We start from the raw sequence: 41,675 nt of genomic DNA, 5'->3' as shown, positions 1-41,675 counted from the left end.
GAGGGGCGGGGTAACCCCGCCCGTACAGGAGTTAGGAGGGGCGGGGTAACCCCGCCCGTACAGGAGTTAGGAGGGGCGGGGTAACCCCGCCCGTACAGGAGTTAGTAAGAATTTCGGCGTTGCTGTAACTAATTGAATTTGGTGATGTCAACATTGGGATCTAGACCTGTAGAAGCACAGGAATGAATTGCTTCTTGTGCTCATTCATACCTTGATTGGTGCAACGCCAGAATTTATATAATTTTATACCCAATATCTGCACTTGAGAAACATTGCACAGATGCAGCTGTGCGCCATGCAACCTCTGCACTTGGCTATTTGCGTTCATCGGATAATTGGATATACAAACGTAGGTTAGGCGTATGGGCGATCGCGGCTTACTGTTTTTAAATAATGTAAAATACTTAACCTGAAAATTAACGACTGTTAAGCTGGGTGGGATAATTTATTGAAGTTATCTCCACGGCAAATGTATACTTATCCTGTATGGATACACACATTAATCGGCTGGTTGAGAGTATCCACCAACTACTACCAGGATTGCAGATCGAGAGTGTCGATCCCCACGACCCGGTGAAAGTCCATTATCTACCTGACCCTTGGCGGCTTTTGGGAAAGGGAAACTACGCCGCAGTGGTTTATCACCCGGATTACCCAAACCTGGTGGTGAAAATTTACGCGCCAGGACGACCGGGCTTTGAGGAGGAAGTCGAGGTATACCGCCGCTTGGGTTCACATCCAGCTTTTTCTCAGTGTTTGTACGCTTTAGACAACTTCTTAGTGCTGAAGCGGTTGTATGGTGTAACCCTCTATGACTGCATCCACCGTGGTCTATGTATCCCTAAAAAGGTTATACAAGACATCGACTCTGCGCTAGACTATGCTCGTGGGCGCGGTCTTCACCCCCATGATATCCACGGACGCAATGTAATGATGCACGAAGGTAGAGGACTAGTTGTAGATGTCTCGGACTTCCTGCATCGCGAGACTTGCTCAAAGTGGAATAACCTGAAGAAGGCATATTACTGGCTGTACCGTCCCTTGATCTCTCCAATAAAGCTGCGGATACCCTACTTTGTCCTCGATGTTGTCCGCAGAAGTTATCGCCGATGCGCTTGGTTTAAGACTACTTGCTGTCGGTTAGTACGTTCATTTATATCACCATAAGTCCTCAATCCTTTATAATAGTCTAAGTATTGGGCATTTGCAAGGGGTCGCAAAGTGACTGATGATGTAAACGCACAAAAGATTCATCCGAGAGACTTTTCTTGGTCTTTCTGGTTCACTTTGCCACTTTACCCGTATGGTAGACGCCAGACAATTCGCAAGGAAGTGGTTAAAGACACAATTTGGACTTTTGACCAGCTTCAGGGGATTTTCTACGTTGTTGTGCCGATTCGCATGACTGTTGTTAAGCTTAATCAAGGTGGTTTGCTCGTTTATGCACCGATCGCACCCACTCCAGAATGTATCCGGCTGGTCAAAGAGTTGGTGACACACCACGGCGATGTTAAGTATATCATTCTGCCAACTATTTCTGGATTGGAACACAAAGTTTTTGTCGGTCCGTTTGCGAGATGCTTTGCGAATGCACAGGTATTTGTGGCTCCAGAACAGTGGAGTTTCCCGGTAAATTTGCCTTTAAGTTGGCTCGGTTTGCCTTCTAAACGCACTTCATTACTTCCAGAAGACAGCAGTACAGCACCTTTTGCGACGGATTTTGATTACGCGATACTCGGTCCGATTTATTTGGGACCGGGTAAGTTTGCCGAAGTTGCATTTTTTCACAAGCGATCGCATACTTTGCTTATCACCGATTCTGTTGTTTCTGTACCAGAAGATCCGCCGGCGATCGTACAATTAGATCCATATCCTCTGCTGTTTCATGCTAAAGACAAAGCGACTGATATCGTTGCCGACAATCAGTTGAACCGCCGTAAAGGATGGCAGCGTATCTCTTTATTTGCTTTATACTTTCAACCTGCTGTTTTAGAAGTACCCGCATGGAGTGAAGTGTTTCGCAACGCTTTCAAAGCACCGGAACGTTCAAAAAAAGCATATTTCGGGTTGTTTCCCTTTCAATGGAAGCAAAACTGGAAACAGTCATTTGATGCACTGCGCGGAAATGGTCGTTTGTTTGTGGCACCAATTTTACAGACTCTCATTCTCAATCGCGCACCCAAAGAAACTATAGAATGGGCTGATAAGATTGCTAGTTGGAACTTTCAGCAAATTATCCCCTGTCACTTTGACGCACCGATTAAAGCACAACCGTATCAGTTTAGACAAGCATTCTCGTTTTTAGATAAGCGGAGTTTTGATAATAATAGTTATCCTTTGCCGGAGGAGGATTTTACATTACTGAAGAAAATCGATGCAGGTTTGAATAAAAGTGGTATAACACCACCAGCAAAGGTGCTTAAGTAAGCCCTTATGTCCTTGACTAGGGCACTGAGGGCGACCCCTTGGGCATAGTTAGCGGCAGATGTGGATATACTTTCGAGAGAGGAACAGTTGTGTACAAATAGGAAAAAACCAGGTTTCTGGACAACGAGCAATCGCTCAAACAACAGATTTCCTTGATTGTTACCAGGTCATGAGTAAGTTATGAGCAAAAGAAAAAATAAGTTGACAACATTACTTGAATACTATAGTAGTCAAATATGACACACAAAATTATTGATCTATTTGCTGGTGCAGGCGGCTTGACTACGGGATTTCATTTAGCTGGTTTTGAGTCTTTATGTGCGATTGATTCCAATCAAAAAGCTTTAGCTACTTACAGCCATAATTATCCAAACACTAAAGTTATTCATCAAGATATTCATAAAGTTAATCCTTCAGAACTTCGTTCATGGCTAGGTTTACACAGAGAAGAACTTAAAGCACTGATTGGTGGTCCTCCTTGTCAAGGCTTCTCAAGAAATATCCCGGCTGACTATCGCTCTCTAAATGATCGTCGCAATCAGTTATATCGAACTTTCTTAGAGTTTGTGCAAGAGTTTAGACCTCTTTATGTCATCATTGAAAATGTGCCTGAAATTTTGAAGGCTTATGATAGTGTAGTAAAAAATGAAATTACAGAGCAACTTGAATTACTCGGGTATAAAGTTGCTTCGGCATCATTAAATGCAGCCAATTATGGAGTGCCACAAACAAGATCTAGAGCTTTTTTTCTGGCTAGTCTACACCGTTCACTTCGCTTTCCCGAACCTACATACTCTGGTGATATTAAAAGCGATTATAGAGCCAAAAAACTCCGTTCCCATCTGACTCAACTAAAATCAAACGTCTTTCCTCTTGTCACGGTTAGAGATGCAATTGGCGACTTGCCACCGTTAAATGCAGGAGAGAAATATGGTGATGAGGGATACCCCTTTGCCCCACAAAGCACGTACCAAGTCATACTCCGTAATGGCAGCACAAGAATTGTTAACCATGTTGCTCGTGTTTTAAGCTCTGTTCAGATGGCAAGAGTACGTCTGTTAAAGGAAGGACAAGATGCTAGAGACTTACCATATGAGTTAGCTCCTAAAAAGCACTACAGTGGAGCATATGGAAGGCTGTACTGGGATAAACCAGCAAGAACTATTACCAGATGGCTTTTTCATCCTGGTTCTGGTAGATTTTTCCATCCTACACAGGATAGAACAATTACAATACGTGAGGCGGCAAGATTGCATTCTTACCCAGATAACTTTCACTTTGTAGGAACATATACTGATATGGCTTCTCAGATTGGTGAATCAGTACCTCCACTACTGGCTAAAGCAATAGCTGAGTGTATTATCCAGGATCATCATTAGGAGAATCTTTATTGATTTGATCTTGTAAAGCTGCGATGATGGTATTTACATAATTCTCAGGTTTAAGACGAATTCGTTCAATATTTATACAAACAGCCTCTAGAGGAATAGTTCTAGCCTTAAAAAGTTGTTTCTGATTTTTGTACCACACTAACTCTGTTTTACCTGCAACACTTCCCTGTAGCCCAACTCCATTTATCCCAGTCTTTCTATCGACTGTCCAAGCCCAAGAAAAAGTAGTTGGGTCAAGAGGATTCAGTAGATATTCAACGTAAATATATTTGTTACCTCTTATGGTTTTCAGTAGTATGCCTTCATAACTATTTACAACACCTTGTAACGACTGACTCATTATAATTTTATCATTCCAGTGTTGGATGATAGCTGTCCCAAGTTCTTGGGGTGAAGAATGCTCAGTCAGACCTGGAAAACCAAGCTGTTCTGCCTTTTTTATAATATCTGCTCTCTGAATTACAAATAAAAATGTATTTCCAATTGTAAGGTTATTGAGTTGGAGAGATTTCAGTGACCAACCTGTTTTAGTCACAACGTTAACAGCGTCATAGAGAAGTTTGCTACGCCCTAGCGCGGGATCTGAAAGAGGAATATCTTTGACATAATGAAAAATCGCCTCCCAAGCATAATCTTCTATAGACCCAATAACTGGGGATGCAACAGTGGCTATAATAGCTTGTCTCAACCTATTAATCTCGTTGCTTGTCAACACTCAAAGATTCCTCTACGGTTTGTAAAAATTCGCTCATTGTTACACTTAAAGCCTGGGTGATATGACTAAGAACTCTAACAGATGGGCTTTTCAGTCCTCGTTCAAGTTGGCTAATGTATGTTCTGTGCAGACCTGTTACTTCTGCCAAGTACTCTTGAGACCAACCTTTGTGTATACGACGGCGCTGTATTTCTAGCCCTAAAATTTGGTCTAGTTTACTAAATTGCATAAATAATAAATTAGAACTTTGAATACAAAAGTTATACAGACTAAAGTATTCAAAGGTGAGATATACATCCAGTTTGCTGTGCAATGCGCTCACCTCTTTCCATAGCTTAAATTGATGGCTCAAAACGGTGTATTTGCTCGTAAATGCACAGTTTGTCCGGTTTGCGGATGCTGAAAGCGAAGTTCTCTTGCGTGCAGATATAACCGATTTGCGTTGTTTACGCATCCATAAAGGCGATCGCCTAATATACTTACCCCAAGTCCTCTAACATCGGCAGCGTGAACTCTCAATTGATGGGTGCGTCCGGTTTTAGGTATAAATTCTATACGAGTGTAGTCTTTTTCTCTCGCAATTACCCGGAAGTGAGTTAAGCTTAATTTGCCGCGTTCATCGACTTGCTGATAAGGGCGATTTTGCGGATCTCCCCATAATGGCAATTCAATCGCACCTTCATCAATTGTCAGCAAACCGGAAAGTACCGCTTCATAAATTTTGTAAATTTGGCGTTGCTGAAACTGCTGGCTGAGTTGACGATGAGAAGAGCGATCGCGTGCCAGCAAAAGTATACCAGAGGTTTCTTGATCCAAACGATGCACAGATGCGATCGCCATGCCATCAGGTAACTTTTGATGCAAGCGAGTCACAACACTATCTTGGCGATCGCGATAACGACCAGGTACAGAAAGCAGTCCTGGAGGTTTATTTACCGCAATTAACCATTCATCTTCATAAATAATCGGTAAGACCTCTGGAGGGTTAGGTCTTAATCCTGACAGCAAAAACCCCATCAATGGCTGACAGCGTTCCACACAAGCACCGTAAAACTCTCCCTGGATTTTATCTTGTGCAGAGGATGCACCCCACCAAAACTCAGCCATTGCTAGAGGTTTGAGGTTATGTGTTGCCGCATAATGCAGCAGTTTTGGGGCACAACAATCTCCCGTTCCAGTGGGTAAGCCACCTGGTATTAATTGCTGCAAAGATTGCGATTCCCCTAGAAAATTCACTAGGGTGTAAGCTGCGTGTATCTGCGTTTGTAATTGCCGGGAAAGTTGTTTGCGCTGTTGTTTCAGTTCGCGAATCTGTATATCTGCGGTTTCAATTATCTGCTGAAGCGGTTGCAAAGTATCATCTCGTAAACGTTTAAGGTGTCGTCGCTCAATTTTCTGCTGACGACTTTCTTCATCGAGTTGTTCAAGGGCAATTATTAAAGCTTCTCCAGTCAGAGTTTGGCAGAGTATCTGACGTTTTTCGTGTCGTTGCTGTTTATAATTTTGATGGCGATCGCTTATTTTTTGCAACTTTATATCAAACTCGCTTTTAAGCGTTTCGTATTGCTGCCTTTGGGGAAGTTGCTTTAAAGTGATAATTTCCTGCTTGATAGCTTCTAATTGCCCTAATGTGCAAGCTTCTTCTAATGCTACTTCATCTCGTCCCGGAATTGGCGGAACCCAGCCTTCAACTATACTCTTACCATTAAGAAGACCGGAGAAAGCTTTGATTATTCGTTGTTCGCCTAATGGTAGTTCAACTAATAATATTCCATACATTTTACCTTCACGACAGTATAAGTCATTTTGGGCAAGATGTTGCATTAATTTGTGAGCGATCGCCTCTACCAATGAAGTGCGGGGTAGTTTCAGAAGTTCGCCACCTTCAGGACAATGCCCTTGATAATAATAGCTTGGAGATGAGTTGCTGACTGTATAGTTGTCGATAAAATCTGAAAGCGGATGAAGAATTACCATATGAGGTTTTCCACATAACGTGAAAAGTCAGATTCAAACTTGACCAAGCCCCGTTGGGGCGGGGTGTGGGGTGTGGGGTGTGGGGTGTGGGGAAAGAGATAGCCCCAACAACCAGTGGGAAACATACGCCCCCTTGCGAGCGAGGGCGATTGCGTTGGTCGGGGAATCACACGCCCCGAAGGGCGCCGTCTTCTTTCCTACACCCTACACCCTACACCCCACACCCTTCTTCTTGACCAGGCAAATCCAACGCAATTAATAAAGCTTCATTCAGTAAAATCATTGTTTCATCACTAAGCATTCCTCGTAAACGCGAAAAGCGAGTTTTGGATAATACCCGCACCCGATCTGCTATAGCGATATCGTTGGTTAATCCACCGTCTGGGGTTTGAATTAACACCTGAGTCGGATAAACTCGTTTACCAGTTTTATAAGTGGTGCAAGGAACAGCCAAAACTACAGGACTATAAGCAGCGATCGCATCTCGGCTTACTATAATCACAGGGCGAGTTCCACCTTGTTTGTGAACCTTCAACAGGTTCAAGTCGAACATCATAAACTTCTCCCCTCCTCATGTTGGGGATTCTCCCACTTGCAAGGCTTCCCAACTAGCTACAGCAAACTCAGCCTCCATTTTTAGCACTTGAGCTTGATACTCTGGATCTTGTGCCATTTCCACCAGTGCTGCATCAGTTTCTGCGCGTTTCATTATCAATTTCAGCATAACTTAAAAATCCTCATTTCAGTTAAACCGATATGCTGTTTAAGCGTCGAATACAACAAGGCAGTGTTATTACTTTTTAATTTTCTTAAACCGCTCTTTTGCACTTTCAAAAGCAACTTGCATCACTGACTGAATCTTCTTCGGATCGGGTTTTTTGCCCCCCATCAAATCACCGAAGTAAACACAAGCACCTTCCCCCAACGACCAAGTATAAGCCGCTGCCCAGGATGCAGCAATTACGCTACCAAAACCTGGTATAAATTTGATTAACTCGCGAGCGATCGCCTTTGCTAAAAAACCACCTGCGATCGCACTTACCAAACCCCCCGCTTGCGATGGTGTCAGCGTCTGTCCGTACAATTTACCTAGCAACCCCACCATCGATACTTGCAATGCGGTTAATACTGGCATTGTCGCTAGTGGCAACGGTACTGCTGCCAGGGTAGCTGCCATGATTGCAAATGCTAGCATGTAACGACGCCCTACATCGCGGTAGAGGTTGCCAATTTGCTCACCAGCAGAGCGATCCAATAACTGATAAATTGCCTGAGATTCAGCCTCTGGAAGTAAATCTGCTAAAGTATCTCTTAACGCCTCTAAACCATAAAATACTGGTGTGTAACCGTCTTCTTCTAAAGTAAAATCGATCATGATAGAGCGATCGCACACTCCACTAAAAGCTTGCTCAATTGCGGCGAATGCTCGCTTGACTTCCTGATAATCTGGTGGATAAGCCGGATGATCTGCCGTACCCGGAGGATAAACTTCATGCAAGCAAGTAACCGCTAGCAAACAGGGAATATCTGGATATTTCTGACGTAATTCCTCAGCAATTTGTCGTAGCGAGTCAACAGCAAAGTCGTTAATTTTCACCGTGAGAATCAAAATTCTTGCACCGCGACTTTCTTTTTGCAAATCGTTAATTAATTCCTGAATGATTGCCTTTTGTTCTTGATACACATCTCCCAAACCGACCGTATCCGTAAAAATCAGTAAAGGCAGGTCATTTGAAGGATAAGCGTAGCGTTCAGTATGTTGCGTATGCGGACGATATCCTTGACCGACAATCTCCGCAGAAACTCCCGTCAGTCCCCGGACAATCGAACTTTTTCCGGCTTGCGGCTTACCAATCAGCAACGCTTCAGTAGTTGGTAATTCGGCGCGAACTGTCTGCAAAATTTCTGCAACTTGAGCTTCGCTGACGCTCAACTGTTTGACAAGCCTTTGTGCTACTTGGTCTAGGGGTAAAAGTTGCATCAGGCGACTTGTTGCATTATTCCAGACTCCAACGATGCGGTTTTTACTGAAATTATTGCCCGAAGTTTTTACATCATCAATCGATTCATTCGACTGCTGAGAATCAGTTGATGGCAAGTTAGCATCATTTGGCTCAGTCATTTGCATCAAGGTAGATAGATTGACACTATATTTTGTCTATCATTGAGGACGCTTCATGGATAAGATTGTTAAACCTAGAAGACACCTGTAGTCATTTTAGATGATGAGACACAATTGTTCGTCTACCTGCCGACAGTCGTGCGATGGGTGTAGTAAGCGCACAGAGCGCTTAAATTAAGGACTCTTGTCCTTACTACATTTTTGCATTAAAGTTTCTGCCAGTTGAGCGATCGCCTCTTCCATATGATTGAGATTTAACAGCGTACCAGTACCAATAATGCATTCTGGTAATTCTAAACGTAGTTGAGCGATTAATTCCGCAGCGCGATCGCTATTCCAAGTAATTTAGATTAACCGCATTCCTCCTGAAGCGATCGCCATTGCTATTTTACGTCCCAATTCAAATTCAAGAGCGCGAATCGAGCGCGATCGCTTTGCCTAATCCCCGATTAATCGCTTAATAGAAACTGCAACATCCGGAAATGCCAAAGGATTAATTTCACCTTGAGTCAAAGTTGATTGTGATTGATAGCCTTCAGCGGTAGGAACTCGAAATACAATGAGTTGCGCGGTTTGCAAATTAATTACCCAGTATTCGGAAATATTTGCGGCTGCATAAATCTTACTTTTTACTTCCAAGTCTTTATTCAGACTAGAGTTTGAGTACTCTATCAGCCAAAATATATTTTCTGGGTAGGGATGATGTTGTCGGTAATCTCGTCCGAGACGCTGAACAACAGCGATATCGGGTTCTGGTTCAGAACTACTTTGTGGTAAAGTAATTGGTTTAGCTTGGCGAATTTTGGCGCGATCGCCCAACAGATAAATCAGATATTCTCCAGCCTCATCACTAGAATAAGCATGATATTCTTCTTCTGGAACCCGATCGATAATTTCTCCATTGAGCAACTCAACCTGACGCCCTGATAAAATCCCAGCTGCAATCATGTGATGATAGTCTTCAATTGTCCATTTTGCAGTTGTTACGGTCACGGGATGCACTTTTGTTGCTATACTTTTTATCTTATAGGAGCGAGAATTAAGAGCGCTTAATTTATTTTCGCTTTCTTTGAAGATACCTACATGATACGAAGCACAGTTATCGCCGTTAGGCGAATTGCTCTTAATCCAAGTTTCTTCTAAAATTTGTAGTTCTTCTTGCCGAGTGCAAAATCGAGCTTGCTGAGATTGAGTTATGGGGGATGCGATCGTACCTTGTTGCGATTGTTGGTAGCGACGTAAAACCGCTTGAATATTGTGCTTCGAGACAGGTTCACCAAGTTTTTGGGAAAGCGATCGCCACAACTGCGAACCAACTTGTTTGATGTAATCAGGTTCGTAATCTAACTGATCCGCAATATCAGTATATGTGCGTCCTGACCAAGTTCCCAAAAAGACGACCGATTGAACATCATTCAGTTTTCGTTTCAGGTTCTCAGCTTGTAAAAGCTTATCAACTAAGCTAAGTGCGTCTTGTCCCCTCATGGCTAAATATCTTGAGGTAGTGTTAATAACTACTTTATGACTTACGCATTGACATAAATTTGATTGTATGCGTAAACCGTTACTTGATTTGCACCAACAGAAGTTAAGTTCCTTCTGTATTTAGAATAGGTGTAAGAACCATCAACTTATGCAGTTTTGGAATATAAATGGAAAAAACTGCCACTCTTTTGGTCAGTTCAATCAACAAGACTGAGTGTAGTTCCCCTGATGCACGTAAATGCCTCTTTATAAAGTGCGTAAGTCCTATACTTCTTCAAGCTTGCGAGCTATATTACATAAAATTTACCTAAATTTACATAAAAAACTCACTTTTTCTCACCGGCAGAGCGATCGCGCTTGGGTTATTACTGAAAAAGCTAAGGTAAAAATTACAGAATATCTCAGCATAAATACACCCAATTTTCTTGTATTCATTCACACAGCAAATTCCAGAAATGTTATCAGCAACTCTTGAAACAATTAACATCAATCTTCTAAGCGTTGAAGAACGCTATGCTTTCGACATCCTACGAAACTTACCTATCGACAAACTCTCCCGATTGAAGACTTTGTTGAAAGTGGATGAGTCACAAGCGATCGGTCGTGAAACGCTCCAAAAATTCTTACAATTCGTCCAAGAGAATCGTTTTGACTTAACAGAATCTGGAGTTAATGATTTCAAAGAGAAACACGGTTTAGGAAATGCACCTCCGTGGACGGGGATTATTGGCAGTCAAACTGCTGAAGTCTACTTCGACGAAATTATCTCGCTCTTTCCTAAAAATGAGCTTAATCAAATCGCACATCCCAATGGAGCTTGGATTTGGAACTTATCTAAACTTCGTAGTGATTACTTAGAGCAGTTAACTAAATGTAAGGTTAAGCGCGTTTACCTCAAAGTTTTTGACGGGAAATCGCAACCTATGTTCTGGAAACACCAGTGTTCTCCAGAAACGGTCGAGCAGTTCAAGTCTCGCGGTATTCAAGTTTATGGATGGGGGTATCACTATGGTACTTCTGATGTGACTGCTCAGGTTTCGGCAGTTAAGCAAGCTCTGGATTGTGGACTGGATGGGTACATCCTGGATTTGGAAGCTGAGGTAGAAAACAAAAGCACTCACCCGCATGTAGAAAGACTACTTTCTCAACTGCGTCCTCTTGTCAAACCTGGAACGCTTGGTTATACCAGTTTCGGTCATCCAGGATTTCATCCAAATGTCCCCTGGAAGATTTTAGATCAGTACTGCGATATTGCTCTACCTCAGATTTATTTTGAAAAATTTGAGTTTGAACCCACAAACGAAGAAGAAGTTCAAGCTTGTCTTGATGCTCACAAGCAGATGGAGTTGATCAAACCCATCCTACCTATTTGGGGATCTGAATGGGATACAAAACAGCCTGCTTCAGCAAAAGAGCTTCAATTTTACCTCAATCGTTTTCCTGGTTCTTCAATTTTTCTCCTTCCTCATGTAGGTGAAGGTGGAGAAGCCTGGAATCTTGACTATAGCGGTCAACCTGTCATGCTTCCGGGTAGCAGTGAACCCAAAGATTTTGAATTGCCAGAACTGACTCGTATTCTTCGTCAAGGAACTAAAGGAGAAGATGTTAAAGCACTACAGAGAATCCTAAATGCTCAAGGATTTAATGCAGGGGAGGTCGATGGAGATTTTGGCGATCGGACAGAAGCAGCAGTTCGAGCATTCCAGATAAAGGCTAGTTTGACGATTGATGGAGAGGTCGGACCTCAAACTTGGAAAGCTCTAGACCCAGAAGCTAAAGCTATTATCCCACCCGATTTGGGAATTCGAGCCAAACTTGCTGACTTTGCTGAGGATGAAGCTGCCAAAGGTCTGCGATGGACTGGATCTGATAGCGAAGCTGAAAAGTATCTAAAGCCCTTGCGTAAGCCTATGCAAGATATACGTCCAATACCTCATATTGGTTTGACTCCTGTTAATTACGATTGGTGTGCTGCTTTTGTAACTTACTGTTGCCGTCAAGTTGGAATGGAAATCCCAGACAAACCCGAAGGCTTTTGGGCAACGATGGCTTTGGTCGATTCTTGGAAGTTCTGGGCACAGAAGCAGGGGTACTGGTATACAAAGGGCAGCATTACTCCTCGGCGCGGAGACATTCTTGTATTTGAGTGGGGAGATGGTGATTCATCTCTAGATCACATCGGTATAGTTCGAGGATACACCCTTGGTAGTTCCACGATTCTGACTTCTGAAGGCAACAACGGTAATAGAAGCGGAAACTTTACGCGAGAACTGTCCTTTGTTGCTGGATTTATCAGAATCAGCTAAAACCTCTGCATTCTAGTAGAACGCATAGCGGTAAGGTGGGCAATGCTCACTTTACCAATTTCCATAAAATTGAGCAAACTCTATCCAATATGAAAAAAGTTATTTGGTTTGTATTGGTGCTGGCATCTCTAGCAGCATGGCTACTAATTTCCGATGCTGTGTGGAAATATCTTTTCTTTCTGCGCCAGCCTATTTTGATGGGCTTATTTCTTCTGCTTCTGCCTAAACTTGCTAAAGATTGGCTGCCAGCCATGTTGAAGAATCTATTTGTACTTCGTAGCAAGTGGCAATTGGCAGTCATAATTGGGAGCGCAATTGGAGCCGGAATATCAGTAGTTTCAGTTGCATCCATTATTCTGCATAACGCACCAGCTCGCTTTGATGTACCAGCAGCAATAGAAATTCCGGAATTTTTGCAATATGGAATAGCTATTGCCTTAAGCTCATACATTTGTATCGTTGCAATTGACCTGTCTCAAGAAAAACTCAAAAATGATGAAAGACAGTGGGGTGTAATTGCAGGTGTAGGATTAAGTATTGGACTGCTGTTTATCGTTAATTTGCTCAAACAGTGGTTAAGCTCAAATGCTTTCTTAAACAAGATATTTGTTGAATTCATTTATTTTTTAAGTAAACATAAAACAGATGGTTATATCAATTCTCAAACTGGTGAATTGACTGCGGGACATTTGACAGCAATTGCTTATCTTATAATCGGGGTAGCTATCTACATTACTGTGGGTTTGCGCTTTAACCCAAAACCACAAACAAATCGACCCGAAGCACCTGCTCTTTTATATTTGCTGGTCATTATCTCGATAATAACACTAGTCTATGGAGGCGCAACTTTCTACTTTGATTACTTTCGTGTTCCTGTATTGATTTTATTTTTGATTTTCTCTGCTTTCACCTATGTTGGATTTGGTACAAATCACTTTTTTCAACTTGATTCGTTTCAAGAAAATGAAGGTAATAAGAGAGTTGATAGCGATTCTGGAGATTTCAAACAAGTGATAGAAAAACGTCTCCAGCACCAAACGGGAGAGCGGACTTTAGTAGTTGTATGTGCCAGTGGAGGCGGAATTCAAGCAGCAGGTTGGACAGCGCAAGTCTTGACTGGACTACAGCAAAATTTAGGAACGTCATTTACCCAAGCAATAGGTTTAATTAGTGCTGTTTCAGGTGGTTCGGTAGGGACGATGTACTACCTAGATCGCTTTAATAAGAATGGTTTTTTAGAATTAAAAAAGGACAAATATAAATCCTCAGATAGAACTACCAAAGATAGTTTTGATGCTGCTACCGCAGATACTTTAGATGCTGTTGGTTGGGGTCTGGCTTATTTGGATCTGTGGCGTTTCATGGGGTTTCCCTTCATGGTTCACCAGAAGTTTGATCGTGGTACAGCCCTTGAAATAGACTGGCAGTCAGAAATGAAGGAGCCGAAAAAAATAAAAACCTTAGCAACATGGCGAAAACAGATTTTTGATGGCGAAATTCCTATTCCTATATTCAATGCCACTTTAGTCGAAAATGGCTGGCGGTTTCTAATTAGTCCATTAACGTTTGGCAAGGTTATTGATAAAAATTATGTAGATTTTAACAGCCTTTATGGAACCTATGATATGGATGTTGTCACAGCTGCTAGATTATCAGCGACCTTTCCCTACGTTACTCCTATCTGCCGCAACAGCATCAATATTCCTGATAGTAATTATCATGTTGCTGATGGGGGATATTTCGATAATTCTGGTTTTGTAACGGCAGCAGAGTGGCTGGATGAATGGCTAAAACCTGAAAAGAATTTGAATATAAAACGAGTCCTTGTGTTGCAAATCAATGCTTTTCCTAAATATCCTTCTAAAAAGGTGCAGGAGAATACAGGCTGGTTTATGGAATCGCTAAGACCCTTATTTGCAATGTTAAAGGAGCAGGAAAAGGGAAATCCAGGCTGGTTTATGGCAACGCTAGGACCATTACTTGCAATGTTCAAGGTACGCGATCCAGTTTTGGCATCTCGAAATGCTCAGGAAGCAGATCTCCTTGCCAAAAAATGGGAAAATCAGGTAGAGATTCAATACTTTCCCATCTTCTTCCCCTCCGAATCTGAAATATCTTCAGAATGTGCAGTAACTGAATTTTACAGAGATGGTCGGTATCGACCGCCTTTATCTTGGAGGTTAACTGATAGGGAGAAGCAAGCTATTAAAGATGGCTGGACGACAATAAAAGCAGGAGAAAACATTCAAAAAATTAAACAACTCTGGCACGAAACCTGGAAGATGTCAGTTCCTACAGAGGGTGCGCCAGAAGATTACCCACTTGATTGACGAGTTGATCGCTCCTAATAAGTAGGTTGTCTCCTCATTAGACAACACCAGATAAAGTGATGCGATCGCATTTCATAACCTCGCCATCTTACAACTAAAAATTAGTCTTTGTAGAAGCGATCGCCATCCGCCACTAATCAGGAAAAAAGCAACTTATAGAACAACAAAATCCGGGTAAAAGTGGCGAGGTTATTTCATTTGAGCATAACAAAGTAGCAAATAAGATTAATCGCGCTTTTTCTCGTCGATAAACTTCTACTTGTTTAGTTAAGCGATCGACAATCCAATACTCCCGCACACCTTGAACTGAATAAAGTTTCAGTTTTGCTTCTTTATCTCGACGTTCGTTTTGTTTACCAGGAGATAAAACCTCTACAACTAACTCTGGTGCGCTTGTTAAATGTCCGGCTTCATCTTCAATTTGAGCCAGTCTTTCTCGACTCACCCAAACTACATCCGGTATGACGCTATCTGCTTCTGAAAAAATTACACCGGGAGTAATAATTGTTTCCCCTAAACCACTCAACTCTGACCAGGCATCGAGTTTTGCAAATATTTTACCACAAACTTGTTGATGGCGGCGATGGGGAGAGCGAGTCATGAAAAGTTCTCCATCAATAATTTCATAGCGCGTCCACTCATTCTGCGGTAGACCCTCTAAATCGTAAATTGTCCAGCGTACTTTCTCGATCGCTTGACTCATAATTGTCTCCGTCTGGCTTATCGCCTTTGTTTGATTTTATCTGACACAAGCCTTTTGCCGATAAGCCATAGTCGATTTTATTGACAACTTTACCACTTGGAGGAACAGGGCATCCACGTTTCGAGACAAGTTTTTATAACACAACCATCCAAAAGTGCATAAATTGATTGGTTTGCTTCCATAAAAATATAGAAGTGTGGAAGTTCTCAAGCTGAAATACTTGTCAAATGGATGTAGTACTTTGCGCTTTGGCAACTGCTAATCATGCGATCGCGCTATGTAATTAGTTCAATATTGTGCTGCATCTGACGGTCGGTTTACGTTTCAACAGTGTGTTCTATCTTTGTCTGCCACTGATGAGTTAAGCCGTTAGACTCAATAGCAAAAATAATCATGAAACAGGTGTACTAAACATTTCTGGATAATTAAGCAAACACAACATGAGGATAAGTCAAAATGAAACCAGCAGCATATCTTTATAGCTTACTTGACAATAAGGGCGTTATTCGACGCGATTTACCACTAGCTAAACCCGCAGCCGATTTAGCACCCTTACCAGCCAATGAAGAGTTCAATGCACATGAAACTAGAGCAATAGAAGGGGCAAGAAGTTTAGTCTTTAAAGAAGCTTTGCGACCACCGAAGCCGCAACAACCTAAACTTGTGAGCAGTAGTGAGGGTAAAATTGCTGCTATGCTACTAACTATTCCGGCAGAAGGCACTGAAGCCGAATTCAAGGCTATCTACAGGAAGTTGCTTAAAACCTTGCCAAAAGATACTCGCTTTGTCTGTTTGACAAATTCTGGCTCTAAAACTGTCGTTGAAAATTGGTTGAAAGACTACAACAGAGACAAAACGTCTCTGGTTATTGAGACTCCAGATTATGTTGGTTTCTCAATTTGGGCACAGGACGCATACGCTATGTCAGCCACAAAAGACCAGAAGACTTATTTTATCGAACCTTTGTCATTCTTGCGGTACGCTGATGCTGTCATTTCAGACTACGTTACCAACGCAACAAATATTAAAAACTTTCAAGTACCTCTGTACTTTCAAGGTGGAAACATTCTTGTTGGTGACGATTTCTGGCTAATTGGCATTGATTATCCGACAAAAACACTTCAATACATTGAAAACGCTATTTTCCCAGATCCTGGTGAAAAACCAGAAGATTTAGTGAAACGACTGTTTAAAGAGAACCTTGATGTATCTCGTGAGTTAATTTATGTCGGTTCTCCAATTCCAGTGCCTGCTGAAGATATTGTGTTAGTAGAAGAAGATGGTCAGTACTTCATTGATCTGGTGTTTCAAGGTAATGAAGAGGGAACAGCTCAACCACTATTTCACATTGATATGTTCCTGACTCTGCTAGGGAGAAATGCAAGTGGCAAATATCAGATTCTTGTCGGCGATCCTTCGATAGCACCAACGCTACCCTCTTCATCGGCAGCAGCGTATTCAATGCAAAATGTTTTTGATGCTATTGCCAATGTTCTAGAATCCAAAGGATTTAGTGTCATTCGCAATCCATTACCACTAACTTTCACAAAAGAAAAAACCACTATCGATAACCTGAATCGTCCCGAAGACAAAAAGCTCTATGAAATTTACCTGAAGCTGCAAGCAGCAGGATTGACAGAAGTTGAGCTTCGTAGCTGGTATTTTGCCACAGCAAACAACGCACTGGTTGAGATTACACCATCTAGCAAGCGGGTGTGGTTGCCTACCTATGGTTATGATGAGCAGAGCTACCTCAAAGATTCAGACAACGACAATCAAAAAATTTGGCAAAACCTCGGCTTTGAGGTGACAATGCTACCAAACTGCAACAGTTTAGCTCGTGGATTAGGTGCTGTACATTGCATCCAGAAGTACATAGAACGAGCGTAATTTCTAACCGCACTTTAACACTTCACTTCCTAGCGATCGCATTTCATAACTTCGCCATCTCACAACTAAAAATTAGTCTTTGCAGATGCGATCGCTATCCGCCACTAATCAGGAAAAAAGCAACGGATAGAACAACAAAATCCCGGTAAAAGTGGCGAGGTTATTTCATCTGAGCCTAACAAAGTAGCAACTAAAATTAATCGCGCTTTTTCTCGTCGATAAACTTCTACTTGTTTAGTTAAGCGATCGACAATCCAATATTCCCGCACACCTTGAACTGAATAAAGTTTCAGTTTTGCTTCTTTATCTCGACGTTCGTTTTGTTTACCAGGAGATAAAACCTCTACAACTAACTCTGGTGCGCTTGTCAAATGTCCCGCTTCATCTTCAATTTGAGCTAGTCGTTCTCGACTTACCCAAACTACATCCGGTATGACGCTATCTGCTTCTGAAAAAATTACACCGGGAGTAATAATTGTTTCCCCTAAACCACTCGACTCTGACCAAGCATCAAGTTGTCGAGCAATTTTAACACAAACCTGTTGATGGCGGCGATGAGGTGAGCGAGTCATGAAAAGTTCTCCATCAATAATTTCATAGCGCGTCCATTCATTCTGCGGTAGACCTTCTAAATCGTAAATTGTCCAGCGTACTCCCTCAATAGCTTGACTCATAATGGTTATCGTCTGGCTTATTGTCTTTGTTTGATTTTATCTAATTGAAAAGTCTTTCAATTAAGCGATCGCCTACCGTTTAATTTCCTTAAACCGCTCTGTTGATTATATGGATGTAGTAAGCGTTTTAACGCTTAAATTAAGGACTCTTGTCCTGACTGCATTTTTGCATTAAAGTTTTTGCCAGTTGAGCGATCGCTTCCCAATCTCCACTATTTACCAGCTTAGGAGGAAATAATTCACTACTCAAACCAACTGCTACCGCTCCAGCTGCTAAAAATTCTGGGGCATTATCTAAAGTAACCCCACCTGTGGGAATCAAGGGAATTTGTCCTAATGGTCCTTGTAGACTTTTAATATAATTAGCTCCTCCCACCGCTTGCACGGGAAACACCTTGACACAACTTGCACCTTGTGTATATGCGCTAACAATTTCTGTGGGAGTCAGCGCCCCTGGTATAATTGGTACATGTTTCGCGATTGCGGTTTGAATCAGAGTTGAGTCAACGTGGGGTGTGAAGAGAAATTGCGCTCCAGATGCGATCGCCTCTTCCATATGATTAAGATTTAACAGCGTACCAGTACCAATAATGCATTCTGGTAATTCTAAGCGCAATTGAGCAATTAATTCCGCAGCGCGATCGCTATTCCAGGTAATTTCGATTAACCGCATTCCTCCAGAAGCGATCGCCAATGCCATTTTACGTCCCAATTCAAATTCAAGAGCGCGAATCACGGCGATCGCTCGATGTTTTTGCAGTTGTGATAACCAAATTTGATTAAACATCTAAAATTTAACAGCGCTAACAGTTGTTTTCGCAAACGTTACAGGCTATCATATTTTTCTTTGCTTGCATATAGTAATCCGCGCATAAGAGCGTGAAAAGTTAGATCCCCGACAACTTATGCGAAGTCGGGGATCTGGACGCGAATTTGAGCGCTTGCACGCACACTACGCGAACACAACTCAAATAAGATTGCTATATATAATTTACAATTTCACAAACACATTAATTCTCCACGTAAATGAACCTTCATAAATTATCATCTTCATCAGTTATAACCTTGCTAGTCGCAGCAACCCTTGCTAGTGGTGCAAACTTATTTCCATCCTTGGCACAATCGCAACTAACACCACAGGAGAAATCTAGGCAAAGCTTTCAACCAGTTTACCAATTGCGCGGACATATATGGGATGTTGCCTCTCTCGCTTTATCGCAAGATGGGCAAATCCTTGTTAGTGGTAGTTTTGACCAAACAATTAAGGTGTGGAACCTGAATACAAAAAAACTGCTAGCTACTTTAGATGGACATACTGATGGAGTTAATGCGGTTGCGATTAGTCCAGATGGGCAAATTCTAGTTACTGCTGGGGGAACAGCGCAAGCTAATACAGACAAGAGTATCAAATTATGGAACCTAAAGACAAAAAAGTTGCTTGGTACTCTACAAGGTCATTCTCAAGGCATAACTTCGCTTGCGATCGCACCAGACAATCAAACTCTCGTAAGTGCTAGTTACGACAAGACCATCAAATTATGGAACCTGAATACAAAAAAATTGCTTGCCACTTTAACCGGACATTCTAGCCGAGTTACTTCTATTGCCATCAGTCCGGATGGGCAAACTCTAGCTAGCGGAAGTGGTGCGGTGGGTGGGGTGGATACTACAAATAATATCATCAACTTATGGAAGCTGAAAACAGGTAAATTACTGCGTACCCTGACTGCACATTCTGGGGCAATTAGTTTTCTTGCTTTTAGTCCGGATGGAGAAACGCTTGTCAGCGGTGCAGATCCTTCTGTGAAGATATGGAACGCAAACACCGGAGAATTGCAGCGTACTCTTAATTTATCTTCAATTGGGGGCATCAGTGCGATCGCCATCAGTCCGGATGGACAGACGCTGGTTAGTGGTGCTTTAGATACTTCGGTTAAGTTGTGGAATTTGTCTACCGGAACCGTACTAAAAACGCTGGTGCAACCTCCCAGCAACAATCAAAATTTTGATCGTCTTACACCTAGTAGTATCGCTTTTAGTCCGGATGGCAAAATTCTGATTATTGGTCATGGTGGTGAAGCTGCTTTGTCTAATTTCCCGATTGACATTTGGCGGATATCTTTTTAAGAAGCAGATATACATCTCTAGTGGGAGAAAATAACAAGCGAGCGCCTAACTTAAGTAATATTTTTTTTCCATCTATAAGTATTTTTTTTCTACCTTAAGTGGTATTTAAATCTGTAATTACGGGTGATTCATAGGTTTTGGGGTTTAAGATAAAATTATGAGACATTAATCTTCATCAACATCAATTAAATTCTGTCGCCAGCAGGAGGTAAACAAATAAAGTAATGTTTAGGCTATTCCTAGATAGATATTTTAAACATCTTAGGAACAGCAGTATGCCTCTTTACAAACTCGAAGACTTTGACCCGAACTATAGAGATACCTTTGCTGGTGATGACATTAAAGCTTTGGATCTCTATACCGAAGGTGGAGAAAAAATTGGCTCAGTAGCTGATGCATTAGTCGATCCAGAAGGTCGTTTTCGTTATTTAGTCATTAATACAGGTATTGCATCTTTAGGTAAACAAATATTGCTTCCGATTGGTCTATCCCACATTGACTATAATCAAAAGCGCGTCTACGTTGATGGACTCAGCAAATCACAAGTAGAACGTTTACCAGAATACAAAGACAGCATAACCGTTGATTACGACTACGAAGAACAGGTACGCAACGTTTATCGTCCAGAAGGTAGAGACGTTAATTTAAATCGCGACACTTACAATTATCAGCAAGAACCTTCTTTCTATAATTTGAACGAGCAATCTCATCAAACTTTGAAACTGTATGAAGAAAGATTAGTTGCTAATAAAACTCGTGTCAAAACTGGAGAAGTAGCAGTTGGCAAGCATATTGAAACTGAAACCGCACGAGTTTCAGTACCAATTGAAAAAGAACGAGTTGTGATTGAGCGAGTTACTCCCACAACCAGCGAAGCTGTAGTAGATTCTCGTGAAGCTAAGTTTGAAGAAGGTGAAGTTGCACGCATAGAACTGTACGAAGAAACCCCGGATATCCATAAAGAAACGTTTGTCCGTGAAGAAGTTAGAGTCACCAAGGTTGTAGATAAAGAGACGGTTGAAGCACAAGAAACAATTCGTCGCGAAGAGTTAGATATTGACACTGAAGGTGATTTGCGTGTAAATGAAAGCGGTTCTAACGTTAACAAGAGTGTTTAAGAACTGATTAACAAATTTGTTGAGTTTATTTAATGATGCAAACAGGTAGAAAATTTAGATTTCTGCCTGTTATTTTTTTGATAAAAATATAAATAAGTTTTGTAAAGAAAGCAAAGATTATAATTTATCGGTTAGATAGATTTAAATATCTACCATTTGAATGCAGAGATAAGTAATTGAAGTCAGTCGTAAGAAAGAGGAAGATAAACGAATAAAAAATTACCATATTAATGTAGGATAAATAAAGTTGGAGTAAAAATAATATGCCTCTTCACAAGCTAGAAGATTTTGACTCAGACTATCGCAACACTTTTCAGGGTGATGACATCAAAGGTAAGAGTGTATATACCGAAGGAAGTGACGAAAAAATAGGTACTGTCAGCGACGTTTTAGTGGATGAAGATGGACATTTCCGCTATTTTGTTGTTGACTTAGGCTTTTGGATTTTTGGTAAGAAAGTATTGTTACCAGTTGGTCGTACTCGCGTCGATCATGGTGCCGATCGCGTATATGCTTTAGGAATGACCAGACAGCAAGCAGAAGATTTACCAGAGTTTAGCGATCGCCTAGCAGTTGATTACGACTACGAAGAAAAAGTACGCGGTGTATATCGTCCATCTGGTGGAATTGCTGAAAGACCCCTAGATACACCTACACCGTTAGATGCAACAACCGGTTTGGGTGCAACCAGTTTGGGTGCAGCAACTGGTTTGGGTGCAGCAGCGTATCAGCCAGCACCAGGGGCAGATGCAATTGTAGATCGTCCTACTTACAACCGCGACACCTACAATTACAAGCAAGATTCTTCTTTGTATGACCTAAACGAGCAGGATCATCAAACCCTGCGATTGTACGAAGAACGCTTAGTAGCTAACAAACAACGTCGTAAAACCGGTGAAGTAGCGATCGGTAAGCACGTTGAAACCGACACAGCACGAGTTTCGGTTCCAGTAGAAAAAGAGCGCGTAGTAGTCGAGCGAGTAACACCCGCTGATGCTGGTAGAACTGTTACTCCTGATGCAACTGCTTTCAAGGAAGGTGAAGTAGCACGCATGGAAATCTACGAAGAAACTGCTAAGATTAACAAAGAAGCATTTGTCCGTGAAGAAGTCAATTTCAAGAAAGTTGTTGACCACGACACAGTAGAAGCGAAAGATAATATCCGTAGTGAAAAATTGGATATAGACGCTCCTAATCTTCCCATCGAAGAACGCTAATATCACACAATGCAGACTTCAGACACGAACACAGTTCGTTCTGCAATCTAACTAATTAAATACAGTACAGGTGAAGCTTTTTAATTAGCTTTGCCTGTACTTGTAATAAATTGGATAAACAAATTTCATTTACTTTTGTCATGCTTAAAGATTACCTATTAACGAACCGCAAAGACGCGTTCGCGTAGCGTCTCCGTTCGCGCAGCGTCTCCGACAGGAGAAGGAGAAGGACACAAAAAAAGAAAAGAAAGAAAAAGATAGGTAATCTTGTAGCGGGAAGAAAGTAGATTTAACAAAAAATAATTAACAACTTTTTGCATATGAATAGTCAAACTGTGGTACAAAACGCAGAAAATACTGACAACGCAACTCGTATTATGTCCTTGTTAGAAACCTTACGGCAAAAAGTACAAAACTTCGCTGTCCTAGATATGCAAGGTCAGCGAGTAGGTGAGGTCAATAATCTAGTATTAGATGCCAATCGTCAGCTAAACTTAGTTGTATCGGAAGATCCTAATCCGCTTAACAATAATCGCTTTTTCTTACTACCAAGTAAGCTGATCAAAAAAATTGACACCTCAACAAGGTCTGTATATATGGAAATAGATAAATTAGCAATATCTAATCAGGAATATTTAGGACAAGAAATACCATCAAACGAAAAAATATTAGATAATTCCAATATTACACCAGTCAAGAATTCATCTGTAAATAGTACAGTAGAGCCGAAACATAATTTAGAAAATGTCGTTGAAGAAGATATTATTCGTTTGCTAGGTGAAAGATTAATTGTTGACAGCACCAAGCGAAAAATCGGTGAAGTTATTGTTCGCAAAGAAATTGAAACCAGGATGGTACAAGTACCAGTCCGCAGAGAGAAACTTATTGTTGAACAAATCAACCCAGAACACAAACAACTTGCAGAAATTGATTTAGGATTGACAGAAATCTCTGGTATTGATTTGGCTGAAAACCAAAAACCTGAATTTGCAAGTCTTGACGGTAGTTTAACAGTGAGTGGTGATTTTAGTTCGCCGAAAATAGCTAGTTTACTTTTAAATGCGATCGCTCTTGAGCGCAATCATAAATGCAAGCAGGTGCGAGTCACAATCGTTGTTGAAGATGAGTCAACTCAAAATAAATATCAAGAATGGTTCGATCGCTGTTCCCAAGGTCAAGATCCAAAGCCAGAAAAATAGACATATAATTTTGTAGTAAGCGCTTCAGCGCTGAAGCGTTTATTGCGAAAATTATGTATAAAGAATCACTTATAAAGTCAAGAAAAGCGCTGAAGCGTTTATTCCAAGAATTCTATATAAAGAATCATTTATAAAGTCAAGAAAAGCGCTGAAGCGTTTATTATGAAAATTATGTATAAAGAATCACTTATAAAGTCAAGAAAAGCGCTGAAGCGCTTACTACGAACTCGTGTATATTAATTTTTTATTTATTTGTGGGGAAAAGCGCTAATTAAAACTCACAAACCGAGTCTCGCTCGATAGAACAGGTATTTTTAGCAAAATCGTTTCTTTCAACTTTGAATATCTGCATTTTCTTCAGAAGTACTAGAGATTTAAGATTATTTGGGAGAATGAGCGGTTCTTGATTGGGTTGAAGCATGTCTGCGAGCGCTATCGCCGAACAAGTCATATTCGCAAAGCTTGCTACACCCATCGCTTTAAACCAGAACTCAGATTTTTTTAAACTTGATTGCATAAATCGTCTATAATGTGGAAAACTTATAGACGATTTTATACTTTAAAATTCAAAAATATAGTAGTAAAAATACGTATATTAAAATCTAGATGTTTCCCTCACGGCGGATAATATAGCGGTTCTCACTTGCGTCAAATACATTGCGATCGTAGGGACAATTCATGAATTGTCCAAGAGTGCGTATCGTTGTGTATTGCATTCAACTGAAAACCGCTATATAAGGAACTTCCAAATAAAAAAATATTCAAAAATTTATTGTGGTGCAGGCATCTTGCCCGCTAATTACCAAGGACGGGCAGGAAAGCCCATCCCACAAGATGGGATAATTTATTTTCTGGTGTTCCCTAAAGTCCAAAAAAAATGCAGTTGTAGCGGTTCTGGCGATAAAATTAGCACTCTCCTGTTCCGATTAAAGTAATAATCAGTAAAGACTTGCGTCCAAACAGTTTTTCTGGCTACAAGAAAATGAAATTTCGACCGCAGAAACCCTCAAGGAATCAATGGCAGCGTCGGCTTCCACGAGTTAACATCAAGATCCGGGATGGAAGGTTCCAGATTATGGGCATGAATACTTGGTATTCATACTGGCGTGAACCGTATCATCTGCTACTAACTCTTCCTTGGTCTGGCTTTTTGCTGTTGATTGCTGTCACGTATCTGGCAAGCAATGGTATATTTGCCCTCGCTTACTTAGCAGGAGGAGATTGCGTCGAGAATGCCCGACCGGGTTCTTTTTTGGATATGTTTTTCTTTAGTGTTCAAACTTTAGCATCTATCGGCTACGGTGCGATGTATCCGAAAACAACTTACTGCAATCTTGTTGTCACAATTGAAGCAATGGCAAGTCCGGTGGCAATTGCTGTGATGACCGGATTAGCTTTTGCTCGTTTTTCTCGACCGACTGCGCGTGTTATGTTTAGCCGTGTCGCCATTATTACACCTCATGAGGGAATGCCAACCTTAATATTTCGGACGGCAAACCAGCGCGGCAACCAGATTTTAGAAGCGCAGATGCAGGTATACTTAATCCGCGACGAAGTTACCGCCGAAGAACAATTTATCCGTAAAATCTACGATTTGCAACTAATAAGGAATCACTCTCCCAGCTTTACTTTAAGTTGGCTGGGGATGCACGTAATCGATGAGTCGAGTCCACTTTATGGGATATCAGCCGAGTCTTTAATTGAGACAAATACCACCATTACAGTTTTATTAACTGGCATTGATGAAACCATTGCCCAGTCAGTCCATGCTCGTTATGATTATACTGGGCGGGAAATTCTCTGGAATTATCGGTTTGTAGATGTTATTTACCGCACAGCCGAAGGGCATCGCTACATCGATTACAACTTCTTCCACGATGTATCGCCTTTAGATTAAGAAGCAAAGAGTGCTTCAGTTTACTCGTTAAGCAGTGGTTGTAATGGTTTGACAACAACCCGACCATTTTCAACCACAGTACAATTTTTCGGCTTTTGGCATTTGCTGTCTGCCACACCTGGGCACTCTTTTTGAGATTGGATATTTTGCTCCCTTTGTTGCTTAAGGACAACGACACAAGGAGCGCATAAGGCGGATGACATATGAGGTATTCTGAGCTTCTATATTAATTATCGCTCTGCTGGGGATCGTTGGCAGAAAAATTTGCTTGGTCTTTAAATAACTTAAACTTTGAAATTACTCTAGGGCACAATTTATGAAAAAATTTCTCAAATACCTGAGTTTCGCTTTTATATCCACAGTTTTAACTGCAACTCCTTCAATTGCAGCTGACCAAATCGCTTTTTATTATCCTCCCTTTGGGGAATTTACTTTATCCACTGATTCTCTAGAAACTTTTGCTAAAGAAGGTAAAATTACTAAAGACTTTGCCTTTTATGCTGAACGTGCTACTCCCCAACAACTTGCTCAACTGCGGGAATTACTCCAGCAGAAGTTTAAAGTCACTCCTACTTTAGTATCTCAGTTTAGCTACTCACCTTTAGGGGAAAAGGTAGTGCAACGTTTGGGAGAATTAATTCAAACTGATAAGCAACAAAACGGCTTTTATGCAATACGCGGTGCTTTAATTTTAGCTGCTACTGACCCCGAAGGCTTAAGTGTTGTCAATGTGCTGCGACGATTTCCCAGCAATAGCGTGCGGATAAACTTCACAGAGGGGTTGCAGGTAGTATCAAACTTGACAGATTTGCTGAAAAGAAGAGATGCGATCGTTGCTTTTATTCAAAAAGAAGCAAACGCAGAAGCGGAAACTGCAAAGATTGACTTTTCCAAACAGCCAGATTTGCGATCGCCTGGAAATTTTCGCTTTTCAAAAATAACCCTGCAATTGAAAGACCAAACACGCGATCGGCGTTTACCCGTCGATCTGTATTTACCCACTCCCCCCCTCTCCCCCTCCCCCACTCCCTCTCCTCTAATTGTCATTTCTCACGGTGTCGCTTCAGACCGCTTTGCTTTTGTTTACCTAGCGCAACATTTAGCATCCTACGGTTTTGCTGTTGCCGCTTTGGAACACCCCGGTAGTAATGCACAACGCTTTCAGCAGTACTTTGCGGGTTTGGCAGGTCCACCAGAACCGACGGAATTGATTAACCGACCTTTAGATGTCAAATTTGTGCTGAATGAACTTCAGCGCTTAGAAAAGTCCGATCCGCGAATGCAGGGTAAACTGAATTTTCAGCAAGTCGGGGCATTTGGTCATTCTTATGGCGGTTATACTGTTTTCACCCTGGCTGGTGCAAAAATTAACTTTGGGCAAATCCGTCAAGATTGCAATCCGAATAAATCCTTGAATTTGTCGGTGTTTTTGCAGTGTCGGGCAAATGAGTTAACATCAGCAAATTATCCTTTAAAAGACGATCGCATTAAAGCTGTTTTTACAGTTAATCCTTTCGTCAGCAGCATCTTTGGTGAAAGTGAAGTGCGTCAAATTAAACTTCCCTTTATGGTTGTGTCAGGTACTCAAGATATTGTCACTCCTACTGTACCAGAGCAAATTCGCCCTTTTACTTGGCTTGGGAGCAAAAATAAATACTTAGCAGTGATTGAAAATGCAACACACTTTACTGCTTTAGCCGAATCAACCGAGGATAATGGTGTATTACCTATACCCCCAGCTTTCCTCGGTCCACCTAGTAAAGATGCTCATTCTTATCTTAATGCTTTGAGTGTCGCTTTTTTTGAAACGTATCTTTTGAATCGCCCCGAATACCAAGTTTATTTGCAGCCAGCTTACGCCAAATATATCAGTAAAGCTCCCCTCAATCTTAGTTTTTTACAGTCTTTAACGCCAGAGCAATTAACTCCTTTTGTAAATGGTGTAAGGAAGTAGGGAGTGGGGAGTGGGGGACAAGGAGACAAGGAGACAAGGAGACAAGGAGACAAGGAGAATTCAAAATTTAATACTCTCCCCCTTTCCCCACCCTCTTTTCATCGCAATTTAGGAAAACAATTTAAATCGCGCTAATTGAGTTTCAATCGTTTGAGAAAGTATTTTATCCAGGTCGATGTCATCTGTCCATTCGAGAATTTGCGATCGCGGTAAGTCAAAGGGAAATTGTCCTGCTAAATCTGGACGTTGCATTTTTGCTAGTAAAATTTGTTCAGAGCGCTTACTCTGGATCGCATAGCCAATTTCAATACAAACGTTGGGACTGGGTATTAATTGAGCGCTTTCTTTACCGTCGATGCTAGCAATCGGTGTAGTGTCAGCGATAAACAACAAACTTTTGCGGATTTTTCGCATCATTGTCCGGTTTAGTCGTAGAGAAGCATCGCTAGGACGGTAAGATTCAACTAAGGTTAGAGGTAAGCGCGATCGCATATTCAATATTTCTAAACTATTTTGCAGCCCTTGTCGCAAAGCGTCACTCGAAAAGGCATACTCAGTTTGATAGCATAAAAAAATTGTTGGTTCTAACTGCGCTAAAACCGCTTGTTTGGTGAAATAAATTTCATGACTAATTAAGTCAATGTTGGCTACGCAATAACCACCGCTACCTTCAATATAAAACTCAATATTTTCTCCTTCCAGATAGCGGACAAACCAAGTTGATTGCTTAATTTCGTCACTTTCTTCTAAAAAGTCCGCTCTTAATCCCGATTTCAACAGGCTTTTTTTACTTAAGCGAATATCTGGCGGACGTTTTTCCAGTTCCCGAATCGGCTCGTAATCTTCAAGATACCATGCTCTGAGCGCAATAATTGACATAAGGCGCTATTTCAAATTTCTCTTAATATTTAACCTCGTACAAGCTTACACCCAGGTGTCCCACAAAAAACCAGGAATGAGCGCAAAACAGATCGTAAGTAGGGATAATTCATGAATTATGCCTACGAAAAAACAACAACACCCAAGCTTCTACTAGCTGCGTTATTTCCTCTCTTTGTTTCTTCTAGCCAGGGATGCACTTACATTTCATCACATCAAACTAGTAATGAAATTTAGTGACAGCGCCCCCTAAACTTCTATATTTGAGGAAATTTCGGCGTTCGCGTTGGGTGTTGTTGTGTTTTTAGGAGACAGATGTAAATCAAGCAGCGTTTTTACCTCTTCTTTTCTTCAGTTTTAGCTGTTGTATCTGCCAGGAAGCTTATTAGCTTCTACTATTAGATTATCACCTTTAAAAAAGAAGAAAATTATTTGCAACTAAACTTTACCTTTGAGGAGACATCTGACTAATGATATCGTCTTTCGCGCCGGCGATAAAATTAGCAAAACGCTCTGCCAGCGGTGGTACCATAACTAAAGGACTGGTGAAACCAGAGAATATATGAATATTTGTAAATCCGGGAATAGCACCAATCAAAGGTAAACTATTGTTGCTAAAAGCGACTAAGCAATGATGCCAAGTACCTGCTACATTTTCCAAGGCTGGTAAAACGTTGCCGATGCTTTTTCTTAACCATTCTTCACTTTCTTTAGCATCTACTTTGGCGTTGACATCGGTGAGAGTGCGGCTAATTTGCCCGAAGCGCACACTACCATCGACAAATTGAACTGCACCCGCATCTAAAATTGGTGGTAGTATTTCATTATTGGGTTCATCCCATAATTCATCAACTTGAGTTGATTGAGTTTCTAATTTAAACCTTTGTAGATTTGCTGGCGTGATTAAGGTTTGTAACTGCACATCAAGGGGTGGAGTTTCGATCATTTCTGTATGGGTAAAATAGAGTTTAATGGAAATACCCGCTGATTTTAATAGCTGTCGGCTGAGTCCTCCAGCGCAGATGACGACGTTACCACTGTGATAAGTTGTGGTTGTTGTTTGTACGCCGTGTGGTAATATTTGTAAGACTTGCTCAAATTGAATTTCACCGCCAGCACGTAGAAAAGCTTGGATGTATGCTTGTGCTGTTTTTTCTGGGTTGATATGTCCGTGTTTGACTGTTAAAGCACCAGCGATCGCTTGTTTATTCAATAGTGGTTCTAATTCACACGCTTCTTTTATAGTAAGTAATTGAGGAGGCGTAGCAACATGCGTGTATAATGCAGCAATTGCTTGGGGATCGCTATTGTTGGGAATTGTTAATAATAAATTTAATTCGCGAAATTCGATATCCGCGTCTAGCTCTTGTGAGAGAATGTGGTAACGGGCGATCGCTTCGGTTGATAATTGCCGGGTTAATGGTGTTGTAGCAGACCAATAAGCTAAACCACCATAACTATAGCGAGTGGCGTTGTTGGCGATCGCGTTTTGTTCTAATAATAGTACTGAGAAGCCTTTTTTTCTTAGTTCGTAGGAAAGTGCAGCACCAGTTATTCCACCACCAATTACAATCCAGTCGTAGGTTTTCATATCAATAATCTCACGCCAAGGCGCAAAGACGCAAAGAAGGAGTAATGGATATTCGTTGTGAAAGTTTATCAGATTATGCTGCAATAGCTGAGGTTAATATATTAGCTTTTGGGCAAGAAAATGAGGCAAAGCTGATTGAGGAAATTCGTTGTTCTCTAGGTTATATTCCGGAACTTTCTTTAGTTGCAGTGGTTGATAATGTTATAGTTGGTCATATCCTTTTTAGCTATATTGATTTAATTGGTGAGGAAAGTTTACAGGTACTCGGTTTAGCACCGATGGCAGTTCTTCCACAGTTTCAAAGACGAGGTATTGGTAGCGCACTTGTAGAAGCTGGGTTGGAAAAAGCAGACGCTCTTAAAGAAGCTTTAGTTATTGTACTGGGTCATCCGCACTTTTATACGCGCTTTGGTTTTGAGCCTTCAATTAATTACAAAATTATCTCTCCTTTTCCAGTTCCAGAGGATGTTTTCATGGTGAAACCACTGCAAAACTATCAGGAAAAATATCAGGGTAAAGTTGTTTATCCTCCAGCTTTTTGGGCTGTTTAAATTCAATTTGGCAAAAACGCCCACAGGCTATAAGCCACACCCTTCTAGGGTGTCGGGCAGAATATTTGCGCCTTTTTTGGTTGTATAAGTCGCTTTAAAAATCAACTATTTTTGCGCTGACAATACCCTTTGCTTCTAACATAGATGCAACTTGTAAAATTAACGCTTCATTGTAGGGTGCAGCTATTAGTTGCACTCCCAATGGTAAGCCATTTTGCTGTTGAATTGGTACTGATAAAACGGGTAAGCCGATGAAAGATAATGGTTGCGTGTATAATCCTAAATGAGGACGGACAAGAATTTCTTCACCATCCAAAATCATCGTTTCTTGACCGATTAACGGTGCTGAACAGGGGGTAGTTGGGGCGATGATTACATCTACCTTTTGGAATATTTCGCGGACGCGATCGCGATACCATTTTCTAAAGCGTTGCGCTTGGATGTACCAACTACTAGGAATTAAAGCACCAGCAAGAAAGCGATCGCGTGTTGCGGGATCGAAATCTTGGGGACGCGATCGCAATTTTTCTAAATGCAGATTTGCACCCTCGCTAGCGGTAATTACAAACGCCGCTGCACGAGCGCGATGTGCTTCTGGTATTGTAATATAATCTCGCACATCCAAAGCACGAGCAACTTTTTCAACTGCTGCTAACGCTTTTGGATTCGCTTTTTTCACAAAATAATCATCAGCAATCGCAATTCGCAAATTATCAATATTTGGTGTTAAATTGCGCGTTTCTATACAGGGACGCTTTGTACAAATCGGATCGCGATCGTCTTCACCTTGAAGCACATCAAACACCGTTGCAATATCGCGCACCGAACTAGCAAAAGGTCCAATGTGGTCAAAACTGCTAGAAAATAAAGCTACACCAGCGCGAGACAACCTACCATAAGTCGGCTTCAAACCAAAAATACCACAAAAAGCCGCCGGAACGCGAATAGAACCATTAGTATCAGAACCCAGCGTCAGCGGAACCAACCCCCCAGCAACCGCAGCAGCAGATCCACCAGAAGAACCACCACTTACCCGACTTAAATCATGAGGATTGTGAGTAGCACCATAATGAGAATTTTCCGTCACAAATCCATAAGCGTACTCATCCATATTTAAAGTACCGACAAGAACCGCACCCGCTTGTTTCAACCTTGCAACCGCAGTTGCATCTTGAATTGCCGGCGGATTTTCCGCATTAATTTTCGATCCAGCCAAAGTTGTTAAACCAGCAACATCAAAAAGATTTTTCACCGCAAACGGAACCCCCGCAAGCATTCCCGGATAATTACCTTGCGCTATTTCCCCATCTATGCGTGCAGCAGAATGCATTGCAGATTCAGCAGTCACACTCGTAAAACAATTTAACTCATTATCCCGCGCCGCAATTCGTTTTAAAGCAGCTTCAGTAACATCCACCGCACTAACTTTGCCTTCACGCACAGCAGCTGCAATTGATAAAGCATCATTCATAATTCAAAAATTGGTGCAGCTTCAACATCATCCGGTAATTCAAACGAATTCACAATTAGAGCGATCGCCTTAATTCTCTCAAAATTTGCCACCACACCATCCCGATACTCATCCCTCAACCGCAAATCCATCAACAACCCCATAGCATCCACATACTCACCCACATCAAACTCCCTCTCCATCCCTCCTCCTCCGCGCCCTCTGCGCCTCTGTGAGTCCAGCCCCCGTCTTGGCGGTTTCCGTCACGATGGGGGACTGGCGAACCCGAAGGGCGGTTCGTTATAATAAATCTACAGCTCCTAGCGGCAACTCAAAAAACCCATCCTCCCCACACACAAACTCAACCACCTTCACCACAGCATCAACATTCAAAGCACCATAAACGTGAGGAAACAAATCCTCCACCCCCTCATAACGAATTTCCGCTGCAACCTTCTGCGAATCAATACAAAGAAGTACCAAATCCCTTTGATTTCTAAAACGAAAATTTGCCACCTTGATAACTTGCGTAGGTGTCGAACAGTGAATAAAACCCTCCGAATCCAGAGTATCACCGCGATAAAATCCTGCAAGTTTCGCTTTTTCCCATTCTTCGCGTCGCGTGATGTGCAAAATAATTGTCATATAGCAATTTTATCTGATTTTTGAAAAAGACAACCGCACTTTTAAAGCAGCGGTTCGTCAAACAAACTTAAGTATTCTTTTAGCATGAAAAAAGTAGCTATTAATTATGCTTCTTTTTCTCGCTCTTGACGAAATTTTTCTAACAATTGAGGAAAATGTTTCAGATCATCAATTGATTGTGGCGCTGGGTAAAACTCCGAAGCAGGTTCAGCATTTACTTTGTCCATGTATGCATAAAATGCTTCATTATCTTCTCGATGTTCAAGCATATAAGCAAGTAGCTGTTTTTTAGTCATTACCTGAAAATTTGGCTTTGTCATAATAGCCTCCAAAGTCCATTACGATTTATCAAGATTGCTGTCTCTTCTCCAGCCAGGAAAAATACTTCACTAGTTCGTTCATCTAAACGAATGATATAAAATTTGCAAATACATTTTTGTTGCCCAGTAACTTAAGATAAAGCAAGTCAATAGTTGTGCCGAAGTTGGAATAGTGATTCTCCCCTGATATGCTCTCACTGACATAAATATACTCGCTTTTGGTATGTGCGGAATGCTAATTACTACAAACCTATTAATTATTGAAAGTCTTTCATAAGTTTCTGGAGTTAAAGATATTTTCGTCGATTTTCCGCTTAAAATTAAAGCGATCGCCTCTATTCTTTAATCTTCCCTCAACCTTGACTTACTATCACCAACGTCAAAACGCTTTTTCTCAACAATACCTGAGTGAATTGCAAGGACAAATTTTCGGGTGTCCTTATTTTACAGTCAACAACCTCAATCGTGACTTTGTGGGGACAAAAGGATTTTCCGTAGTATTTAGGCGATCGCATCTTACAACAGTTGAGCAACGCTTTCCCTACTTCAAGCCTTATTTAGATTTGGCACTGCAACCGGAGTGTAATGCTTTTTACCTCAATCCCCTGTTGTTAAAATCAGGCTCTCGTGTAGATCCGCACATTGATCGCTCACTGCGTTCTTATTGTAAAACTATCGAACCGCCTACAGTTGTTAGTGTTCTTTATGTCGTCGTCCCTCCTGATATAGTGGGAGGGGAACTTGTATTGCGATCGCACAAACGTCAAATTGGGCAAATTCTTCCGAAATCAAACACTCTGCTATTTTTCCAAGGAGATTTGACGCATTCTGTCAACCTTGTTACCAGTTCGAGCGATCGGCTAAGTCTAGTTTGCGAACAATACAACCTCGAAGACGATCAACTGTACGACATTCCAGAATTTAAGCTCGAATCAAGAGCAAGTCAAGCTGAGAATCGACAAACTAAAAAGCGAACAACAAAAGTGAAGCATTAATATCATGTCTAGTAATATAGCGGTTCCCATTCAGATAGGGTACAACATCATATCGCCAGGTGTAGGGGCACGGCAGTGCCGTGCCCCTACGGGTGTACCTCACGTAAACGAGAACCGCTATATTATCCACTAGGCACACTAGATGTAGACATTTTTTGTAGCCTTGCAGTGTTTCAATCTAGTTTGACTGAACCCATAAGGCTTTTTCTACAGGAGTATATTTGTCTGTTTTTTTTACCAAATTCCCTCTAGCTATCGTTTATCGTTTCAGGGGATCGCTTTTCTTAGTGCCATTTTGTTAATATCCGTCGCCTGTGGCAGTCAAGCGAATGCGATAGATGGCTGTGTTGGCTGTAATAAAGAGGCTGTGACCATCTTCTCCCCAGGCTACATTGCTTGTTCGTACACCCGTTTCAATACTCCCCAGAAGCGTCCCATCGGGAGCAAAAATGAAAACCGCCTCGGGTGCAGCAGCGTACACATTACCTGCCCGATCAACCTTGATCCCATCGGGATTACCCTGGCGGTTGCGTTCCCATGTCCAGCCATCCGCAAACGTGCGACCATTTTGAAGTGTGCCGTCCGGTGCTACATCGTATACCAGCCATCTCGATTGTTTGGTGGTTGAATCGGAGACATAGAGAATCTTTTCATCTGGAGAAAATACAATGCCATTGGGAGAACGAATCTCATCAGTCAATAGCGTTAACTCGCCATCGGGCGATAGGCGGTAAACGCCACTGAACGGGAGTTCCTTCTCTGGGTCATCATGTCTTTGAGTTGGCAAACCATAGGGAGGATCGGTGAAGTACAGGTCACCATTAGATTTGTAAACCAGGTCATTGGGACTGTTCAACCGTTTGTTGTCATACCTATCTGCCAGAGCAATTTGGGTGTTGTTCTCTCTGTTCTCTAACCGAGCGACGCGACGATTGCCATGCTGACACATCACCAGTCTGCCCTGGCTATCAAAAATTAACCCATTAGAACCGGGTTCTATTCCGTTAAAGGGAGTGTCCCCCGTATATCCACTGGGACTCAAATAAGTTGAGATCCCTTTCCCCGGTTCCCATTTGTAGATTTTATTGGCTTTCACATCCGAAAACAGCAGATATTTCTCGTTTCGATTCCAGACCGGACCTTCCACCCAGAGAAATCCATCCGCCAATTTTTCTAATTTGGCATCAGCGGGAACAATACTGTTAATACGGGAATCATAGCCGACAATTCTGCCAGGAATGGTGGGAGCTTTAGTGTCAATCGGCGACAAATCTTTTTTATGCTCAATGCCAACCCGATTGGTATGCCATTTTTTGTTGTTGGCGGATGCTTGTGTCAATATTGTCGAACCACCACCAATCAAAAGTGCTGCTAGAACAAATGAACAAAGCTTTTTCATAATTTGCAATGTTGATATACGTTTATTATTCTCTTATTAACAAGCAAGTTCTAGTTGTTAAGCTGTTAATAACTACTTACAAAACCACAACCATACTCATATCTCTAGTCTTTGAATAGCAACACTTTCTTGCGATTCTTTACACAATCTTTAAGAAAATTTATCGTTAACTTCACCTGTTATTCACTAAGACTGTGTAGCCGGGAAAGTAGCGAAGGTATCACCAGCCGCCACATGATGGTTCAAACCTTGATGTCAGTGTAACCATAATATTGAGGTATTCGTATTAATGACCAATGGCGAATCTGCTTTGTTTGGACGGACGAAAACAATGCTTTAGAAGTTGAAATAGTAGATTACCACTGACTAAAAAAATCATTATGAACAACAACCGTCTGCCAAACATTCATCCTGGCGAAATCCTGCAACTAGAATTCTTGGAACCGCTGAATATTACGGCTTATCGATTAAGCAAAGATATAGGTGTAGCTCAAACACGGATTAGCGAAATTTTACAAAGAAAGCGCAGTATAACAGCAGACACAGCATTGCGTCTATCTCGCTATTTTGGTAACAGCGCTCAGTTTTGGTTGAATTTACAAACGCAATACGATTTACGTCAAGCTCTTGAAGAAAATGCATTTATTTTACAATCAAATTCCTAAACTTCCGTTTAATGATGTAGCCTGAGATTATTTTCAATTACCGAAATTAGTTATCCAAATCGCGATATTCATTATCCAAATCGCGATATTCATTATCCAAATCGCGATATTCATTATCCAAATCGCGACTTTCATTATCCAAATCGCGACTTTCATTATCCAAATCGCGACTTTCATTATCCAAATCGCGACTTTCATTATCCAAATCGCGATTTTTGTCACTAACACAGGACTTACGCACTAATTTTGCCGTCTGAGTCAACCTAACTTGAAATGCCATACTTCTGCCGCATTTCTTGGTAAAATTCGCTTAGACTACTGGTTCTACCAGTCTCTACATCCTCCAATCCCTGCTTAATTCCAGCTATAGCTTCCAACCTTTCCAACGCATCCAGCAGCTTTTGGTAAGACTCTGCATCCTGAACCACAAGTTCGGCTTTGCCATTAACTGTCAGCACTACTGGTTTTCCTGTCTGTTTCATCTGCTCAATAAATTCCACCGTATTGCGCTTAAAGCTAGAGAGTGAATGGATATCTCGACTTATGTTTAGCATAGAAGTTATTATGCATGAAATTTGCACTTAATTTAATGCTATTACAAAGAGACGTTACATGTAACGTCTCTACTGTCCTCAGCTATTATCTATGCTTGCAATTGGCAAAGTAACAAACCAAACCACTGATTTGCATCAGTCCACACATCAAGCGGTTTCAAACCTTTTGCTGCAAGTTGCTGCTTAATAATATTGATGTCGAATTTACGGGAAATTTCCGTGAAAATTGTTTCATTTGGCTGAAAATGAACACTGAGATTGAGAGCGCGTAACTCCACAGTTTGCTTCTGCATACTTTTCAAATGCATCTCAATCTGATTTTCAGTTTGATTATAAAACGCTAAATGTTCAAACTGCGTTGTGTCAAAATTCCCCTCAAACCGTCGATTTAAATGATCCAACATATTCAGGTTAAACGCTGCCGTTACACCTTGGCTATCGTCATAAGCTGCTTCTAAGATGTGTTTCGGTTTTTGCAAGTCTACCCCCAATAAAAAATACTCTCCCACTTGCAAAGCATCTTTAATTTCCGATAAAAACACATCACACTCTTGAGGATTGAGATTACCCAACGTACTACCGATAAAACAAATCATCCTGCTGGGTAATTGCTTCGGTATCAATTGCGCTAGTGCCATCTCATAAGTTCCGGCGATCGCATGAACTTGCAATGAGGGATAATCTGTCAATAGCTGCTTGGCACTAGTTTCTAACATACCTGCACTCACGTCAATCGGCAGATAACGCAAAGGATAGCCTAACTGCTTGTATGCATCTAAGATAATACGGGTTTTGGTTGAGCTACCGCTGCCAAGTTCCACCAGTTCGCAATCCCCTGTAATTTTGGCAATTTCCTTAGCACACTTTTGTAAGATTGCCGTTTCTGTTCGCGTAACGTAATATTCTGGTAACTCGCAGATTTGCTCAAATAACTCAGATCCGCGATCGTCGTAGAAGTAACGAGGGGGTAGGGATTTTTGTGTTTGAGTTAACCCCTTAACTACATCACTCCCAGCACTAGAGGAAACAACCAAAGTTGGTTCTAGCAAACGCTGTATTTCTAAGCGTTTTTCAATAGTATTTTGGGAAGTAACCTGACTTGCGATCGCTTTAGATATTGACATTAAACCTCCGATGACTTGGTGTGATAGGTTGCATTCTTATATGCAAACCCCAAACCAAAGCTAGTGAAACACGAAGCGACATCAAAATAAATCACGCTTGAGCTAGATTACACAAGTATGAAGGCTATGTTTTCTGGTTTTTACATTAAATTGGCAGGGATTGGGAATTACTAAAAGTGAGGAGTGAGGAGTTAAGAGTGAAGAATAATGAATTTTAAAACTCCTGTACGGGCGGGGTTACCCCGCCCCTCCTAACTCCTGTACGGGCGGGGTTACCCCGCCCCTCCTAACTCCTGTACGGGCGGGGTTACCCCGCCCCTCCTAACTTTATTCCTCCCGACGCATCGAAACCCCGCGAAAATCTGACGCACACCGGGGTGATACCAGTTGCGAAAACTAGAACGCAGTGCGAAAGGACTAGTTGCCCAACTACCACCTTTTAAAACTCGGTGTTGCTGGTCAAAATAAACTTGCGAGTAACCCATATAAGGATACATCTCGAAACCGTCGTAGCCATCAAACCAAGATGCAGTCCACTCCCAGACGTTACCCAAAGTATCATACAAACCATAAGCACTTTGCCCTTCTGAGTAGGCATCTACTGGTGTTGTGTTGATAATTTGGCGATTCTTCTGTGGAGATGTTACATCAACGCAATTACAATGTTGCGGTGTTGGTTCTTCATCACCCCAAGGATAGATGCGGCGACAATTCATGTCTGCATCCCAACTAACTGCTTTTTCCCACTCGGCTTCTGTGGGTAATCTCTTACCGACAAATCGGCAATAAGCTTCTGCTTCGTACCAACTGACACCACAAACGGGGTGATTATCCGCAGATAAAACATCGTGCCAATAAAGCGGTTCCCCTACCTGCTCTATTTGCAACCATTCCCAGCCAGCCTTCGACCACCAACGCGGATTTTCGTAGCCTCCAGCTTCCATAAATACCCGATACTGCCCGCAAGTCACAGGGTAGCGGTCAAGATAATAAGTATCTAAATATACCTTATGTGCTGGGCGCTCGTTATCAAGAGCATCAATTGAGTTGCTACCCATTTCAAACTCACCCGCTGGGATTTTGATCGGAGGGGGAGAGGGGGAGAGGGGGAGAGGGGGGGAGGGGGGAGACAAGGGGGATGGGGGAGATAAGGGGGAGGGGGGAGACAAGGGGGATGGGGGAGATGAAGAAGAAATTCCTCCTTGTCCTCCTTGTCCCCCTTGTCCCCTTGTCCCCTTGTCCCCAAGTCGTCCCCCCTGTTCATTCCTCTTGGCTAATTCCAACAAAAAGGCGATGGTTTCGCAGTGTTGACTTTCGTGTTGAAGCAAAAAGCGGCAAAGACGTTCTTGCTGATGTAAATCACCTACTTCTAGGTAATCTAAGACTTGTTTTCTAACTGTGTCTAAGTAATAATAAATTTCTTCTAGGTTTGGTAATTGGACTCGCTGTGATTTGGGTAAACCATCTGCGGCAAAAAATTTGCGATATTGCGGAAACAAACAAGCATTACCTGCACTGCGTTCTAATAGCCATAAAGACTCGGTGTAGGCAATATGCCCCAAATGCCACCCTACAGGGCTAAAATCGGGATGAACCTGACAGCGAAATGTGGCTTCGTCCATATCCGCGAACAAAGCCAGAGTGTTAGCGCGACATTGATAGAAAGCAAGAGAAATTGCTTGTTGTAAGTTAGATTTTCTCAATTTGGATATCACAGTCTTCTTCCACAGTCATAATGCTATTTTCCGGGAAAGCAGTCCAATTACTAGCGAATAGCGGTTCAGATGCAATAATTACCGAGTTAGGGAAAATGGGATCGTCCCGCAACCAGTAAAGAGACGGAGCAGGTGAACTTGAAGCAAAGCGTGAAGCAATCAGCCGATGCCCATCGCTAATTATCACATTTGCAGAAACATCTACTTCATCACGTTGGGCTAAATCCAAAAGCGTTAATAATGTCTTGCGTAAAGCAGATTCTAAAGTTAGATGTTGATTTTCTTGCCACAGAGAAAGCAATAGCGCAAAAATATGCTCGGAATCAGTACTCCCATTGATTAGTTCGTAAAATTCAGGTGTTAGAATACTACGAATTTTTCTGTGTAATGTTTTGCGGAAATTCTCTATTCTGCCATTGTGAAAGAATAGCAAATTTTGATAGTTGAACGGTTGGCAATTAGCAAAATCCATTGCTTGACCTTGTGTAGCACTGCGATCGTAAGCCACTACACATTTAGACTCAACAAAACGGCTGAGACTCGGTAGATTAATATCGTTCCAAATCGGCAGTGTATTTTTGTAGGTAAAGGGTTCGGTATCTTTTTCAGGATGATACCAGCCAACACCAAAGCCATCAGCGTTGACTACCCCTGAAATCATTTCGCGGGGTTGGTAACTCTGGACTATTAATGAGTGTTCTGGTTTGTATAATAGATGGTCTAAAGAAACAGGTGAACCAAGGTAGCCAAGTAATCGGCACATAATTTAAGTATTTGCTTTAATTGAGCTAGGGAACTGAGAGTTAAATGAATATTTGATTTATTTGTGCTATGCGAATTTGATTTATTTGTGCTATGCGATCGCTCTCCTGAAATTACTTACTATCTTTACATAAGTTAACATTTTTTTAAGATAATTATTGTCTGTAATGGTGAGGTTATGACGAACTCAATGATGGTGATTTTTCCCTATCGACATAATTCGACATGGGTGTTTGACGATGAACGAGTCGGATTAGTTCACGAACCCTTTGTCAGTGGTGTACCGGAAATGATTGACATTTTGGTGCAAGACATTCCCAATGTTGATCAAGGTTTTAAACTTTTATTTTCTGCAAATCCTTTTCCTGGTTATCAAGCAGAATTGACTTGGTTAAAAGAAGAATATAATGGACATTGGTATTGTTGGACTCAAACAAATATGGAAGGATGGCTATGTCCGGCATTATTTAAATATTTTATTGAAGCGCCCAAGAAGATATATTGTAAAGCAGAAAGTATTTCTTAAGGAAATTTTATGATTTTAGCGCTGTTAGCGTTCGCGTAGTGTCTCGTTCGCGCAGCGTCTCCCCTTGGGAGAAGAGAAGCTTTCCCGCAGGGTAGCGCTCACTACGAAGAACTAAATATGAATATTCCCGATTTAAATACAATTATATATCAACAGCCTTACCCGCTTTTATTCGCTACTATTAGCGGTTCCCATTTATATGGTTTTCCCTCACCGGATTCTGATTATGATTTGCGCGGTGTTCACATTTTACCAGTGCGCGAAGTTGTCGGATTAAATACTGGACAGGAAACTATTGAATTGTCGGAAATTCGCGAGTCTTTAGAGATTGATTTGGTAACTCATGATGTCAAAAAATTCTTTTTATTACTACTCAAAAAGAATGGTTATGTGCTAGAGCAATTATATTCACCTTTAATATTGAAAAGTACGCCAGAATATGAGGAATTAAAGATTATTGCTTTATCTTGTATTACTCGTCATCACTGCTACCATTATTTGGGTTTTGCCGCAACGCAATGGAAATTGTTTGATAAAGAACAACCGCGTCGAGTTAAACCGTTGCTTTATGTTTATCGAGTGCTGTTGACTGGTATTTATTTGATGCAAACTGGAATTATAGAAGCAAATTTAGTTAAACTAAACGAAGTTTTTAATTTACCTTATATTCCTGATTTAATCGCAGCGAAGCTTGCAGGTGCAGAAAAATCAGTTTTGCCAGATGCTGATTTTTCTTTTTATCAGCAAGAATATAATCGCTTGCGAGAGCAATTGGAAATTGCATCTCAAACCAGTATACTACCTAAAGCACCTACAGCTAAAGCAGCTTTGGATGATTTACTCATACGTTTGAGAGTTAGGAGTTACAGCGGATTGCAGGTAGGTGTAGTACAATAAAACCAGTGGTTCAATGTTTAAGATGAAACCTTACTCCGTCGATTTTCGGCAAAAAATAATCAAAGCTTAC

At 41.4% G+C, this 41,675-nt stretch carries 40 protein-coding genes and 2 pseudogenes; 18 read left to right on the top strand and 24 right to left on the bottom strand.

Going from position 1 to position 41,675, the window contains the following annotated elements; all coding sequences use genetic code 11:
* Nucleotides 1-486: 486 nt before the first annotated feature.
* From AABK37_RS19495 to AABK37_RS19485, 3 genes are all read left to right on the top strand, one after another.
* The gene (locus AABK37_RS19495) at nucleotides 487-1,167 is read left to right on the top strand and encodes a serine/threonine protein kinase (RefSeq protein WP_432553198.1); all 681 of its coding nucleotides are present in this window, start codon (nucleotides 487-489) and stop codon (nucleotides 1,165-1,167) included.
* Nucleotides 1,168-1,221: 54 nt separating this feature from the next.
* Nucleotides 1,222-2,427 (top strand): DUF4336 domain-containing protein, encoded by a 1,206-nt coding sequence (locus AABK37_RS19490; RefSeq protein ID WP_432553197.1) that lies wholly within the window; start codon nucleotides 1,222-1,224, stop codon nucleotides 2,425-2,427.
* A gap of 236 nt (nucleotides 2,428-2,663) precedes the next feature.
* Nucleotides 2,664-3,806 (top strand): DNA cytosine methyltransferase, encoded by a 1,143-nt coding sequence (locus AABK37_RS19485; RefSeq protein WP_432553196.1) that lies wholly within the window; start codon nucleotides 2,664-2,666, stop codon nucleotides 3,804-3,806.
* On the opposite strand, the gene AABK37_RS19480 is transcribed toward AABK37_RS19485, so the two are convergent.
* The 7 genes and pseudogenes from AABK37_RS19480 to AABK37_RS19450 form a co-directional block, all read right to left on the bottom strand.
* Complete coding sequence (locus AABK37_RS19480; RefSeq protein ID WP_432553195.1) at nucleotides 3,787-4,506, bottom strand: hypothetical protein; 720 nt, start codon at nucleotides 4,504-4,506, stop codon at nucleotides 3,787-3,789. The two genes, AABK37_RS19485 and AABK37_RS19480, sit on opposite strands and share 20 nt — an antisense overlap.
* Before the next feature lie 4 nt (nucleotides 4,507-4,510).
* Complete coding sequence (locus tag AABK37_RS19475) at nucleotides 4,511-4,885, bottom strand: helix-turn-helix domain-containing protein (protein ID WP_432553194.1); 375 nt, start codon at nucleotides 4,883-4,885, stop codon at nucleotides 4,511-4,513.
* Complete coding sequence (locus AABK37_RS19470) at nucleotides 4,882-6,510, bottom strand: pseudouridine synthase (RefSeq protein WP_432553193.1); 1,629 nt, start codon at nucleotides 6,508-6,510, stop codon at nucleotides 4,882-4,884. Before AABK37_RS19470 ends, AABK37_RS19475 begins: the two co-directional genes overlap by 4 nt.
* Nucleotides 6,511-6,721: 211 nt before the next feature.
* Nucleotides 6,722-7,085: pseudogene (locus AABK37_RS19465) on the bottom strand (type II toxin-antitoxin system PemK/MazF family toxin).
* Nucleotides 7,082-7,219, bottom strand: a pseudogene (locus tag AABK37_RS19460) (CopG family transcriptional regulator); the annotation flags it as partial. The pseudogenes AABK37_RS19465 and AABK37_RS19460, both read right to left, overlap by 4 nt.
* A gap of 84 nt (nucleotides 7,220-7,303) precedes the next feature.
* Nucleotides 7,304-8,632: a GTPase family protein gene (locus tag AABK37_RS19455; RefSeq protein ID WP_432553192.1), complete on the bottom strand. Its 1,329-nt coding sequence runs from the start codon at nucleotides 8,630-8,632 to the stop codon at nucleotides 7,304-7,306.
* A 438-nt stretch (nucleotides 8,633-9,070) separates the two neighbouring features.
* Complete coding sequence (locus tag AABK37_RS19450) at nucleotides 9,071-9,625, bottom strand: Uma2 family endonuclease (protein WP_432553201.1); 555 nt, start codon at nucleotides 9,623-9,625, stop codon at nucleotides 9,071-9,073.
* A 947-nt stretch (nucleotides 9,626-10,572) separates the two neighbouring features.
* Here AABK37_RS19450 and AABK37_RS19445 point away from each other — a divergent pair.
* Both AABK37_RS19445 and AABK37_RS19440 read left to right on the top strand, forming a co-directional pair.
* The gene (locus AABK37_RS19445; protein WP_432553191.1) at nucleotides 10,573-12,423 is read left to right on the top strand and encodes a peptidoglycan-binding protein; all 1,851 of its coding nucleotides are present in this window, start codon (nucleotides 10,573-10,575) and stop codon (nucleotides 12,421-12,423) included.
* A gap of 89 nt (nucleotides 12,424-12,512) precedes the next feature.
* Complete coding sequence (locus AABK37_RS19440; RefSeq protein WP_432553190.1) at nucleotides 12,513-14,753, top strand: patatin-like phospholipase family protein; 2,241 nt, start codon at nucleotides 12,513-12,515, stop codon at nucleotides 14,751-14,753.
* Between the two features lie 133 nt (nucleotides 14,754-14,886).
* Here AABK37_RS19440 and AABK37_RS19435 read toward each other — a convergent pair whose 3' ends face one another.
* Entirely contained in the window at nucleotides 14,887-15,456 is a 570-nt protein-coding gene (locus tag AABK37_RS19435; protein ID WP_432553189.1) for a Uma2 family endonuclease, read from the bottom strand.
* 456 nt (nucleotides 15,457-15,912) lie between these two features.
* On the opposite strand from AABK37_RS19435, the gene AABK37_RS19430 reads away from it, so the two are divergent.
* Nucleotides 15,913-17,346, top strand: coding sequence for a hypothetical protein (locus tag AABK37_RS19430; RefSeq protein ID WP_432553188.1), 1,434 nt, complete (start codon nucleotides 15,913-15,915; stop codon nucleotides 17,344-17,346).
* Nucleotides 17,347-17,450: 104 nt separating this feature from the next.
* Here AABK37_RS19430 and AABK37_RS19425 read toward each other — a convergent pair whose 3' ends face one another.
* Nucleotides 17,451-18,020, bottom strand: coding sequence for a Uma2 family endonuclease (locus AABK37_RS19425; RefSeq protein WP_432553187.1), 570 nt, complete (start codon nucleotides 18,018-18,020; stop codon nucleotides 17,451-17,453).
* Between the two features lie 139 nt (nucleotides 18,021-18,159).
* Nucleotides 18,160-18,807 carry a bifunctional 4-hydroxy-2-oxoglutarate aldolase/2-dehydro-3-deoxy-phosphogluconate aldolase gene (locus AABK37_RS19420; RefSeq protein ID WP_432553186.1) on the bottom strand — a complete coding sequence of 216 codons (648 nt, stop codon included), beginning with the start codon at nucleotides 18,805-18,807 and terminating at the stop codon, nucleotides 18,160-18,162.
* A 278-nt stretch (nucleotides 18,808-19,085) separates the two neighbouring features.
* On the opposite strand from AABK37_RS19420, the gene AABK37_RS19415 reads away from it, so the two are divergent.
* The 5 genes from AABK37_RS19415 to AABK37_RS19395 all read left to right on the top strand — a co-directional run bounded on the left by AABK37_RS19415 (nucleotide 19,086) and on the right by AABK37_RS19395 (nucleotide 25,578).
* Complete coding sequence (locus tag AABK37_RS19415) at nucleotides 19,086-20,147, top strand: WD40 repeat domain-containing protein (protein WP_432553185.1); 1,062 nt, start codon at nucleotides 19,086-19,088, stop codon at nucleotides 20,145-20,147.
* A 275-nt stretch (nucleotides 20,148-20,422) separates the two neighbouring features.
* Nucleotides 20,423-21,265, top strand: coding sequence for a DUF2382 domain-containing protein (locus tag AABK37_RS19410; RefSeq protein ID WP_432553184.1), 843 nt, complete (start codon nucleotides 20,423-20,425; stop codon nucleotides 21,263-21,265).
* Between the two features lie 263 nt (nucleotides 21,266-21,528).
* Nucleotides 21,529-22,482, top strand: coding sequence for a DUF2382 domain-containing protein (locus AABK37_RS19405; protein ID WP_432553183.1), 954 nt, complete (start codon nucleotides 21,529-21,531; stop codon nucleotides 22,480-22,482).
* Between the two features lie 320 nt (nucleotides 22,483-22,802).
* The gene (locus AABK37_RS19400) at nucleotides 22,803-23,681 is read left to right on the top strand and encodes a DUF2382 domain-containing protein (protein ID WP_432553182.1); all 879 of its coding nucleotides are present in this window, start codon (nucleotides 22,803-22,805) and stop codon (nucleotides 23,679-23,681) included.
* A 982-nt stretch (nucleotides 23,682-24,663) separates the two neighbouring features.
* Nucleotides 24,664-25,578, top strand: coding sequence for an ion channel (locus tag AABK37_RS19395; RefSeq protein WP_432553181.1), 915 nt, complete (start codon nucleotides 24,664-24,666; stop codon nucleotides 25,576-25,578).
* Nucleotides 25,579-25,598: 20 nt separating this feature from the next.
* On the opposite strand, the gene AABK37_RS19390 is transcribed toward AABK37_RS19395, so the two are convergent.
* The gene (locus AABK37_RS19390; RefSeq protein ID WP_432553180.1) at nucleotides 25,599-25,781 is read right to left on the bottom strand and encodes a hypothetical protein; all 183 of its coding nucleotides are present in this window, start codon (nucleotides 25,779-25,781) and stop codon (nucleotides 25,599-25,601) included.
* Nucleotides 25,782-25,894: 113 nt separating this feature from the next.
* Between AABK37_RS19390 and AABK37_RS19385 the strand changes: the two genes are divergently transcribed.
* Together AABK37_RS19385 and AABK37_RS19380 are read left to right on the top strand one after the other, a co-directional pair.
* Entirely contained in the window at nucleotides 25,895-27,532 is a 1,638-nt protein-coding gene (locus AABK37_RS19385) for an alpha/beta hydrolase (protein WP_432553179.1), read from the top strand.
* A gap of 3 nt (nucleotides 27,533-27,535) precedes the next feature.
* On the top strand, nucleotides 27,536-27,667 hold the full coding sequence (locus AABK37_RS19380; protein WP_432553178.1) for a hypothetical protein: 132 nt from the start codon (nucleotides 27,536-27,538) through the stop codon (nucleotides 27,665-27,667).
* On the opposite strand, the gene AABK37_RS19375 is transcribed toward AABK37_RS19380, so the two are convergent.
* Together AABK37_RS19375 and AABK37_RS19370 are read right to left on the bottom strand one after the other, a co-directional pair.
* Entirely contained in the window at nucleotides 27,641-28,411 is a 771-nt protein-coding gene (locus AABK37_RS19375) for a hypothetical protein (protein ID WP_432553177.1), read from the bottom strand. The two genes, AABK37_RS19380 and AABK37_RS19375, sit on opposite strands and share 27 nt — an antisense overlap.
* A gap of 445 nt (nucleotides 28,412-28,856) precedes the next feature.
* A complete protein-coding gene (locus AABK37_RS19370; protein ID WP_432553176.1) occupies nucleotides 28,857-30,002 on the bottom strand; it encodes an NAD(P)/FAD-dependent oxidoreductase in 1,146 nt (381 codons plus the stop codon).
* Nucleotides 30,003-30,046: 44 nt separating this feature from the next.
* Here AABK37_RS19370 and AABK37_RS19365 point away from each other — a divergent pair, with 44 nt between their 5' ends.
* Complete coding sequence (locus tag AABK37_RS19365) at nucleotides 30,047-30,553, top strand: GNAT family N-acetyltransferase (protein ID WP_432553175.1); 507 nt, start codon at nucleotides 30,047-30,049, stop codon at nucleotides 30,551-30,553.
* Nucleotides 30,554-30,647: 94 nt separating this feature from the next.
* Here AABK37_RS19365 and AABK37_RS19360 read toward each other — a convergent pair whose 3' ends face one another.
* From AABK37_RS19360 to AABK37_RS19340, 5 genes are all read right to left on the bottom strand, one after another.
* A complete protein-coding gene (locus tag AABK37_RS19360) occupies nucleotides 30,648-32,024 on the bottom strand; it encodes an AtzE family amidohydrolase (RefSeq protein ID WP_432553174.1) in 1,377 nt (458 codons plus the stop codon).
* On the bottom strand, nucleotides 32,021-32,206 hold the full coding sequence (locus AABK37_RS19355; RefSeq protein WP_432553173.1) for a DUF4089 domain-containing protein: 186 nt from the start codon (nucleotides 32,204-32,206) through the stop codon (nucleotides 32,021-32,023). Before AABK37_RS19355 ends, AABK37_RS19360 begins: the two co-directional genes overlap by 4 nt.
* Before the next feature lie 97 nt (nucleotides 32,207-32,303).
* A complete protein-coding gene (locus tag AABK37_RS19350) occupies nucleotides 32,304-32,648 on the bottom strand; it encodes a DUF952 domain-containing protein (RefSeq protein WP_432553172.1) in 345 nt (114 codons plus the stop codon).
* Nucleotides 32,649-32,752: 104 nt separating this feature from the next.
* Entirely contained in the window at nucleotides 32,753-32,968 is a 216-nt protein-coding gene (locus tag AABK37_RS19345) for a DUF6887 family protein (protein WP_432553171.1), read from the bottom strand.
* Complete coding sequence (locus tag AABK37_RS19340) at nucleotides 32,965-33,063, bottom strand: DUF6888 family protein (protein WP_432553200.1); 99 nt, start codon at nucleotides 33,061-33,063, stop codon at nucleotides 32,965-32,967. The genes AABK37_RS19345 and AABK37_RS19340 overlap by 4 nt, the downstream gene beginning before the upstream one ends.
* A gap of 264 nt (nucleotides 33,064-33,327) precedes the next feature.
* On the opposite strand from AABK37_RS19340, the gene AABK37_RS19335 reads away from it, so the two are divergent.
* A complete protein-coding gene (locus tag AABK37_RS19335) occupies nucleotides 33,328-33,963 on the top strand; it encodes a 2OG-Fe(II) oxygenase (protein ID WP_432553199.1) in 636 nt (211 codons plus the stop codon).
* Nucleotides 33,964-34,261: 298 nt separating this feature from the next.
* On the opposite strand, the gene AABK37_RS19330 is transcribed toward AABK37_RS19335, so the two are convergent.
* Nucleotides 34,262-35,362: an SMP-30/gluconolactonase/LRE family protein gene (locus AABK37_RS19330; protein WP_432553170.1), complete on the bottom strand. Its 1,101-nt coding sequence runs from the start codon at nucleotides 35,360-35,362 to the stop codon at nucleotides 34,262-34,264.
* Nucleotides 35,363-35,742: 380 nt separating this feature from the next.
* Here AABK37_RS19330 and AABK37_RS19325 point away from each other — a divergent pair, with 380 nt between their 5' ends.
* Entirely contained in the window at nucleotides 35,743-36,027 is a 285-nt protein-coding gene (locus tag AABK37_RS19325; protein WP_432553169.1) for a HigA family addiction module antitoxin, read from the top strand.
* A gap of 46 nt (nucleotides 36,028-36,073) precedes the next feature.
* On the opposite strand, the gene AABK37_RS19320 is transcribed toward AABK37_RS19325, so the two are convergent.
* The 5 genes from AABK37_RS19320 to egtC form a co-directional block, all read right to left on the bottom strand.
* Complete coding sequence (locus AABK37_RS19320) at nucleotides 36,074-36,307, bottom strand: hypothetical protein (protein WP_432553168.1); 234 nt, start codon at nucleotides 36,305-36,307, stop codon at nucleotides 36,074-36,076.
* Nucleotides 36,291-36,581: a type II toxin-antitoxin system Phd/YefM family antitoxin gene (locus AABK37_RS19315; protein ID WP_432553167.1), complete on the bottom strand. Its 291-nt coding sequence runs from the start codon at nucleotides 36,579-36,581 to the stop codon at nucleotides 36,291-36,293. The genes AABK37_RS19320 and AABK37_RS19315 overlap by 17 nt, the downstream gene beginning before the upstream one ends.
* Nucleotides 36,582-36,670: 89 nt before the next feature.
* Nucleotides 36,671-37,705: an L-histidine N(alpha)-methyltransferase gene (egtD, locus tag AABK37_RS19310; RefSeq protein ID WP_432553166.1), complete on the bottom strand. Its 1,035-nt coding sequence runs from the start codon at nucleotides 37,703-37,705 to the stop codon at nucleotides 36,671-36,673.
* A gap of 272 nt (nucleotides 37,706-37,977) precedes the next feature.
* Nucleotides 37,978-39,420, bottom strand: a complete 1,443-nt coding sequence (locus AABK37_RS19305; protein ID WP_432553165.1) for an SUMF1/EgtB/PvdO family nonheme iron enzyme — start codon at nucleotides 39,418-39,420, stop codon at nucleotides 37,978-37,980.
* On the bottom strand, nucleotides 39,395-40,183 hold the full coding sequence (gene egtC / locus AABK37_RS19300) for an ergothioneine biosynthesis protein EgtC (protein ID WP_432553164.1): 789 nt from the start codon (nucleotides 40,181-40,183) through the stop codon (nucleotides 39,395-39,397). Before egtC ends, AABK37_RS19305 begins: the two co-directional genes overlap by 26 nt.
* Before the next feature lie 177 nt (nucleotides 40,184-40,360).
* Here egtC and AABK37_RS19295 point away from each other — a divergent pair, with 177 nt between their 5' ends.
* Together AABK37_RS19295 and AABK37_RS19290 are read left to right on the top strand one after the other, a co-directional pair.
* The gene (locus AABK37_RS19295; RefSeq protein ID WP_432553163.1) at nucleotides 40,361-40,708 is read left to right on the top strand and encodes a DUF6717 family protein; all 348 of its coding nucleotides are present in this window, start codon (nucleotides 40,361-40,363) and stop codon (nucleotides 40,706-40,708) included.
* Between the two features lie 117 nt (nucleotides 40,709-40,825).
* Nucleotides 40,826-41,605: a nucleotidyltransferase domain-containing protein gene (locus tag AABK37_RS19290; protein ID WP_432553162.1), complete on the top strand. Its 780-nt coding sequence runs from the start codon at nucleotides 40,826-40,828 to the stop codon at nucleotides 41,603-41,605.
* Nucleotides 41,606-41,675: the final 70 nt, after the last annotated feature.

This window comes from Tolypothrix sp. VBCCA 56010 (assembly GCF_050875635.1).
GTDB lineage: Bacteria > Cyanobacteriota > Cyanobacteriia > Cyanobacteriales > Nostocaceae > Hassallia.
The sequence above is the reverse complement of the archived record's forward strand: the minus strand, read 5'-3'. Positions and strand labels throughout refer to the sequence as shown.

Excerpts from the sequence above, each read along its gene's own strand:
- AABK37_RS19495 (WP_432553198.1), top strand. The coding sequence starts at position 487 with ATGGATACACACATTAATCGGCTGGTTGAGAGTATCCACCAACTACTA.
- AABK37_RS19485 (WP_432553196.1), top strand. The coding sequence starts at position 2,664 with ATGACACACAAAATTATTGATCTATTTGCTGGTGCAGGCGGCTTGACT.
- AABK37_RS19470 (WP_432553193.1), bottom strand. The coding sequence starts at position 6,510 with ATGGTAATTCTTCATCCGCTTTCAGATTTTATCGACAACTATACAGTC.
- AABK37_RS19455 (WP_432553192.1), bottom strand. The coding sequence starts at position 8,632 with ATGACTGAGCCAAATGATGCTAACTTGCCATCAACTGATTCTCAGCAG.
- AABK37_RS19445 (WP_432553191.1), top strand. The coding sequence starts at position 10,573 with ATGTTATCAGCAACTCTTGAAACAATTAACATCAATCTTCTAAGCGTT.
- AABK37_RS19440 (WP_432553190.1), top strand. The coding sequence starts at position 12,513 with ATGAAAAAAGTTATTTGGTTTGTATTGGTGCTGGCATCTCTAGCAGCA.
- AABK37_RS19435 (WP_432553189.1), bottom strand. The coding sequence starts at position 15,456 with ATGAGTCAAGCGATCGAGAAAGTACGCTGGACAATTTACGATTTAGAG.
- AABK37_RS19430 (WP_432553188.1), top strand. The coding sequence starts at position 15,913 with ATGAAACCAGCAGCATATCTTTATAGCTTACTTGACAATAAGGGCGTT.
- AABK37_RS19425 (WP_432553187.1), bottom strand. The coding sequence starts at position 18,020 with ATGAGTCAAGCTATTGAGGGAGTACGCTGGACAATTTACGATTTAGAA.
- AABK37_RS19420 (WP_432553186.1), bottom strand. The coding sequence starts at position 18,807 with ATGTTTAATCAAATTTGGTTATCACAACTGCAAAAACATCGAGCGATC.
- AABK37_RS19410 (WP_432553184.1), top strand. The coding sequence starts at position 20,423 with ATGCCTCTTTACAAACTCGAAGACTTTGACCCGAACTATAGAGATACC.
- AABK37_RS19405 (WP_432553183.1), top strand. The coding sequence starts at position 21,529 with ATGCCTCTTCACAAGCTAGAAGATTTTGACTCAGACTATCGCAACACT.
- AABK37_RS19400 (WP_432553182.1), top strand. The coding sequence starts at position 22,803 with ATGAATAGTCAAACTGTGGTACAAAACGCAGAAAATACTGACAACGCA.
- AABK37_RS19395 (WP_432553181.1), top strand. The coding sequence starts at position 24,664 with ATGAAATTTCGACCGCAGAAACCCTCAAGGAATCAATGGCAGCGTCGG.
- AABK37_RS19390 (WP_432553180.1), bottom strand. The coding sequence starts at position 25,781 with ATGTCATCCGCCTTATGCGCTCCTTGTGTCGTTGTCCTTAAGCAACAA.
- AABK37_RS19385 (WP_432553179.1), top strand. The coding sequence starts at position 25,895 with ATGAAAAAATTTCTCAAATACCTGAGTTTCGCTTTTATATCCACAGTT.
- AABK37_RS19375 (WP_432553177.1), bottom strand. The coding sequence starts at position 28,411 with ATGTCAATTATTGCGCTCAGAGCATGGTATCTTGAAGATTACGAGCCG.
- AABK37_RS19370 (WP_432553176.1), bottom strand. The coding sequence starts at position 30,002 with ATGAAAACCTACGACTGGATTGTAATTGGTGGTGGAATAACTGGTGCT.
- AABK37_RS19365 (WP_432553175.1), top strand. The coding sequence starts at position 30,047 with ATGGATATTCGTTGTGAAAGTTTATCAGATTATGCTGCAATAGCTGAG.
- AABK37_RS19360 (WP_432553174.1), bottom strand. The coding sequence starts at position 32,024 with ATGAATGATGCTTTATCAATTGCAGCTGCTGTGCGTGAAGGCAAAGTT.
- AABK37_RS19355 (WP_432553173.1), bottom strand. The coding sequence starts at position 32,206 with ATGGAGAGGGAGTTTGATGTGGGTGAGTATGTGGATGCTATGGGGTTG.
- AABK37_RS19350 (WP_432553172.1), bottom strand. The coding sequence starts at position 32,648 with ATGACAATTATTTTGCACATCACGCGACGCGAAGAATGGGAAAAAGCG.
- AABK37_RS19345 (WP_432553171.1), bottom strand. The coding sequence starts at position 32,968 with ATGACAAAGCCAAATTTTCAGGTAATGACTAAAAAACAGCTACTTGCT.
- AABK37_RS19330 (WP_432553170.1), bottom strand. The coding sequence starts at position 35,362 with ATGAAAAAGCTTTGTTCATTTGTTCTAGCAGCACTTTTGATTGGTGGT.
- AABK37_RS19325 (WP_432553169.1), top strand. The coding sequence starts at position 35,743 with ATGAACAACAACCGTCTGCCAAACATTCATCCTGGCGAAATCCTGCAA.
- AABK37_RS19320 (WP_432553168.1), bottom strand. The coding sequence starts at position 36,307 with ATGGCATTTCAAGTTAGGTTGACTCAGACGGCAAAATTAGTGCGTAAG.
- AABK37_RS19315 (WP_432553167.1), bottom strand. The coding sequence starts at position 36,581 with ATGCTAAACATAAGTCGAGATATCCATTCACTCTCTAGCTTTAAGCGC.
- egtD (WP_432553166.1), bottom strand. The coding sequence starts at position 37,705 with ATGTCAATATCTAAAGCGATCGCAAGTCAGGTTACTTCCCAAAATACT.
- egtC (WP_432553164.1), bottom strand. The coding sequence starts at position 40,183 with ATGTGCCGATTACTTGGCTACCTTGGTTCACCTGTTTCTTTAGACCAT.
- AABK37_RS19295 (WP_432553163.1), top strand. The coding sequence starts at position 40,361 with ATGACGAACTCAATGATGGTGATTTTTCCCTATCGACATAATTCGACA.
- AABK37_RS19290 (WP_432553162.1), top strand. The coding sequence starts at position 40,826 with ATGAATATTCCCGATTTAAATACAATTATATATCAACAGCCTTACCCG.